Here is a 56,848-nt window from a genome sequence, read left to right as displayed (position 1 = left end):
TGTGCGCAGCGCGCTGGAGGCCGAGGGCTGGCAGGTGCATGAGGCCGGCACCCTGCGCGAAGGCCTGTCTGCGGCAGGCACCCGCCAGCCCGACCTGCTGGTGTTGGACCTGGGGCTGCCCGATGGCGACGGCGTCGATCTGATCCGCGATGTGCGGGGCTGGTCGGCGGTGCCCATCATCGTGCTGTCTGCGCGCACCGATGAGTCCGAGAAAATTGCCGCACTCGACGCGGGTGCGGATGACTACCTCACCAAGCCTTTTGGCACCGGCGAGTTGCTGGCGCGGGTGCGGGCCAACCTGCGGCGGCCCCGCGCCGCCACTGGCAATGGGCTGGCGATGGAGGCGGCGGAGCCCACCTTCCAGTTTGGCGATGTCGAAGTGGACCGCAGCGCGCGCCTGGTGCGCAAGGCCGGTGTGGCTGTGCATCTGACGCCAACGGAGTACCGCATGCTGATGGTGCTGGTGGCCAACGCGGGGCGGGTCATTACGCAAAAGCAGCTGCTGCGCGAGGTGTGGGGGCCCATGCGGTCGGACCAGAGCCACTATCTGCGCATCTACATGGGGCACCTGCGGCAAAAGCTGGAGGCCGACCCCGCCCAGCCCCGCCACCTGCTGACCGAATCCGGCGTGGGATACCGGCTGGCGGTGTAGGGCGGGCCAGGGCCCGTCGCCGGGCCTGGGGTATTCGTGTGGCGTGTGCAGGGGTGAACTGCATGCGCCCTGGTTGTTCTGTCTGGCACCACAACTTACGCTTGGCCGCATGGAATCAACCAACAAGGAAGCCCCCATGGCCGTGAGAGTCTGGATCGATGCTGCAGGTGGCCCCGATGCCCTGCGCCTGGAGGAGATACAGCCCGAAGCGCCCGGCGCCGGCCAGGTCTGGCTTGCGCAAGAGGCCATTGGCGTGAACCCGCTGGACGTGAGCCAGCGCAAGGGTGCGGTGGCCATCCCGTTCCCGTCCGGCCTGGGGCTGGAGGGCGCGGGACGTGTGGTGGCTGTGGGGCCGGGCGTGGCGAATGTCGCGGTGGGCGACCGGGTGGGCTACGCGACCGGGCCACTGGGGGCCTATGCCAGCGCCCGCCTGTTCCCGTCCGAGCGGCTGGTTCAACTGCCCGATGCGTTGGGCATGGACGAGGCGGCTGCCGTGCTCTTCAAAGGCATCACGGCGCAGTACCTGCTCAAGACCACCTACCCGGTGGCGCCGGGCACCCGGGTGCTCATCTATGGGGCTGCCGGGGGCCTGGGGCAACTGATGTGCGCCTGGGCCCGGCACCTGGGCGCCTTTGTGGTGGGCGTGGTCTCCAGGCCCGAGAGCGTGGAGCGCGCCAGGGCGGCAGGGTGCGATGCGGTGTTTGTCTTCGACCCGGCCACCTTGCCCGCCCAGGTGCTGGAGGCCACGCAGGGGCACAAGGCCGACGTGGTGTACGACCCCATCGGCCGGGCCACGCTGGCGGCCTCGCTCGACAGCCTGCGCCCGCGCGGCCTGCTGGTGTCCTTTGGCGCCACCTCGGGCGTGCCCGCGCCCATTGACGTGGGCACGCTCAATGCCAAGGGCTCGCTGTTCCTCACACGGCCCTCGCTGGCCGCGCACACGGCCACGGCCGCCGAGTACCAGGAGCGCGCGCAGGACGTGCTGCAGGCCGTGGCCGCCGGCATCATCGTGCCGCGCATCGGGCGCCGCTACGCGCTGGCCGAGGTGGGCACCGCGCATGCCGACCTGGAGCAGGGGCGCTCGCAAGGTGCGATCATCCTGACTCCTTGACCTCTCGGGTGCCACGCGGTGGCGCTTTGAATTCCTGATGGACCTGCTCGACAGCCAGCACGCCGATGAACTAGCCACCCTGCTGGCCCTGAGCGACGCAGGCTCGTTTGCGGCGGCGGGCCGCGCATTGCAGCGCCACCCCTCGGTGCTGTCCAAGCGCCTGAACGCGCTGGAGCGCCGCCTGGGCATCCGGCTGGTGGAGCGCACCACGCGCCAGTTGCACCTCACGCACGAGGGCCTGCGCTTGGTCGAGAAGGTGCGTGAGGCCATGGGGCTGATTGCACAGGCTCAGAAAGAGGCGGCCGAAGGCGCGCAGCAGGTGCGCGGGCGCCTGCGGGTGTCGGTGCCTGCCGCCATGGGGCGGCGCCTGCTCAGCGCCATGCTGGCGGAGTTTGCACTGGCCCATCCGCAGGTCACGCTGGAGGTTGAATATGCCGACCGGCTGGTGGACATCGTGGGCGAACGTTTTGACGCTGCGATCCGCATTGGCAAGCTGGCCGACAGCCAGCTGGTGGCCACGCGGCTGTGCGGCCACCAGCGCATCATGGCGGCGGCACCTGCATACCTGGCCAAGCACGGCACGCCGCAGGCGCCTGCCGACCTGGCGCAGCACAACTGCCTGGGCTTCACGGGCTTGGTGTCCTACCCGGAATGGCAGCTCACCACCCGTGCGGGTGTCAGCCACACGGTGGTGGTGCGCGGCGCGTTGATCAGCAACGACAACGAGGCCTTGCTCACGGCAGCCACGATGGGCGCGGGCATCTTGGCCGGCGGAGACTGGCTGATTCAGCCCTGCATCGATGCCGGCCAGCTCGTGCGCGTGCTGCCGCAGTGGCAGCTCAACGCCGATGCGGGCATCTACCTGGTGCGGCCCTCGGGGTCGTTCAGCACGGCGGCGATGGCGGCTTTTCGTGTCTGGGTGGTGGACTGGTTTGCGGCCCGGGTGCGCTCGGCCGAAATCCCGTTGGCGGTGAAGGCGCCGCGATGATCGGGCTCGCCTTGCCGCATGGGCTGCTGCCCTTGGTTTATTCATGGGTCTGGCGTGCATTCCGTCGCCGGGCTTTTCATTTCCACATTCCATGACCCAGGCAACACCCCACACTTCTACCGACTTGAATCCGCTGGATTCGCTCGTCCCCTTGCTGTTTGTCGCGCTCTGGAGCACGGGCTTCATCGGTGCCAAGCTGGGCCTGCCGTACATCGAACCGCTGACCTTCCTCGGGTTGCGCTTTGCCATCGTCACCGTGCTCATGCTGGCCGTGGTGGCGTTGGTGCGTGCGCCCTGGCCACCGGCGGGCAGGGCCTGGGGGCACATTGCGGTGTCGGGCCTGCTGGTGCATGGCGTGTACCTGGGTGGGGTGTTCATGGCCATTGGCCACGGGCTGCCGTCGGGTATCACGGCGCTGGTGGTGGGGTTGCAGCCGCTGCTGACGGCCTTGGTGGCGGGGGCCTTGCTGGGCGAGAAGGTGCGGCCTGCGCAGTGGGTGGGCTTGGCGCTGGGCTTCAGCGGCGTGGCGCTGGTGGTGGCAGGCAAGGTGGCCACTGTGCCGACAGGCGCACTGCTGGGCATGTTGCTGCCCGCCCTGGTGGCCTTGCTGGGCATCACGGCGGGAACGCTGTACCAGAAACGTTTCTGCCCCTCGTTCGATCTGCGCACGGGCTCGGTGATCCAGTACCTGCCGTGCGCCATTGCCATGGCGGTGCTGGCCGATGCCACCGAAACCATGGCGATCACATGGAGCGGTGAGTTCGTGTTTGCGCTGGGCTGGCTGGTGTTGGTGTTGTCGCTGGGGGCCGTGAGCCTGCTGAACCTGCTCATCCGCCGGGGCGGCGCGGTGAACGTGGCCAGCCTGTTCTACCTGACACCGCCCACCACGGCGCTGATTGCCTGGGCCATGTTTGGCGAGACGCTCACCGGCTGGGCACTGGCGGGGATGGCGCTGGCGGCTGCGGGGGTGTGGCTGGCGCGACGGTAGGGGGCTCGGATACAGTGGAAGCAGGCTCCGTTAGCTCCTGCGGGAAGGCGTTAAGCCATGTTTGGTCACAGTCTGCGAGAGTGCTTCAGGGCTATGCGTGCCCCCCTGTTGGCTGCTCAATTTTTATATCTAATTGCCTTCTTTTTGCCGTCCGAAATGATGGTCGGGGGTGTATATAAATTGGTGGGAGACGTCCAGACGGTGTACCACGGAGTACAGGCTTTGAAGATGCGCAGCACAGCGTCCAATGGCTACATACAGTTGAAAAAGTGACGGCGTTTCGCCGATCACGGTATGTATGTTTTCTAGTGCTTCTCGCTTCTTTGGCTCTGAGTGAAAGAACTCCGAGTTAAACCAAAGATCGATAATCTCTCTATTGGTGATCGGGTGCCCAAGGTCTTTTGAGACTTGGGTATCTTTCATTGCTTCTTTGTACCAAATATCCAGCTTGTCTAGGTAGCCGTCAGCCCAATCGTCTTGGATTCGACGTCGCACAATTTTCAAAATTTTCTGGAATTGGGTTGGTTCCCCTTGCGCACAAAAGAGCCGGAACCTCATGGCAAGAATGGCCACTTCATCCACTTCCGGAGTGTTGGCCTCAAATGCGATCACTTCTCCTGTCGCGTGGTCATGAGTTGTCCTGGACATGGGTGGGCCCGTACGTCTAGCTAACGACTGCGTAAATTTTTCAACACAACGTCGAAAGAGAAGAACGTCGGAGAACTCGTTTGCCGCCATTCCGACTACGGAGCTTTGGCGTCGGATCATATGAGGAAAGATCGCTATCGTCATTTGTTCTCCGTGTCAGGGCCTACTCTGGGTCTTGCATATCCTCACAGCGTGCGCAGCCGTTCCAGCGCAGCGCGCAGCGTCTCGTCCTTCTTGGCAAAGCAGAACCGCACCACACGCTGATCGAAGCCGTCGCCATAAAACGCCGACAGCGGAATCGCCGCCACGCCCACTTCGCGGGTGAGCCACTGGCAGAAATCGGCCTCGTTCAGGTCGCTGATGGCCGAGATGTCCACGCACTGGAAATAGCTGCCGGTGCTGGGCAACAGCTTCAGGCGCGAGCCTGCGAGGCCCTGGCGGAACAGATCGCGCTTGGCCTGGTAGAACGCGGGCAGCTGCAGGTAGGGCGCGGGGTCTTGCAGGTAGGCGGCCAGGCCGTGTTGCATGGGCGTGTTGACGGTGAACACGTTGAACTGGTGCACCTTGCGGAACTCGGCCGTCAGGGCTGCGGGCGCAGCCACAGTGCCGACCTTCCAGCCGGTGACGTGGAAGGTCTTGCCAAAGCTCGACACGATGAAAGCGCGCGCCGCCAGGCCCGGAAAGCGCGCGGCGCTTTGGTGCTCGGCACCGTCAAACACCATGTGTTCGTACACCTCGTCGCTAATGAGCAGGATGTCGGTGGGTGCGAGCAGGTCTTCAAGCTGGCGCATTTCCTCGGCCGTCCAGATGGTGGCGCTGGGGTTGTGCGGGCTGTTGATGAGGATGGCGCGGGTGCGCGGCGTGATGGCCGCGCTGATCTTGCCGAAGTCGGGCCGGAAGGTGCCGGGCGTGAGCGGCACACGCACGGCCTTGCCGCCCGCCAGCTCGATGTTGGGCACATAGCTGTCGTAGCAGGGGTCGAGCACGATGACCTCGTCGCCCGGGTGCACGATGGCCAGGATGGCGGTGATGATGGCTTGCGTGGCGCCCGCCGTGATGGTGATTTCGGCGTTGGGGTTGTAGGCGCGGCCGTGCAGCGCTTCGATCTTGCGGGCCACGGCTTCGCGCAGCACGGGCACGCCGGGCATGGGCGGGTACTGGTTGTGGCCGGCCTGCATGGCGGCCGTGACGGCGTTCACCAGCGCGGGCGCGCATTCAAAGTCTGGGAAGCCCTGGCCCAGGTTGACGGCCTGGTGCTCGGCGGCCAGCGCCGACATCACGGTGAAGATGGTGGTGCCCACGTTGGGCAGCTTGCTGGGGAAGGCGGGTGTGCGGGCGGTGGCTTGGGTCATGGCGCAGCAGCGTGAAAAGCGTGGAAGGGGTCAGGGTGTTCTGAGGGCTGAGCGGGGGTCACAGCTCGTAGTCGTTGACGTGACCCGTCATCGCGCGGGCAATCAGCTCGCGGCTCAGGCGGTCGCTGAGCAGCTCGGCAAACTTGTAGACAAAGTTGCGCAGGTAGGCGCCGCGCTTGAAGGCCACGCGTGCCACGCTCTGGCCGAACAGGTGGCCCACGGGGCGTACGGCCAGGTCGCCCACCGGGTCGTCGCGCATGGCCATCTCGGCCACGATACCGATACCGAGGCCCAGGCGCACATAGGTCTTGATCACGTCGGAGTCGATGGCTTCGAGCACGATGCGCGGCTGCAGCTTGCGTGCGGCAAAGGCGTGGTCGATCTTGCCGCGTCCTGTGAAGGACGGGTGGTAGGTGATCAAGGCTTCGTGCGCCAGGTCGTCGAGGCCTATGCGCTCTTTTTGCGCCAGCGGGTGGTCGTTGGGCACCACCAGCACATGCTGCCATTCGTAGCAGGGCAGGGTCACCAGATCGGGGTAGTCGGCCAGGGATTCGGTGGCCATGCCGATCTCGGCCACCTCGTCAATGATCATGCGGGCCACTTCGTGCGGCGTGGCCTGGTGCAGGCTGATGTTGACCTTGGGATAGGCCTCGCGCAAGCGGGCCACGGGCACCGGCAGCACGTAGCGGGCCTGGGTGTGGGTGGTGGCGATGCTGAGGGTGCCGCTGTCCTGCGCGCTGAACTGTTCGCCAATGCGCTTCAGGTTGCCGACCTCGCGCATGATGACCTCAATGCTCTTGAGCACATGCTGGCCGGGTTCTGTGATGCGCTTGAGGCGCTTGCCGTGGCGGGCAAAGATGTCCACGCCCAGTTCTTCTTCCAGCTCGATGATGGCTTTGGAGACGCCGGGCTGCGAGGTGTGCAAGGCCTTGGCGGCTTCGGTCAGGTTGAGGTTGCGGCGCGCCGCCTCTTGCACGAAGCGGAATTGGTGCAGGTTCATATCTGATATCGCCTAAAGAATTGCATTATTATGCTGCAATCGTCTAAGCGCTGCCGGGCGCATCCACAGAATTTTCAGTCCAGCGGGGCCTCGCAGGCGATGTCGGCCATCAAGGCGGTCATGCGCGGGTCTTCGCCGATCGCGGCCTGGATGTGGAACCGCACACCGGGGTGGGTGGCATGCAGTTCCTGCATCAGCACGGGCAGGTCTTCGCGCGCGTGTTTGCCGGTCCCCAGGAACATGGGGACCACCGTGACGTGGGTGGCGCCTTGGCTCACGAGTTGCCGGGTGGCATCTGCAAGGGTGGGGGCACACAGCTCCAGGTAGGCGCAGGCCACCAGGCGTGCGGGGTGCTGCGCGGCGATGTGCGCCGCCACGGCTTCGAGGGGGGCGCGCCACAGGGGGTCGCGGGAGCCGTGCGAGAACAGGACGATGGCGTGGTGCATGGTCGTGGGATGGCGTGCTGCGGCGGTCAGCGCCGCAGCACCAGCCAGCCGAAGGCGGCCAGAGAGAGCACGGAGTAAATCAGCCCCGGCGCAGCCGCCGTGAGCATGGGCGACCAGTTTTGCAGGTTGCCCGCGTAGCCAAACACATTGTTCAGCAGGAAGAAGCTGATGCCCGCCATCACGCCGCCAAACACATAGCCCGCGATGCCGCCTGAGCGGAAATGCAGGTAGGCGAAGGGCAGGGCCAGCACCACCATCACCAGGCAGGAGAGGGGGTAGAACACCTTGCGCCAGAACTCGATCTCGTACTTCTGCGCCGACTGGCCGTTGGCGTTCAGGTGCCGGATGAACTGGAACAGGTCCAGCGTGGCCATGCGGTCGGGTTTGAGCAGCGAGGCGGCCACCATGTCGGCGCTGATGCGCGTGGGCCATTGCAGGCTGGGGCTGTCCAGGTGTTCCACGCGCGCTTCACCCTGGTTGCCGGTGTCACCGCGGTGCTCAAACCGGCTGCGCTGGACCTTCTCCAGGGCCCAGGCGCCATCTGTGCCGAACTGCCCCGAGGCGGCCCGGGTTTGCGAGGCCAGGCGCCCCTTCTCGTCAAACTCAAAGATGCGCACGTCGAGCATGCCGCCATTGGAGGCGAGTGCGCGCACGTTGACGGCGAAGGAATGGTCTTCCTGCCGTTCCTTGAGCCAGGCGCCCGTGGCGCCGGTGGTCAGCCGCCCGAGATAGCGCACCTTGATGAGCTGGGCGGTGCGGTCGGTCAGCGGGGCCAGGTAGTCACCCACGGCGAAGGTCAGCACCACAAAGACCCCGCCCAGGGTGACCAGGGTGCGCAGTGCGCGCCAGGGGCCCATGCCGCTGGTGCGCATGATGGTGAACTCGGAGCTTTGGGCCAGGCGTGCCATCACGAAAATGGTGCCGATGAGCACGGTGATGGGCAGCAGTTCGTAGAGGTGGCTCGGGATGCTGAGCACCACGAACAAGAGCGCATGCGAGAGCTGGTAGCCATCGGCCCCGCTGCGGCCCACCCAGCGCAGTTCATCGACCAGGTCGAAGAAGAAGAACAGCGCCAGAAAGCCTGCCGTGACGAAGGCCACGGCGGACAGGGCTTCGCGGTGGATCAGGCGGCGGATGGTTTTCATGCGGGCTGCCCTCCCTGTGGCTGCGTGGGCCGTGGCGACAGCAGGCGCTGCACGGTCCATTGGTTGTGCCGAACGGCCAGCACCAGCAGTGACACGGCCAGCATGCCGCCGTGCAGCAGCACCGTGAAGCTCACCAGGCCCAGCCGCCCCGCACCCACCCAGCTTTGGCCCAGGGTCATGAGGTTGTAGTAGACGATGAATGCGAACAGCGCAAACACCAGGCTGGTGCTGCGCGCGGCACGCGGGTTGGCGCTGGCCACGGCTAGGCCGAGCAGCACAAAATTGAGCGCGGCCAGCGCCAGGCCCAGGCGCCAGCCCAGTTCGGCCTGGTAGGCGGGCAGGGGCTGCCTGAGCAGGTCGTAGGTGGTGCGGGTCTTGACGGCAAGCTCTTCGGCAGAGCCTGGCGAGGCAGCACCGATGCGGGTGCCGTATTCAGTGAAGTCGCTGATCTTGATGCCGGGCTTGTCGCGCGCACTCTCCAGCCGCTGCCCGTTGCTGAGCAGCACCATGCGCTCACCCGCCTGGGTCTCCAGCCGTGCGCTGCGGGCCGACGTGACGGACTCCCGCCGGCCGTCGTTGGCGGCGATGAAGACGTTGTTGGCGGCCTGGGTGTCGGGGCTGTCCTTGTCGATGAAGAACACCCGGCTGCCGTTCGACGACTCCTGGAATTCGCCAGGCGCAATGCGGTCGATGTCGCTGCGCTGCTCGTAGCGGGTCTTGAGCTCCTGGATCTGCGAGTTGGCCCAGGGCCACACCAGCAGCGACAGCACGGCAATCACCACCATCACGGGCCAGGCAAACCGCAGCAGGGGCTTGACCAGGCTCAGCAGGCCCCGGCCGCTGGCGAACCAGATCACCATTTCGCTGTCGCGGTACATGCGTGAGAGCGTGCCGACCACGGCAATGAACAGGCTCAGGCTGAGAATGGTGGGCAACTGTCCCAGGACGGTGAAGCCCATGACCAGCATCACATCGGAGGGGCTCACGCTGCCTTTGGAGGCCTGGCCCAGGGTGCGGATCAGCATCATGGTCATGACCACGGTCACCAGCACCACAAGCGTCGCACCGAAGCTGCGTGCCAGCTCCTTGCGAATGGATGAATCGAATAACATTGGCTCAGCGCGTGCTATGCATTTGTGCGTGCGCATCAAAGTGCAGGGCGCGCTCAAAAGGAAAACACCGATTATGAACTTTGATCTCAAGACCCTGGATTTGACGGCGGCCGCCTCGGAGAAATGCGACCTGCTGGTGGTGCTGATTCCCGAGGGTTTCAAACCGGGGCCGGATGCCCTGTCTGCGCTGGCGGCGCTGGCGCTCAAGAACGGAGATCTGTCACTGAAGGCGGGCAAGCAGCTGCAGCTGTACCAGGTGCCCGCCGTGGCCGCGCGACGTGTGGTTCTGGTGGGCGGGGGCGATGGCTCGGCCCGTGCGTCGCGCCAGGCCGTACTGGCGGTGGGGGGCGCCATCAAGGCGCCGCACACCAAGCGGGTGGCGCTGTGCTGGGCGGGAGCCGCCTCGGCGGATGCCGTGGGCGCCGCCGTGCAGGCGGTGGCCGAGGCCAGCTATGTCTACACCACCACCAAATCCAAGGTGGAGGCGCGCAGCCTGAGCCGCTGCGTGGTCGGTGTCTCCAACGTCGCAGAGGTGCGTGACGGTTTTGACAATGGCGTGGCGCTGGTGGCAGGGGTAGAGTTCGCGCGCGAATGGGGCAACCGCCCTGCCAACCATGCAACGCCGAGCTTGCTGGCCGATGCTGCCAAGACGTTGGCCAGGCTGCCGCGCATCCAGTGCAAGGTCCATGGCCCGGCCGAGGTCAGCCGCCTCGGGATGGGGGCCTTCATGGCCGTGGCGCGCGGCTCCGAGGAGCCTTTGCGCTTCATCGAGCTGCGCTACAACGGCGCCGCCAAGGACAAGGCGCCCGTGGTGCTGGTGGGCAAGGGCATTACCTTTGATACCGGGGGCATCTCGATCAAGCCCGCGCCCGAGATGGACGAGATGAAGTTCGATATGTGCGGCGCGGCCAGCGTGCTGGGCACGTTCCGCGCCCTGGGCGAGTTGCAGCCCGCCATCAATGTGGTGGGGCTGATCCCCGCCTGCGAGAACATGCCCGACGGGCGCGCCGTGAAGCCTGGCGACGTGGTCACCAGCATGAGCGGCCAGACCATCGAGATCCTGAACACAGACGCCGAAGGCCGCCTGGTGCTGTGTGACGCGCTGACCTATGCGGCCCGCTTCAAGCCCGCTGCCGTGGTGGACATCGCCACCCTGACCGGTGCCTGCGTGATCGCGCTGGGGGGCGTGCGCAGCGGCCTGTTTGCCAACCACGATGGTTTGGCCGCCGCGCTGCATGGCGCTGGAGAAGCCGCGCAGGACCCCTGCTGGCGCATGCCTCTGGACGATGACTATGCCGATGGCCTCAAGAGCAACTTTGCCGACATGGGCAACGTGGCCGGGCGCGCCGGTGGCTCCATCACGGCCGCCAAGTTCCTGCAGAAGTTTGTGGGCGACACGCCGTGGGCGCACCTGGACATTGCCGGCACGGCCTGGCGTGGCGGTGCCGCCAAGGGCTCTACAGGGCGCCCCGTGGGCTTGCTCGTGCACTACCTCCTGGGCCAGGCCCAGGCGAATGTGGGCAAGGCAGCATCCGCGCCGCGCGCCGCCGCCAAGCCCGCAGCCAAGCGTGTGCCCCGGGCCAAGGCGGCTTGAGCGGGCATGCCATGACGGAGGTCGCCTTTCATTTCAACGCGCCAGACAAACTGGCCTATGCGTGCCGGTTTGCGCGCAAGGTGCAGCGCAGTGGGGCGCGCCTGGTCATCACCGCCCCCGCCGAAGCGTTGGAGGCCCTGGATCGCATGCTCTGGGCGATGGCGCCACAGGATTTTGTGGCCCATTGCCGCAGCGATGCGGACGAGGAACTGGTGCAGGCGTCCCCGGTCTTGTTGGCGCTGGACGCACGGTCAGCGGCGCACCATGAGGTGCTGCTGAACCTGCACGCGGAAGTCCCGGAAGGCTTCGGGCGTTTTGATCGCCTGGTGGAGGTGGTGAGCGCCCATGACGAGGCCGATCGCATCGGAGCGCGCACGCGCTGGCGCCACTATGCCTCCCGGGGCTATGCCATCACGCGCCACGATCTGGTGCTGAAAGCCGGCTGATGGCCACGCCCCCCAAAGCGCCCCCCCGTTTTGTGCCCACACTCACCGAAGTGGTGCAGGTGCCTGGTGCACCGCAAGCGCCCAGCCCGGCCATTCCCCCGGCGCACACCGCGGTCGTGCCACCGCTGCACGCCGCACCTGCAGGGGCGCGGCAAACCGGTGCCGCTCCATCGCCAGCCGTGCCCCGGCCGGCCAATGCACCTGCACCCGCGTTGGCGTCTTTGCCAGGGGGCGGGGCGAGCGGTGTGCGGATGCCCGCTGGCGGGGCTGGAGGGGGGGCGGCGCCCGCCAGTCCGCAGCGCATGCCGGGCGCTGTTCTGCCTGTTTCGGCCACCCAGCCGGCCGCCGCTGTGGCTGCAGCTGCGCCAGAGACGACCCGCCCCTTGCCCGAGGGCATGGAGGAATACATGGTGCACCGGGTCATGCAGCGCGTGGACGTTGTGTTGGATCAACGTCTGCGTGAAGCGATTGCCATCGTGGTGCAAGAGCAGACAAGATCGGTGCTGCCCAGGTTGCGGGAAGAGATCGAATCCGTGGTCCGCCACGCGGTGTACGAGGCTGTGGCAGAAGAGCTGGCCAGCGGGACGCCCGCAGCCGGCAAGGGATGACAGGGTATTCCCTTGTGGTTTCCCTCGCATTTAATCGTGTTCCCTAATGATCTGGCCCGTAAATTGCGATATGTTCGCCTGCGTTGAGACACAAGAACATTCTCAGCGTTTATCTTTACTGGAGATTGATATGCAATTGAAGTTGAAACTGACCGTGGTTGCTGCTATCGCAGCTGTTGCTGGTGTGGCCTCTGCACAAGAGCAGGTGGTCAAGATCGGCCACGTGGCTCCGGTTTCCGGCGCCCAAGCCCACTACGGCAAGGACAACGAAAATGGCGCTCGCATGGCCATTGAAGAGCTGAACGCTCAAGGCATCACCATCGGTGGCAAGAAGATCAAGTTCGAGTTGCAGGCTGAAGATGACGCTGCCGATCCCAAGCAAGGTACGGCTGCCGCACAGAAGCTGTGCGACTCCAAGGTGGCAGGCGTTGTCGGTCACCTCAACTCCGGCACCACCATCCCAGCATCCAAGGTCTACAACGACTGCGGTATCCCCCACGTCACCGGCGCTGCAACCAACCCCAACCTGACCAAGCCCGGCTACAAGACCACCTTCCGCATCATCGCCAATGACAACGCCCTGGGCGCTGGCCTGGCTTTCTACGCTGCGGACACCCTGAAGCTGAAGACGGTTGCCATCATCGATGACCGTACCGCTTACGGCCAAGGCGTGGCAGATGTGTTCAAGAAGACCGCTGCGGCCAAGGGCATCAAGGTGGTGGACGAGCAGTTCACTACCGACAAGGCCACCGACTTCATGGCCATCCTGACCGCCATCAAGGCCAAGAATCCTGATGCCGTGTTCTACGGTGGCATGGACCCACAAGCCGGCCCCATGCTGCGTCAGCTGGAGCAACTGGGCATGGGCAACGTGAAGTACTTCGGCGGCGACGGCGTCTGCACGGCCGAACTGGCCAAGCTGGCCGCCGGTGCCAAGACCCTGGGCAACGTGATCTGCGCAGAAGGCGGCTCTTCGCTGGCCAAGATGCCTGGCGGCACGGCCTGGAAGGCCAAGTACGATGCCAAGTACCCCAACCAGTTCCAGGTGTACAGCCCTTACACCTATGACGCCACGTTCCTGCTGGTGGACGCCATGAAGCGCGCCAACTCCGTGGACCCCAAGGTGTACACCGCTGAACTGGCCAAGTCCAGCTTCAAGGGCGTGACCTCCACGATCGCCTTCGAACCCAACGGCGAAATGAAGAACCCCTCCATCACGCTGTACGTCTACAAGGACGGCAAGAAGACCCCTCTGTAATAGAGAGATCTTCGTTCTGCAAGGCACCCAGGCGCCTTGCGGGCAACAAAAAAGGCTTCCCTTGGGAAGCCTTTTTTGTTGCGAAGGGGGTAAAAACCGTTCGCTGCCTGAACTTCGGGTCAGGAGAGAGGATGGGGCTGTGCAGAGCGGCGAGGCGCCGGCCGCCTAAGAACCTGTTCAAGATTTTTTCGGGGTCGCACAAGTCCCTTGCCGGGATGGGATGCTAGGCGCGGTGCGCCGCCAATAGCTCGGCTATTGGCAAGCGCCGCAACGCCGCAGACCGCCCGGCAAGGCACTTGCCCGAAGGGTTGGAGTGAAATCGGGNNGGGCATGAGCCCATGCGGCGCATCCGAGGCATCCACTCGTCCCGATTGCACTCCAATGCGATCCCCGAAAAGATCTTGAACAGGTTCTTATCGCCGCACCTGGAGCGAACCGGGGTTCACGATGTTGGTCGGTGTGCCCTTGATGAAGTTCACCACGTTGTCGAAGGCTGCACCAAAGTACAGCTCGTAGCTGTCCTGTTCGACATAGCCAATGTGGGGCGTGCAGATGCAGTTCTCCAGCCGCAGCAGGGCATGGCCTTGCAGAATGGGCTCGCTTTCGAACACATCGACGGCCGCCATGCCGGGGCGCCCCCGGTTGAGGGCCGCAATCAGGGCGTCGGGCTCAATGAGTTCGGCGCGCGAGGTGTTGACCAGCAGAGAGGTGGGTTTCATGCACGACAGGTCTTCGAGCGAGATGATGCCGCGGGTCTCCTCGTTCAGGCGCAGGTGCAGCGAGATGACATCGCACTGGGAGAAGAACTCCTCGCGCGTGGTGGCGGCCTGGTAGCCATCCGTGAGCGCCTGCGCGCGCGAGCCTTCTCGGCCCCATACACGCACATTCATGCCAAATGCCCGGCCATAGCCGGCGACCAGTTGCCCGATGCGTCCGTAGCCCCAGATGCCCAGGGTTTTGCCGCGCAGCACGTTGCCCAACCCAAAATTGGCGGGCATGGAGGCTGTCTTCAGCCCGGACTGCTGCCAAGCGCCGTGCTTGAGGTTGGAGATGTACTGGGGCAGCCTGCGCATGGAGGCCATGACGAGGGCCCATGTCAGCTCGGCGGGAGCCACAGGGGAGCCCACGCCTTCGGCAACGGCGATTCCGCGCTCGGTACAGGCAGCCACATCAATGTGGCCACCGATCTTGCCTGTTTGTGCAATGAGCTTGAGGCGGGGCAGTTTTTCGACGAGTTGGCGCGTGATCTGGGTGCGTTCCCTCACCAGCACGATGATGTCGGCATCTTTGAGTCGCACAGAGAGCTGGCCCAGCCCCTTGACCGTGTTGGTGTAAACCTTGGCGGTGTACGCGTCGAGCCGGGAGGCGCAATGCAGCTTGCGCACTGCATCCTGGTAATCGTCGAGGATCACTATGTTCATTCCGACATTGTGCCTTGGCAGAGATTGCGTACTGCGCCAGGTGGCTGTTTGGCGCATCAAAATCCCCGGCTTTTGGTGACGGAGTGTTGGTGTTGCCTGGCTCGGCATTCCACCGAAGGGGTGGCGTGAAATCGGGCCGATGGGTTTGAGGCTTTGCTATCTGAGGGCTCGAAAGCTTGCGCTTCAACTCCAAGGCATGCACCTCCATCACCGTAGGACTGCAAGGCGGTCTTTGAAAAGATCTTCCGACAGGCCTTAGGCCCGCATGGCTTCGGAGGCCACCATGCGGTCCAGCTCGGCGCACACATCGGCCATACGGCCCGCAATCACCAGGTGGCCCGTGCCAGAGTCGGACACCCGCCGCAGGACCTTGGGCGACCGCAGGCTGCGGGCATGCGAATCCGCGGGCAGCGTTGATAAAAATGCGTGGCGGTGGCTGCCCATGGGGTTGGCCATGGGCAGAAAAGACCTACCTGCTGACGCAGGCTGCCGTGTGGGTGCCTCGGAGGGGCGCAGCGGAGGCTTGACTGTGAAAGGCCAGTTGCCGCGCAGTGGCCGTGGGCCCAACTGCGGGGTAGGCGGGCGCGGGTGGCCCACTACTGCGGCGTTGGCGTCTGCTGCGGTATCTGCGCGCGCGGGGTGTACCAGCAGGCGCTTCAGGCCGCGCAGCGGATTTTGCAAGGCGGTAAGGGTGAGCAAGGCAAGTCCCATGTGAAAACTCCGAAGGTCGGGGGTTGAACACAGGCAGGATTGCGAAGTGATTTCACGCCATGCATGGGCCGGATGATGGCGGGTGTGATGGTGCCCTGCGGCGCCGGTTGGGGTGGCACCGCAAGACGGTCATCATGGCCGCGTTGGCATCGGCTTGTGGCAGGGCGTGGGGCCGGCACCGCAGGGCTGGCATGCCGTTGCCGGCATACCAAACGCCCGCCACCCGCGGTGTGGCCCAAAAGAGGTCTGGACCTACATCAGCATGGTGTTGCGGATGAGCCCGACTGCGAGGCCTTCGATTTCGAAGGGCTCGCCGGGCTGGACCACGATCACCGGGTAGTCGGGGTTCTCGGGCAGCAGTTCGATGGCGGTTGCGGTACGGCGCAGGCGCTTGACGGTGACGTCGTCCCCCAGCCGGGCCACGATGATCTGCCCGTTGCGGGCTTCGCGGGTGGACTGCACTGCGAGCAGGTCGCCGTCCATGATGCCGGCGTCGCGCATGGACATGCCGCGCACCTTGAGCAGGTAATCGGGTTTGTGCTGAAAGAGGCTGTTTTCCACGCTGTAGGTCTGGTCTACATGTTCCTGCGCGAGAATGGGCGAGCCTGCCGCCACGCGCCCCACCAGGGGCAGGATCAGCTGCGAAAGGCCTGGAATAGGCAGGCTGAACTGGTTGCCGCGTGCCGCATTGATGGAGCGGACCGTGTCGCTGCGCAGGCGAATGCCGCGTGACGTGCCGCTGACCAGTTCGATCACGCCCTTGCGGGCCAGGGCCTGCAGATGCTCTTCAGCGGCGTTGGCCGACTTGAACCCCAGTTCGGCCGCGATTTCTGCGCGGGTGGGGGGCGCACCGGTGCGTGCAATGGCGGTCTGGATGAGGTCCAGAATCTGCTGCTGGCGGGCGGTGAGTTTCGGGTTGTCGAGCATGGTGGTTTCCGGTGGCGACGGTTACAGTGGCGAACAACTGTTTTTTAATCCAGTAACTGTATTTTTCACCAGTTTTTCGGAGTATGCAAGTGAGCGGGCAAAAAATTGTGGTTTTGGGCACCGGGGGCACGATTGCGGGCACCTCGGCGCAGGCGGGGGACAACATTGGCTACACCGCTGCCCAGGTGGGTGTGGCGCAGTTGTTGGCCGCTGTGCCCGGCTTGCAAGCGCTGGCCGGCGGCATGCTGGAGGCTGAGCAGGTGGCCCAGGTGGACAGCAAGGACATGGACGACGGCGTCTGGCGGGCGCTGGCCCTGCGCTGCGCGCACCACCTGGCGGACCCGGACGTGCGAGGCCTGGTCATTACCCACGGCACCGACACGCTGGAAGAGACCGCGTGGTTTCTGCATGAGGTGCTGGACGTCAGCAAGCCCGTGGTGCTGACCTGCGCCATGCGCCCCGCGACGGCCTTGACGCCCGATGGCCCGCAGAATCTGCTGGACGCCGTGGCCGTGGTGCTGGCCCCCGGTGCCACCGGGGTGATGGCCGTGGCCGCGGGCGAGGTGCATGCCGCGCGCTATGTCCAGAAAGTCCACCCGTACCGGGTGCATGCCTTCACCTCTGGCGATGCAGGCCCCTTGGGTTGGGTGGAGGAAGGCCATGTGCGTCTTGTGCAAAACTGGCCAGTTGGGCAAACAGGGCAAGCCCTTGGTGCTATCAAAGAAGGAGCTTTTTCTGCCGATTGGCCTTGGGTCGAGGTGGTGCTCAGCCACGCGGGGGGGCAGGGCCGGGGTGTGGATGCCCTGGTGCGCGCAGGCGTGCAGGGCCTGGTGGTGGCGTGCACCGGCAACGGGACCATTCACCAGGCGCTAGAGGCCGCCTTGCTGCGTGCGCAGGAGGCGGGCGTGCGGGTGGTGCGGGCCACCCGGTGCGCCGAGGGGCAGGTGCTGCCCAAGCCCGGGGATGCGTTGCCTGACTCCCAGGGGTTGTCGCCGGTGAAAGCGAGGGTGGCGCTGCTGCTCGACTTGCTGCAAGCGGATTGACGGGGCCGCCTGCCAATGTTCACGGCACTCAAGACCCATGCCTGGGCCTATCCGGCGCTGGAGGTGGCGCACATCGTGGGCATTGCGCTGCTGTTGGGCAACCTGGTGCTGCTGGAGCTGCGGGTATTTGGTCGGGGCGCGGCGCTGCCGGTGAAGGATCTGGCCCGGCTGAGCCTGTCGCTGGCGCTGTGCGGCTTTGTGCTGGCCGCAGCCTCGGGCCTGCTGATGTTTGCCACCCAGCCTGCCGAGCTGCTCAGCAACCGGGCCTTCACCGTGAAAATGTTGCTGCTGATGCTGGCCGGGTGCAATGCCGCGTGGTTTCATGGGCGCGGGTCGCTCGTGCGGCTGGATGGCCTGGCCCGCGCGCAGATGCTGGCGTCCATGTTGGTCTGGCTGGCCGTGGTGGCGTGTGGCCGCTGGATCGCTTACCTGTGAAGCCTGTCTGGCTTCCCCCCTCCTTTTTTCTTCAGGAGTCTGTATGAGCCTGCAACGCCGCCACCTGCTGGTTGCCGCCACCGCCTGGCCCCTGGGGGCGCAAGCGCACCATGGCTGGAGCAGTTTTGATGCGGACCGCCCCCTCTATCTGGAAGGCACCGTGCGCAAGGTGCGCTGGCAGAACCCCCATGCCGAACTTGCGCTGGAGCTTGCGGCCGGCCTGACGCTGCCGGCCGATCTGGCCCAGCGGCCGGTGCCGGCGCAGACGGCGCCTGTGGATGGCCAGGCGCTGCTGGCCAAAGCAGTGCTGCCCACCCGCAAGGACCGGCTCTGGGCGGTCGAGCTGGCGCCCCTTACGCGCATGCAGGCCTGGCAGGTGCAGGAGATCCGGCCGGGTGCCATGGTGTCGGTGGTGGGGTTCGCCTTGCGAGAAGAAAAGGGCGATCCGGTGCTGCGCGCCGAGTACCTGTTCGTGGATGGCAAGGCCTATGGTCTGCGGTCCAGCCCGGCGTGACGGGGGTGAGGCCGAACGCACGGTTGCTGGAGGCTGGAGGCTGGAGGCTGGAAGCGCGGAGGCCGCAATGGGGTCAGCACAGGGCCACGCCGTCGCCACCGTGCTCGCTACACCCTGCGCCACCATGAAAAAAGCGATGCCCCTGTGCAGGGCATCGCCAGATGGAGGTCGCGGGGCTGCTGCGGCCGGGGGTCGTGCCTGCCGCTGCTGCCTGTCGTCAGCTGGCCAGCGCCAGGAACGCGCGCGCGGTGATTTCGTCCACGCTGCCCGTGCCACTGATGGCGCGGTACTTGGGCGCGGCGGCGGGTTCTGCCTTGGCCCAGTTGCCGTAGTAGTCCACCAGGGGGCGCGTCTGGTCGCTGTAGACCTGCAGGCGCTTCTTGACGGTTTCTTCCTTGTCGTCTTCGCGCTGGATCAGCTCTTCGCCGGTCACGTCGTCCTGGCCTTCCACCTTGGGCGGGTTGAACTTGACGTGGTAGGTGCGGCCGCTGGCGGGGTGCGAGCGGCGGCCGCTCATGCGTTCGATGATGGCTTCAAAGGGCACGTCGATTTCGAGTACGTAGTCGAGCTTGACGCCCGCCGCCTTCATCGCGTCGGCCTGGGGAATGGTGCGGGGGAAACCGTCGAACAGGAAGCCGTTGGCGCAGTCGGGCTGCGTGATGCGTTCCTTGACCAGACCGATGATGATGTCGTCGCTGACCAGGGCACCCGAATCCATCACGGCCTTGGCCTGCAGGCCCAGGGGCGTGCCGGCCTTGACGGCGGCGCGCAGCATGTCGCCGGTGGAGATTTGCGGGATGCCGTACTTCTGGCAGATGAACGTGGCTTGCGTGCCCTTTCCGGCGCCAGGCGCGCCCAACAGAATCAGTCTCATGGAAGTCCTCGAAGGTTAGAAATCGGGTGGCGCCGCTGGCGGGGACGTTCGAAGGGCGCCTGTAGCCGTTCTGTGCGCCCGGGATGCGGTGCTCTCGTTGCGGTCGAGGATAGCATGCGACCACCTTGCGCCGACTTACATGGGCGACGTTTCCCCGCCGCCGCACCCCAGCGGGGCGGTGCGGGGTGGGGCAAAGCGCTCAGCGGAACAGCCCGCGCACCCGTTCCAGGTCTTCGGGCGTGTCCACGCCCGGGCCCGGGGGCGTGTCGGCCAGGTGCACGGCGATGCGGTGGCCATGCCAGAGGGCGCGCAGCTGCTCCAGCGCCTCGACTGCTTCCGTCGGTGCCGGGGCCAGTTGCGGGAACTGCAGCAAAAAACCGGCGCGGTAGCTGTAGATGCCGATGTGCCGCAGCGGTGCGAAACCCGCCAACGCTGCCACGGATGGGGCCGCAGCCTGCGCGGCGCCCTGCCACCAGGGGGTGCCCACGTGGTCGCGTGCAAAGGGAATGGGTGCGCGGCTGAAATAGTGCGCCAGGCCCCGTGCGTCCAGCACCACCTTGACCACATTGGGGTTGGTGACGTCGGCCAGCGAGGCAATGGTGTGGGCCGCCGTGCCCATGCTGGCCTCGGGCCTGGCAGGGAGCAAGGCCGCCACGGCGTTGATGAGGCCGGGGTCCATCAAGGGTTCGTCTCCCTGCACGTTGACCACGATGTCATCGCCGTTCAGACCCAACTGGGTGCAGGCTTCGGCCAGCCGGTCGCTGCCGCTGGCGTGGTCGGGCCGGGTCATGATGGCCTGCACGCCGTGGGCCTCGCAGGCCTGCAGGATGCGGGCATCGTCTGCGGCGACCACGACATGGGTGGCGGCGCTCTGAGCGGCGCGCTGGGCCACGCGCACCACCATGGGCAGGCCAGCGATGTCGGCCAGCGGTTTGTCCGGCAGGCGGCTCGATGCCATGCGTGCCGGGATCAGCACTGTGAACGGGCTCGCGGCTGCCGGGGCGGCGGCGGTAGTGCTCACTGCTCCAGTTCCTCGTCGGTAAGTGTGCGGGCTTCGTTTTCCAGCAGCACCGGAATGCCGTCGCGCACGGGGTAGGCCAGCCGTGCGCTGCGCGAGATGAGTTCTTGCGCCTCGCGGTCGTAGGTCAGGGGGCCTTTGGTGACAGGGCAGACCAGCAGTTCAAGCAGTTTGGGGTCCATGGGGGCGGGGGCTTTCCGGGAGGGTTCGGCGGGGTTCGTTCACAGGCCCATTCAGGCCGGGGGGGATGATAGCGGTGGCTTGCGCTCTGCGGCCGTGGGTGCCAGTGCCGGGAGCGCTGAGAGCCGCACATCCAGCGCATCAAAAAAGAGGGGGTCGATCTGCACGGCCAAAGGCACGGCCAGCGCCTGGGGGTGCAAGGCCCACAACTTGACCGCATCCTTTTCGGTACAGATCACGGTCTGCCGCGCATCCAGCGGTCGCTTCCAGCTATTGAAATCATAGTGATCCGGCAGGGCCTCCATGTGCTCCAAGGTCAGGCCCTCGGCCTGCAGCATGGCAAAGAAGTCGCCGGGCCGGGCCACCGCCGCCAGCGCGTGCAGCGGCTGGCCGCGCAACTGGGCCAATGGCACCCGGCTGCCATCGGCGCGCACAGCCCAGGGCGCGAGGCGGCGCTGCAGGCCAAACGCCGGGGCGGATGCCTCCTCGGGCGGGGCATGGCCCGCATGCAGCACAAAGTCCACATGGCGCGGCCAGGGCTCCCGCAGCGGGCCGGCGGGCAACAGAAAACCGTTGCCAATGCCCTGGTCGTTGAAGATGCAGATTTCCAGATCGCGCCGCAGCGCCAGGTGCTGCAGGCCGTCGTCGCAGACGATCACGTCGGTGCCGGGGTGGGCGGCCAGCAGTGCGCGTGCGGCGGTGATGCGGCGCGGTGCCACAAACACCGGCATGGCGGCGCTTTCTGCAAAACTGCGTGCGATCAGGGCGGGCTCGTCGCCCACCTCGCTGGCCGGGCTGCCGGGCAGCACGGCGCGGCAATCCTGGGTGCTGCGGCCATAGCCGCGCGAAATCACGCCCACACGCAGGCCGCGAGCCTGCAGGTGTTTCACGAGCGCGATGACCACGGGGGTTTTGCCCGCCCCCCCGGCAATCACATTGCCGACCACGATCACGGGGCGGCCGGGGTGCTCAGAGCGCAGCAGGCCGGTGCGGTAGAGCGCACGGCGCAGCGCCACCAGGGCGTGGTACAGCAGCGCAACGGGCCACAAGGCCCAAGCGGCCGGACCCCGGGTTTGCCATATCTTTTGCAGGCCTTGCTCGGCCGTGGCGCGCCCGGCGGGCGGGCGGGCGGGGGAGGGCGCTGCCGGGGGCGGCTGGGGCCCGGGGGCGGCGCCCATGCCCGTCAGCGGCTGGCCGCGCTGGTCGCGCGTGCGGACGTGGACGACGACTGCGTGGCGAAGGTGATCTGCGTGAGGCCCACACGGCGTGCGGCCTCCATCACCGTGACCACGGACTGGTGCGGCGCCATGGCGTCGGCGCTGATGATGACCACGCTGCCAGGGCCCGCCGTGGCCGCAGCGCGCAGGGCCTGGGCGACGGACTCCACGCCCTTGCCGTCCACGCCGGTCTTGTTGACCGCGTAGCGGCCGTCGGCCGCCACGGCCACGATGATTTCCTTGGGGTGGTCGCGCTGCTGCTCGGCGTCGGCCACCGGCAGCGTGAGCTGCAGCTCGGTGAACTTGCTGTAGGTGGTGGTCAGCATCAGGAAGATGAGGATTACCAGCAGCACGTCGATGAACGGGATCAGGTTGATCTCCGGCTCTTCCTTGGCGCGGGGGCGGAAATTCATGGGGCTTTTATTTGGCTTTGCGCAGACGCAGGATGTGGCGGACAAACTGCTCGGAGGCCAGCTCCAGCGTGAGCAGATACGCATCCACGCGGGCGCGGAAGTAGCGCCAGAAGATCAGCGAGGGGATGGCCACGATCAGGCCGAACGCCGTGTTGTAGAGCGCGATCGAGATGCCATGCGCGAGCTGGGCCGGGTTGCCGCCACCCATGGCCTGGCCCACACCGCCGCCGCCGGCCTGCGAGCCAAAGATCTCGATCATGCCGATCACCGTGCCCAAGAGGCCCAGCAAGGGCGCGGCCGAGGCGATGGTGGCCAGGGCCGAGAGGTACTTCTCCAGCCGGTGCGCGACGGCACGGCCGGTGCCTTCCATGGCGGCACGCAGGTCGGTTTCGCTGCACTGGGGGTTGCTGTTGAGGGCGCGCAGGCCGCTGGCCAGCACCTCGCCCAGGGCCGAGTTCTGGGCCAGCTGGTTCACCACATCGGGGGTGGGCAGGGCCTTGGACGACACGGTGATGGCCTCATCCAGCAACTTGGGCGGGGCGACGCGGGCCGTTTTCAGGGCCAGAAAACGTTCGAAAATCAGCGCCATTCCCAGGACGGAACACGCAATCAGGGGCCAGATGGGCCAGCCTGCGGCTTGTATGATGGACAGCAAATCTCTCTCCGCGCAGATGAAAGCAATCGGCGATTATGGCCCAGCTTGCGGGGGCTGCCGAGTCACAAACCGTTACCTTGCTGCGCGCACCGCCCGCGTTCCCGCTCACCCACAAAATCTGTGGATAACTTTGTGGGCAACCCCTGTTGGGAACCCCGCAAAGTGGCGCCCCGCCGTGCTTGCAACAGATTGATGAAAAATTGCGCAATGAAAAATCCTTATAAATCAATAACTTGTACGTGCGCTGGTGTTTTCCGGGTGGGTTGGTGGGGGCTCTCCATGTTCTTGGCCGTTGGCCGGTTTCTGTGGAGTACTTGCCCGGTGCGCGCAGCGCAAACGCCCGCCGTTTCTCATGTTTGAGCGCACAAACCCAGGCGTGGCGCCGCGTGTGTGGGAGGTTGGCGCGCTGTGCCGCGCCATTGCTGATGCCCTGGAGGCCCGCTTCAATCCCGTGGCCGTGCGCGGCGAGATAACGGGCTTCTCGCGCGCATCCAGCGGGCATTGCTATTTTTCGATCAAGGACGCCCATGGCCAGCTGCGCTGCGCCATGTTCCGCCGGGCGGCCAGCCTGCTTGACTTTTCGCCGCGCGATGGCGAGTTGGTGGAAGTGCGCGGGCGCCTCGGGGTGTATGAGGCGCGTGGGGACTTGCAGTTCATCGTCGAAAGCATGCAGCGGGCCGGGCAGGGCGCATTGTTCGAGCAGTTCCTGCTTCTCAAGGCCCGGCTCGATGCCGAGGGCCTGTTCGACACCGCCCGCAAGCGCCCGCTGCCGCTGCTGCCGCGCGCCATTGGCCTGGTCACGTCGCCCGGTGCGGCAGCGTTGCACGACGTGGTCACCGCACTGCGCCGCCGTGTGCCGCACATCCCCGTGGTGCTCGTGCCCGCGCAGGTGCAGGGGGCGGCGGCCCCCGCCTCGCTGGTGGCGGCGCTATCAAAAATGTATCTGCTTGCGCAAGCGGGGCGTGCCCCAGGGGCTGATTTGACTAATAGCCCGCCCATCGACGTGATCCTGCTGGTGCGTGGCGGCGGCTCCATCGAAGACCTGTGGGCCTTCAACGATGAGCAACTGGCCCGCACCATCGTGCAAAGCCCGGTGCCGCTCATCAGCGGGGTGGGGCACGAGACCGACTTCACCATTGCCGACTTCTGCGCCGATCTGCGCGCGCCCACGCCCACGGCGGCGGCCGAGCTGGTGGCCCAGCCGCGCGAGCTGTGGTTGGGCGCCCTCGGCCTGCTGGCCGGCCGGATCAGCGATGGGGTGCAGCGCCAGCTGGACACCCGCCACCAGCGGCTGGACCAGGCCGCCGCCCGGCTGGGCCGCCCGTCGGGCCTGGTGGCGCGCCAGCAGCTGCAGCTGGCCCGCCTGGCGCAGCGCATGCGCCACGGTGTGCTATTGAAAATGCAGCGTCTTGCGCAGGCGCAGCAGGCGCTAGAAGCCAACTTGCCTGACAAGTTGCAGCGGCGCCTGGCGCAGCAAGCCGACCGCCTGGACCGCACGGCCCTGCGCCTGGAACTGCTGGACCCGCGCCTGGTGCTGCAGCGCGGCTACGCACTGCTCACCGACACCGGCGGGCAGGCCGTGACCAGCGTGCGCCAGGCCCCGCCCGGTGCCGCGCTGCGTGCCACGCTGGCCGACGGGGTGGTGGACGTGACGGTGGCCGCCCAGCCACGCCTGTTGTGAGTGCGCCAACCTGTTCCTGGCGTGGCCAGGGCAGGTGCATATAGCCGTTTGGGGGAGGCTTTCTTTTGTGCTGGGTCACCCTGAGGCTGCACAGGTCACCCGATCTTCCTACAATGCCCCCTTCGCTTTGTGTCCGGCTGCATGGCTCAGGAAAGAACGCGTTGCAGGCGGCATCCCAGAATTTCAAACCACGAGGAAACACCACCATGGAACATACCCTTCCCCCGCTGCCTTACGCCATCGATGCCCTGGCACCGAACTACAGCCAGGAAACCCTGGAGTACCACCACGGCAAGCACCACAACGCCTACGTGGTGAACCTCAACAACCTGCAAAAGGGCACCGAGTTCGAAGCCATGACGCTCGAAGAGATCGTCAAGAAGTCCAGCGGCGGCATCTACAACAACGCTGCGCAAATCTGGAACCACACCTTCTTCTGGAGCTGCATGGCTCCCCAGGGTGGCGGTGAGCCTTCGGGCGCGCTGGCTGCGGCCATCAACGCCAAGTGGGGCAGCTACGCTGCGTTCAAGGAAGCCTTCGTGAAGAGCGCCGTGGGCAACTTCGGTTCGGGCTGGACCTGGCTGGTGAAGAAGGCCGATGGCAGCGTGGACATCGTCAACACCGGCGCCGCCGGCACGCCCCTGACCACCGCCGACAAGGCCCTGCTGACGGTGGACGTGTGGGAGCACGCCTACTACATCGACTACCGCAACATGCGTCCCAAGTTCGTCGAGACCTTCCTCGACAAACTGGTGAACTGGAAGTTTGCCGAAGCCAACTTCGCTTGATGCAAAGCGCATGGCCGCCGGGGAGTTGCCTGGCGGTCCACCATCAAAAAACGGCCCCAGAGGGCCGTTTTTTGATGGGCTGGTCGGGTCGGGGCGGGGCGCTGACCATCAGGTCTTTGGGCCGCTACCGTCCAAGCAGCAAGCGATAGATGCTATTAAAAATGTAGTTCTTCCGCGCCCGTGTGGTGCGCCATTCAGTGCGCCATTCAGTCCTCACTTGCGGCTGAAAGGTGCGCCCCCCAGCTTGGTGCCGGCCTTGAGCCCTTTCTTGGCAAACCAGCCCTGGTTCATCTCCAGCACGTAGCGCACGGGTTTGGCGGAGCAGTGCGAATCGAGTGTCTGGGGCTTCATGTCCGCGAGGTTCACGATGGTGCCGTCATCCGCCACGAAGGCGGCCGTGAGCGGGAGCAGGGTGTTCTTCATCCAGAAGCACTGCTGGGAAGGCTGCTCGAACACGAACAACATGCCTTCGTGCTGGGGCATGTCCTTGCGGAACATCAGCCCGGTCTGGCGCTCCTGGGGGGAGAGGGCCACCTGGGCGTCGATGCGGTGCATGCCGGCCGTGATCTCGATCCGCTGCAGGTCCAATTGCGGCCCCTCCTGGGCCATGGCCACGGTGGCGGGCAGTACGAAGGTGCACGCCAGCGCGGCAGCCCAGGCCCAGGCGCTGCGGCGCGCAGGGCGGCCGGGGCGCAGAGGGCGCTGGCGGCGAGGGGTTGCAATGGTGGTGGGGCGCAGGGTGGTGCAAACAGCGGTCATGGGCGGGGCTTTCGGATCAACACAGACACAAGCACAAAGACAAAGGGCACAACAGGGGGCGGATGGCCTGCCGGGCAGAAAGTCCGGCGGGTGGCCGGCTGCCGGTGGCGGGCCCAATAAAAACGCCCGCTGGTGCGGGCGATTTTGAATCAGTGCAGACCTGGGGCGCCGGGGGCGTTGCGCCAGGTCGATGCTCCTGGCTCAGGCTGCCTTGTGGGCGGTCTTTTTCTTGGCGGTCTTCTTCTTGGCGACCTTCTTGGCTGGCTTGGTGGCCTTGGACTGGGCTACCGGTGCGTTGGCTTGGGCTGCCATGGAAGTAGCGGTGGGGGCGGGGGCTGTGGCGGGCGTTTGTGCGAAAGCACCAGCTGCGAACAGACCGGCCACGAGGACAGCGAGGAGTTTTTTCATATTTGCCGTTTCCAATGTGAACGAAGGGTTGAGGGCCGTGCGAAAACCCGTACGGCTCCAGTCGCAACGATAGCAGCGCCAGGTGCGTTGACAGGGGATGGGACAAAATTTTTTGTCATTAGAATGGTTTGAGACCACACCGTTTTGCCTTATTTGCCGAATCCGATTCGGTGCACCCCGGAGACCTTCCACCCCATGACCACCTACCAGCACATTCTGGTGCCTGCCGAAGGCCAGAAAATCACCGTCAATACCGACATGTCGCTGAACGTGCCGGACGAGCCCATCATCCCCTTCATCGAAGGCGATGGCACGGGCCTCGATATCACGCCCGTGATGATCAAGGTGGTGGATGCCGCCGTGGCCAAGGCCTATGGCGGCAAGAAGAAGATCCACTGGATGGAGGTGTATGCGGGCGAAAAGTCCACCAAGGTCTATGGCCCCGATGTATGGCTGCCCGAAGAAACCCTGGCGGTGCTGCGCGAGTACGTGGTCTCCATCAAGGGGCCGCTCACCACGCCCGTGGGCGGCGGCATCCGCTCGCTCAATGTGGCCCTGCGCCAGGAGCTGGACCTGTATGTCTGCCTGCGCCCGGTGCAGTATTTCAAGGGCGTGCCTTCGCCGCTGAAAGAGCCCGAGAAGACCAACATGGTGATCTTCCGCGAGAACTCGGAAGACATCTACGCCGGCATCGAGTTCGAAGCCGAGTCCGACAAGGCCAAGAAGCTCATCAAGTTCCTGCAGGAAGAGATGGGCGTCAAGAAGATCCGCTTCCCCAACACCTCGGGCCTGGGCGTCAAGCCGGTGTCCCGCGAGGGCACGGAGCGCCTGGTGCGCAAGGCCATCCAGTACGCCATCGACAACGACAAGCCCAGCGTGACCATCGTGCACAAGGGCAACATCATGAAGTTCACCGAAGGCGGCTTCCGCGACTGGGCTTATGCGCTGGCGCAAAAGGAGTTTGGCGCCGAGCTGATCGACGGAGGCCCCTGGTGCAAGCTCAAGAACCCCAAGACGGGCAAGGACATCACCGTCAAGGACAGCATTGCCGACGCCTTCCTGCAGCAGATTTTGCTGCGCCCCGCCGAGTATTCGGTGGTGGCCACGCTCAACCTCAACGGCGACTACATCTCCGATGCGCTGGCGGCGCAGGTGGGCGGCATTGGCATTGCGCCCGGTGCCAACCTGTCCGACTCGGTGGCCTGCTTTGAGGCCACCCATGGCACAGCGCCCAAGTACGCGGGCAAGGACTATGTGAACCCGGGCTCCGAGATCCTCTCGGCCGAGATGATGCTGCGCCATATGGGCTGGACCGCCGCCGCCAACCTGATCATCAGCGCGCTCGAAAAGTCGATTGCCTCCAAGAAGGTGACCTACGACTTTGCCCGCCTGATGGACGGTGCCACGCAGGTGAGCTGCTCGGGCTTTGGGCAGGTGATGATCGACCACATGTGATGTGCCTTCCTGCCGCCACAGACCCGTGCTCTGCACGGGCCCGCGCGGTCAGGCAGCCCCTGATTCCCTCATGGAGTCAGGGGCTTTTTTGTGGGCGCTGAAATCCAAGGGCCAGGCACCGCAGCATTGGCACTTCTGTGTTGGTGTTTTGGGGCGTTCCCACCTAATATGGTTTGACGCTTTGGCATGGCTTGTACGGGTCCATGGCCTGCGGACAGTGGCAAGCATCGAAGAGCCGGGGGCGTATGGCTCCCCACAAAGCAAGAGGGCTGCATGGCGTCTGACTTTTCTGCCGCGTACTGGGAGCAAAACCCCGATGCACTGTTGGTGCTGTCGCCCGACGGCAACGTGCTCAACTGGAACCCCGCCGCCGAGGTGATCTTCGGCTATCCCCAGGCCGAGGTGCTGGGGCGCCCGGTGCTGGAGCTGATCGTTCCCCCAGACCGGGCGCAGGAGGACGCGGACATGCGCGCCGAGGCCCTGCGCGGCAGTTCGGTGGTGCACGAGTCGGTGCGGCGCCGCAAGGACGGCTCGCTCGTGCATGTCAATGTGTCCACCAAGGCCGTGCGGGGCGCCGATGGGCTGCTGCTGCACTACCTCTCCAGCACCAAGGATGTCACGCAGCTCAAGGTGCAGCGCGATGCCAAGCTGCTGGAAGCGCGCTTTCGCGATCTGCTCGAATCCACCCCCGACGCCATCGTGATGGTCAACGTGACGGGGCGCATCGTGCTGGTCAACTCCCAGGCCGAGCGGGTGTTTGGCTACCCCCGTGCCGAATTGCTCGGCCAGGCCGTGGAGGTGCTGTTGCCCCACCGCTACCGGGGTGCCCACCTGGGCCACCGCAGCGGCTTTTTTGGCCAGCCGCGCACGCGCACCATGGGCGCGGGGCTGGAGCTGCATGGCCTGCACAAGGACCGGGGCGAGTTTCCGGTGGAGATCAGCCTGAGCCCGATCGACACCGAAGAGGGCACGATGGTGATGAGCGCCATCCGCGACATCACCGACCGCAAGCGGGCCGACCAGAAGTTCAAGGACCTGCTGGAGGCCGCGCCCGACGCCATGGTCATCGTCAACCGCGAGGGGCGCATCGTGCTGGTCAACTCGCAGGCTGTGAAGCTGTTTGGCTGGAGCCGTGACGAGCTGCTGGGGCAGCCCATCGAGCTGCTGGTGCCCGAGCGCTTTGGCGTCCGCCACCCCGAACACCGGCACCGTTTTTTTGCCGAGCCGCGTTCGCGTTCCATGGGCGCAGGGCTGGACCTGTATGGCTTGCGCAAGGACCGCTCGGAGTTCCCGGTCGAGATCAGCCTGAGCCCGCTGGAGACGGAGGAGGGTTTGTTTGTCTCCAGCGCCATCCGCGATGTGACCGAGCGCAAGCGCATCGAGCAGGTGCTGCGCGACAAGAACCTGGAGCTGGAGAACGCGGCCCTGGTCAAGGACCGCTTTCTGGCCAGCATGTCGCACGAGCTGCGCACGCCGCTCAACGCCATCATCGGCTTCACGGGCACGCTGCTGATGAAGCTGCCCGGCCCCCTCAATGCCGAGCAGGACAAGCAGCTGCGCATCGTGCAGACAGGGGCCAAGCACCTGCTGTCCCTCATCAACGACCTGCTGGATGTGGCCAAGCTCAGCGCCAACAAGGTGATGCTGAACCTGGAGCCGGTGGACTGCAAGGCCCTGATCCAGGAGGTGTCGGCCACGCTGGAGCTGGAGGCCCGGCGCAAGGGCCTGGCATTTGCGGTCCACATGCCTTCAGAGGACGTGTTGCTCACGACCGACCGGCGGGCACTGAGCCAGATCCTCATCAACCTGGTGGGCAACGCCATCAAGTTCACGCAGCAGGGCCAGGTCGATGTGGTGCTGCATGAGCTGCCCCTGCCGAGGGGCGGGCGCAGCGTGCAGCTGCGGGTGCGGGACACGGGCCCCGGCATTGCGCTGCAGGAGCAGCCCCGCCTGTTCGAGGCCTTTTCGCGCGTCGAAAGCGCTGACCGCCGCCACCACGAAGGCACGGGCCTGGGGTTGCACCTGAGCCGCAAGCTGGCCGAGGCCCTGGGCGGCACCCTGGGCTTTGACAGCGAGGAGGGGCGGGGCAGCACCTTCGTGCTTGAACTGCAGGAGCGCAGCGCATGACAAAAGCCTCCATCCTGGTCATCGAGGACGACGATGCCAGCCGGCAGCTGGTCACCTACCTGCTCGAAGCCGCTGGCCACCGCGTGCTCGCCGCTGAAAACGGGGCCGTGGGGCTGCGCATCGCGCTGGCAGAGGGCCCGGACATCATCCTGTGCGACCTGCAGATGCCCGTGATGAACGGCTACGAGGTGGCGCGCAGCCTGCGCACCAGCATGCTCTGGCGCGTGGTGCCCCTGGTGGCGGTCACGGCATTTTCGATGCCGGGCGACCGCGAGAAGGCGCTGGACGTGGGCTTCAATGAACACCTGCCCAAGCCCATCACGCCCGAGACCTTTGTCCAGCAGGTCGAGGCCTTCCTGGGGCCCCCGTTCAATTCACAGCCCGCCGAGGGTTGACGTTGCAGCAGGCCCCGCATGGCAAAGATCCTCGTCGTTGACGACCTCCCCGACAACCGGGCGCTGGTGGTCACGCTCATCGGGCACAGTGGCCACCAGGCGCTGGAGGCCGCCGATGGTGCCGAGGCGCTGGCCCTGGTGCGCGCCGAGCGGCCCGACCTGGTGATCTCCGACATCCTGATGCCGACCATGGACGGCTACGAGTTCGTGCGCCAGTTGCGGGCTGACCACCACCTGGCGGCCACGCAGGTGATCTTCTACAGCGCGCACTACCGCGAGCAGGAGGCCCGCAGCCTCGCGCTGGCCTGCGCGGTCACGCAGGTCCTGGTCAAGCCCTGCGAGCCGCAGGACATCCTGGCCGCCATCGAACAGGCGCTCACGCAGATTGCGCCCCGGCCGTCGGTGTCGTTGGAGCATGGCTTCCAGACCCGGCATCTGCAGCTCATGACCGACAAGCTCACCGGCAACATGGCCGAGCTGGAGGCCATGAACCGGCGCCTGGCCGCGCTGACCGACCTGAATCTGCAGCTGGCCTCCGAGCGCGACCCGCAGGTGCTGCTGGCCAATGTGTGCCGGGGCGCGCGCGAGCTGGTGGGCGCGCAGTACGCCGTGCTGTGCGTGGTGCGCAAGCACAGCGACAGCGCCATCACCTGCACCAGCGGCATCGAGACCGCGCGCACCGGGCCGCAAGACCAGCCGCTGGACCTGCCCGTGGTCTCGCACGGCTTGCTGGGGCAGTTGCGTGCCGACCGCCGGTCCGAGCGCCTGGCCAACCCCGGCGGCCACCCCAGCGCCATCGGCCTGCCAGCGGGCTACCCGCCGCTGCACACCGGGCTGATTGCACCCATCACCTCGCTGTCTTTCTCGTATGGCTGGATCTGCCTGGCCAACAAGGAGGGCGCCGAGGCCTTCAGCGCCGATGACGAAAAGATCCTGGCCATTCTGGGCGCACAGGTGGGGCGCATCTATGAAAACGGCAGCCTTTACATAGAGATCCAGAAACATGCCGAACAACTGCAGGTAGAGGTGTTCGAGCGCCAGCGCGCCATGGATGAACTGCGCGCCAACAAGGCCAGCCTGCGCCGGGCGCAGGCCCTGGCCAAGATCACGCATGTGATCAGCGGGCCCGACGGCACCTTTGAGCGCTGGCAGGACACCTTGCCGGGCATGCTGGGGCTGGTGGCCGACGCCATGCCCCGGTCCGCACGCGACTGGATGGCCCTGGTGCACCCCGATGACCGCGGCATGTTCCGCCACCATGCGCTGCGGGCCGCGCAGGACAAGGCCCGCGTGGACTTCACCTACCGCGTGTTGGCCCCCGGTGGCGGGTTGCTGCACCTGCGCCAGGTGATGGAGCCCCTGGAGGACGATGCTGCGGGGGCGGACGGGCCGGGGCGCTGGTTCAACACCATCCAGGATGTGACCAAGGAAAAGCGCGCCGAAGAAGAACTGCACGAAAGCGACCGGCGCTTCAACACCATGCTCGACAAGGTCGAGATGATCTCGATGATGCTGGACTGCGAAGGCCACATCACCTATTGCAACGACTACCTGCTGCGCCTGACGGGCTGGCAGCGCGAGGAGGTCTTCGGCCGCAACTGGTTCGAGCTGTTCGTGCCGCCGCAGGCAGCCCCGGTGCGCGCCCTGTTTGCCGACCTGCTGGACGACCGCCCTTGCGCCTGGCATTACGACAGCGAAATCCTCACCCGCTCGGGCGAGCGGCGCCTGGTGCACTGGAACAACACCGTGCTGCGCTCCGTGGGCGGGCAGGTCACGGGTGCGGCCTGCCTGGGCGAAGACATCACCGAGCGCCGCGAGGCCGAGCGCAAGATCAAGCGGCTCAACCGCGTGCATGCCGTGCTCAGCGGCATCAACACCCTGATCGTGCGCGTGCGCCAGCGCGACGAGCTGTTCCGCGAGGCCTGCCGGATTGCCGTGGAGCAGGGCCAGTTCAAGATCGCGTGGATTGGCAAGGTGGACCGCAGCCGCCACCAGGTGCTGCCGGTGGCCCTGTGGGGGGCGGGGGCCGACTTCCTCATGCACATCAAGGACCGCCTGTGGCTTCACGATGCGCCCACGCCGGGCGAGAGCCTGAGCGCCGTGGTGGCTCGCACGCAGCGCCCCGTGGTGTGCGACGACATCCTGGGCGACCCGCGCATCATGCTGCCCCAGCAGCTGTCGGAGCGCGGTGTGGCGTCGATGGCCGTGCTGCCGCTGCTGGTCGCCCACGAGGTGGTCGGCGTGCTGGCCTTGTTTGCAGACGAGGTGGGGTTTTTTGACGATGCCGAGTTGCGGCTGCTGACCGAGCTGGCTGGGGACATCAGCTTTGCCATGGACCACCTCGACAAGGAAGACCGGCTGAGCTACCTGGCCTACTACGACGAAATCACCGGCCTGCCCAACCGCACGCTGTTCCTGGAGCGCAGCGGGCAGCACCTGCGCCCCCGCGAAGGGGCCAAGGCGCTGCAGGGCATCGCGCTCATGGACATCAGCCGGTTTCGCATCGTCAACGACACCCTGGGGCGCCAGGTGGGCGACGAGCTGCTCAAGCAGGTGGGCCAGCGGCTGCAGCAGGCGGCGGGTGATCTGTACGACGTGGCCCGCATCGGCATCAACAGCTTTGGCATTGCCGTGACCGAGGCGCGCGATGCGGGCGCCGTGGCGGTGGCGGTCGACCACCTGGTGCGCGCCTGCTTCGATGCCCCCTTTGCATTGGGCGGCACCGAGCTGCGCATGGCGGCCAAAACCGGCGTGGCCCTGTATCCGCTGGACGGCGGTGATGCCGAGACGCTGCTGCGCAATGCCGAAGCGGCCCTCAACAAGGCCAAGGCGTCGGCCGACAGCCTGCTGCTCTACACCTCAGAGATGAACACCCGCGTGGCCGAGGCGCTGAGCCTGGAGGGGCGCCTGCGCGAAGCCCTGGAGCAAGGCCAGTTCGTGCTGCATTACCAGCCCAAGCTGCACCTGGCCACTGGCGCCCTGGCGGGTGCCGAGGCACTGATCCGCTGGAACGACCCGCGCCGGGGGCTGGTGCCGCCCGCGCAGTTCATCCCCATCCTGGAAGAAACCGGCCTGATCTACGACGTGGGCCGCTGGGCGCTGCGGCAGGCGCTGGCCGACAACCTGCGCTGGCGCCAGGCGGGCCTGGCGCCCCTGCGGGTGGCGGTCAACGTCTCCATCCTGCAGCTGCGGCACCGGGGCTTTATCGGCGAGGTGCGCGATGCCGTGGCCCACGACGCCGCAGCCGCCAGCGGGCTGGAGCTGGAGATCACCGAAAGCATGGTGATGGACGACGTGGAGCGCAGCACCCAGAGCCTGCACGCGCTGCGCGAGATGGGCATCACCATCGCCATCGACGACTTTGGCACCGGCTTCTCGTCGCTGAGCTACCTGGCCCGGCTGCCGGTGGACACGCTCAAGATCGATCGCTCGTTCATCATGAACATGGCGGCGGGGCCGCAGGGCGCGGCGCTGGTGTCCACCATCGTCAGCCTGGGGCACTCGCTGCGCCTCAAGGTGGTGGCCGAGGGGGTGGAGACCGAGGACCAGTCCCGCCGGCTGGCGCTGCTGGGCTGCGACGAGATCCAGGGCTACCTGCTCAGCCAGCCACTGCCCGCCCACCTGTTCGAGGAGCGCTTCCTGCGCGAGGTGGCGCCTGCGCCTGTGTCGTAGGGCGCTATGTTTTGTATAGCTGCTTGCGCTTGATGGGCGGGCGGTAGAGGCGGTTTTTGCCTGACTATGTACCTGTCTCAGAGACCGACCTACCCGTTCGGGCTGAGCCTGTCGAAGCCAGTGCTTGCCGTGTGCGTGCAAGGCTTCGACAGGCTCAGCCCGAACGGATGGGGGAGAAGTGTCTGAGGCATATACATAGATCAGGGGTTTTTGCCTGTGGTCGTTTAGCGGACCCGCTCCGACTCCACCACCAGGTCCAGCACATAGGCGTGGCTGGGCGCGTCGGCCGGCAACTGGCCATTGCGCGCCAGCGAGTAGCGCTGCACCCGCAGCACATTGCGCATGCCCGGCTCGTGGCGGTAGCCGTCGATCTCGCCCTGGAAGATGCGCCATTCGCCCACGCCCTGCCGCACGCCGTTGTCGGCATAGCGCACATCGCGCACGCGCAGGCACTGGGCGTGGGGCATCAGCGGGTGGTTGCAGGCCACGCGCTCGGGAGCCACTTCCAGAAACAGGCGCTCGCCCGCCGAGCCATAGCGCGTGGCGGGCGTGGGGGTGCCGGCCAGTTCCCAGCGGCTGCCGTCGGCAAACCATACCGTCAGCTGCGGCGCATCGGTGGCGCCGCCGCCCCGCACTTCAAAACGCTGGGCCTGGGGCAGCAGGGCGCCCACACGCTGCTCCAGCGCCATCAAGTCGCGCTCGGCGCAGGCGCGTTTGGTGGACACGGGCTGGCCCACCTGCAGGCCCGGGCCTTGCAGCGTGTAACCCGCGCCCATCACGTTGCACAGGTTTTGCACCGACAGCCGCTGGGCCTCAAAGTGCAGGCGCAGCGGGCTGCGGCCGGCCAGCAGCCAGCCCGGTGCCACCTGGCCCCGGGCATCGTGCGCGGACACCAGGTCCCAGTCATAGGCCTGCAGCGTGCGGGCGGAGGTCGGGGCCGCATGGAGCGAAGAAGAGGGGGCGGTGGAAGAGTGAGAAGGGGGCTGCGTCATGGGGGCTCCCTGGGGCTGGCTGCCGCAGGCGGCCAGCAGTGCCGCCAACGTGATCGCGGCCAGGGCCTTACCGAAGGCGGGCCGCCCGGCGCTGGGGATGTGAATCGGTGTCATGTGCATTCCGCCACCTTAGCGGAAAAGCACCCCAGGCTGGGTAGGAGAGGGGCGCGTGGGCGGTGGTGCTCGCGCAACGGCGTACCAAGCCTGTGGGGCTGAAGGTGGGTGCGGACTTGGGCCCCACGCGGTCACTGGTTCGCAACCCCCATTTGCGCAGTCTGAAAAGAGCCTGTTGAGGCCCAGGCGCCGTGCTTTCGCAGGCTATAGTTTGGGAGGTTGGAGTTGCCGGGTTTCTCGGAATTTTTATACCTGGATATTTGAACAGCGCAACGGCTGCAAACCCAGGCTGTAAGCCGCTTTCAGGAGGATTAAGTGTCCAAAATATCCCGCATGGTCCAGTTTATCCCGCAGGTTTTGCGGTCTAAATTACGTTAGGCGTCGAGATAAATCCAACCTGTAGTCTGCGCGAAGAGGACGAAACGATGAGCGAAGTGATCTTTACAGCGTCCGACGGACAAACCTATGAGATCTCTGTCGATGACTTCGGCGAAGAGATACGCGTCGTTCTGGGAGGAAAGACTGTTGGGACAATTTCGCTCCGATACATTGAAGGCGATCCCCCACGTCAACCTGACACCTATCACATAACGCACTTGGCGCTTGAGGAGTGCGCACATCGAGGGATAGGTCGCCGTTGTCTTGAACTGCACCGCGAGGTCTTCTCTTCGCCGATAACTGCTGGCGCCGACAACGGAACTACCAGTGACGATGGAAGCCACTTGACGGGAGATGGTCCTGGCTTTATTGCAAAGATGAGCAAGGCGGGCATCGTCGTTCCAATCACCAGTCACGACGACTACTATGACCGGTACGACGAGTAGTGCTTTCCGCCGAGCCAGCCGACGCCACCTTGTCGGCGCATCGACGCCTAACCTGTCGCTCGAGCCGACTCGCGTCGGCAAGCCGCCGCTCGCGGCTCAGCTTCAACGTTAGGCCTCCCATTAACCCACATCAAAGAATGAAGTAACCATGCAAGAACTCTCAGCATATCTTCTCGAAGCAAATGGGTTGAATCAAGAAAAAGTGACAGATCGGATTTCGGCGATCGCCAAATCCGTATCTGCATGGCTTACCAAGAAGGGTGCGACAGCCCCCACCCATAGTTCAGGAACATTTGAATCCCTCACAGACAACGGAAACGGGCGCTTCACACGTGAGCACATCATTACAGACAATGGAATGCTCGAAGAGATCAGATTAGATGAGTACTCACGGGGAGGGCAAACTTTCACAACGATGCTTTCCGTTGTCGCGCTAAGCAGCAAGGTCGCTGTCTACGGCTCACTTTCGGTTACTAACACTGTTAGCGTGATTGCGCCCGTTTATACAGATCCGCGCTGCCCGACGGTCATTCGAGATTTGCTTTCATCGTTTCCTGATTGGTCCCTCAATGGAAATCCTCTTGGTCAAGGAAGGTCCAGATATATCAAGGGGGAGAGTGCCTGCGAGGCTTTGGTTGAGCAGCTTGCTTCTACCGAACGCTTGCTACCAGTGGTCTTGGTATCGGAGAACGACGATGAAGTCTTGTGGCCAAAGCTTGACAATGAACTTGCCTTTGACCTTGCAGGTCTTGCGCATGTCGTACGTGTAGATGAAGATGCCTCCTGGTTTCTTACGGATGAATTAGGTCGGGAGAATTCCTGTTACCTCGGCGCTGTGCGTCTGTATTGGCCAACGCGCCTCGATCAATCCGGCGAGCCAAAATTTCCTGGCACGGTCTGGACGGCTTCAGCACTTCTATCAAATGACCACGACGGCAAGGGATTCAACAGATTGAGGTCAACGCTCCGGCGTAGAGTGATGAATGTCGCAGCACTTACTGTTGTACCGCCACCTGAGATGCGAGATATCAAGAAGGCTGCTTCGCGTAAGCGCCTTCAGGAGTTGGAGCAACGGGCAAGCGCGAATTCTGATGAACTTGCACTTGCGCGGCTTTACATTGATGAGAACGAGGAACTCAAGAGCGCTCTGGAAAAGAGCAAGTCAGAGATAGCTGCATTGAATGCTCGCGCAGAAATGGCGGAGTACGCTCTTGCGCAACTAAAGAGTTCAGATGCAACTACTGAACCTGATTTATCTGAACCTCAAGAGAGCGGTGAGCCAAAGCCCGGCGAGGAGCGCTACTACAAAAAGCAGCACAGCAAACCAGCGTATGACGTGCTCATTAGAGTCGATGGTTGTGGGCATACAAGTTGGCAAAGTGCCGCCAAGGCGGATAAAGCAAAAAAGGGTGTCGAAAGGCTTGAGGGCAGAAATGATTGGAAGAATATTCAGCACTGCGGGTCGTGCACGGGCGGTGGCATGTGGAAGGTTCGGTGGTAGTCGAGGATTTTTAAGTCCGAGCATCTGCATCTGCAACTGCCTCAACGTCAATAGAAAATGCGCGGTCATCATTCAATCAACGGCTTCCGCACCTGTCACCAGCCTAACTGGTCGTTCAACGCGGACGCGCCTACAAACCTTGTTTGTAGTCGTACCCTTCGCGCTTCGCGCTACGGCGCCGGTTAACTTGGCGTTGAAGCCGCAGCATGTCAGCACCCATGACCCCCGTCGTTCGCGCGTTCTGGAGCGCGTTCAAGGCCACGCAATCCGAGGATGTCGACGCCAGGTTCTTCGAAGTCTGCGTCTTCGACGACAACGAGCCGAGCGCCAATCACCTGGCAGAGCTGGTGGTGCGCGGAGTCAAGCGGGCCACTGCCGGTCTGGTTTGGTCGTTCGAGGCAGCGAACATGCCGACTCCAAAGCCGGGGGATCTCAGCGTAGTCACAAACTGGGACGGGCAGCCGGTGTGCGTGATTGAAACGACGCAAGTCGATATCACGCCATTTTCGGAGGTCACAGCAGAGTTCGCGGCCACAGAGGGCGAAGGAGACGGGTCGCTTGAGTACTGGCGCGAAGTGCACACGGCCTACTCTGCAAGAGAGTGCGCCCGCATTGGTCGCATCCCAAGCCCATCCATGCCGGTCGCTTGCGAACGGTTCAGGGTCGTCTATTGCACGTTCGGCGAAAAAGCGGCCTAACCCCTTCGCCCACAAAAAAACGCCAGCATCTGCTGGCGTTTTTCTTGGTCATGAAGGAGCGCTCGATCAACCCTTCTGCACCATCTTGATGATGCTGGAAAAATCCAGCGCCCCATGCCCCGCCAGGCTGTGCGCCGCATACAGGTTGCGCGCCATGCCCCCCAGCGGCGTGGCGGCCTTCACCGCCATGGCGTTCTCTTGTGCCAGGCCCAGGTCCTTGAGCATCAGGTCCGTGCCAAAGCCGCCTGCGTAGCCTTTGCTGGCGGGCGCGGTTTCCATCACGCCGGGGAAGGGGTTGTACTTCTCCAGCGCCCAGTTGCCGCCCGAGCTGCGGCGCATGATTTCGCTGAGCACCTTGGGGTCCAGGCCGTTGGCCACGCCCAGGGCGATGGCTTCGCTGGTGCCGGCCATCAGGATGCCCAGCAGCATGTTGTTGCAGATCTTGGCCGTCTGGCCTGCGCCCACGTTGCCTGCGTGGAAGATGTTGGCACCCATTTTTTCGAGCACGGGGCGGGCGCGTTCCAGGTCGGTTGTGTCGCCGCCCACCATGAAGGTCAGCGTGCCGGCAATGGCGCCGCCGGTGCCGCCCGAGACGGGGGCGTCGATGAAGGCCACGCCCTTGGCCTTGGCGGCCTCGGCCACCTTGCGGGAGGTGGCGGCAGCGATGGTGGAGCAGTCGATGACCAGCGTGCCCGCAGGCAGCTGGGCCAGCAGTTCACCCGCGCCCAAAAAGAGGCCTTCCACATGTTGGCTGGCGGGCAGCATGCTGATGACGACTTCGGCACCTGCCACGGCTGCCTTGGCATCGGTGGCAATGGGCACGCCGTCTGCCGCCAGCTTGTCGCGCGCGGGTTGTGAGAGGTCGAACGCGCGCACTTCGTGGCCTGCCTTGTGCAGGTTGTGTGCCATGGGGCCGCCCATGTTGCCGAGGCCGATGAATGCGATTTTCATGCTGTGTTGCTCCTGGATGTCGTTGTGATGGTGAAGGGGAGGGTGTCGGTTTTTAGTATGAAATTGATAGCTGCTAGCGCTTATCTATCGGGCGGTAGAGGCCAAATTGCTTGAACTCTAGGGGCTGATGTCGGCCCCACGGCTGGCCAGCTCGGCGCGCAGCACCGAGCGGTGGCAGCGGGCTTCGTCCTCGCAGTAGCAGCCCAGGGATAGGGCGCTGTGGTGCGACAGCGCGGCCAGCAAATCCAGCGTGCGGCTGGCCTCGGGCAGGGCCAGCTCCTTGCGGAACTGTTTGACGAAGGCCTCCCAATCCTTTTCGGTCTGGGCTTGCTGGCCTTGGGCCATGAGTTCGGGTGTGGGCGAGAGCAGCGGGTACCACGCGTCGTAGTAGTCGCGGCTCGCAAACTCGGCCTTGGGCACGCCACGCGGTGGGCGGCGCACGGTGCCGATGCGGGTGCCTTCCCCGGCTGCGCGCGGGGTGCCAAGGCGGACGATGCGAAGGGGCATGGTGGGGGCTCCGGGTGGGTGATGGGTAAGGGCGGGCCGGTCAGTCGTCGGCTTCGAAGATGCTGTGTTTCTTCTTGGCGGTGGCGGGTGTTGTTGTTCTTGTTGTCGTCGTCGCTGTTTTCTTCGGCTTGGCGCTGCTGCGGGCGGGTGCCTTCTTGCCCGCAGCCGGGGTGCTGGTGGCGCTTGTCTTGTTGTTCTTCTTGCGTGGTGACGCCTTGGCGAGCGGGTTGTAGGCCAGGGCCTCCTGAACCCAATAGTTCCACTGCGTGCGCGTGGCGTAGCCGTTGGGCTCCACCCAGAAGTAGCCCTGCATGCCGCCACCGGGCGAGAGCTCGCGGGTGTTCTGCATCTCCTGCAGTTCGCCGTGGCGCTCGGGCGGCAGGCGCACCAGCAGTTCTTCGCCCTTGACCGCGATGCACATCTTGCCGTCCACAAAGAAGGCATAGGTGCCGAACAGTGGGCGCTCTTCCACGTCGCTGCGCTGCGCGAGCGCCGTGCGGATGGCGTCGATCAGGTGCAGGGTTTCGTCGGAGAGGGGGCGGGCGGGCATGGAAAGTTCAGGTTTTCTTGGCGTTGCGTTCGATGAAGTAGTTCAGTTCGCGCACGTCTTCCTTGCGAAAGAACAGGCCACAGTCCCCACACATCTGAAACTTTGGCGAGTGCAACGGCATGCCATGGGTGGCGCGAAAGAGCTTCAGTTTGATCCCGAAAAGGATGAACTCTCCCCCTCCCTCGCCCAGATTCAGGTGGCCTTGCTGCAGGTTTGTCGATTGGCATGCCGGGCAGTGTTCGGCAAGCGTCTCTTCAAAACGAGGGAAGGGCTTGTGGTGTTGTGCCGGTTGGTAGGTCATCAGCGCATGTTCCTTGTGACTGCTCCTATCGAATCGCCTCCGTCGCATCCCCATCCAGCATGCGCCGCGCAATGATCACCCGCATGATTTCGTTGGTGCCCTCCAGGATCTGGTGCACGCGCGCGTCGCGCAGCAGGCGCTCCAGCGGGTATTCGCGGATGTAGCCGTAGCCGCCGTGCAGCTGCAGCGCGTCGTTGATGACGGTGAAGCCTGCGTCGGTGGCAAAGCGCTTGGCCATGGCGCAGTAGGTGGAGGCATCGCGCGCACCGGCGTCCAGCTTGCTGGCGGCCAGGCGCACCATCTGGCGGGCGGCGACCAACTCGGTCGCCATGTCGGCCAGCTTGAACTGCAGGGCCTGGAAGCTGGCGATGGGTTTGCCAAACTGTTTGCGGTCTTGCATGTACTGCTGGGCGGCATTGAGCGCGCCTTGCGCCGCGCCCACCGAGCAGGTGGCGATGTTGATGCGGCCGCCGTCCAGGCCCTTCATCGCGATCTTGAAGCCTTCGCCCTCGCGGCCCAGCAGGTGGTCGGCGGGGAGGCGCACGTTGTCGAAGCTGATGGTGCGCGTGGGCTGGCTGTTCCAGCCCATCTTCTGTTCCTTCTTGCCGTAGCTGATGCCGGGCGCATCGGCGGGCACGGCAAAGGCGCTGATGCCGCTGGCGCCGGATTGCGCATCGCCGGTGCGGGCCATGAGCACCAGCACATCGGTGCTGCCCGCGCCGCTGATAAAGGCCTTGGCGCCGTTGATGACGTATTCGTTGCCGACCAGCTCGGCGCGGGTCTTGAGCGAGGCCGCGTCGGAGCCTGCGCCGGGCTCGGTCAGGCAGTAGGACGCGAGCTTCTCGCCGGTGGTGAGCAGCGGGCCCCAGTGGTCGCGCACGGCGGGCGTGGCCCAGGTGCCCAGCATCCAGGTGGCCATGTTGTGGATGGTGATGAAGGCGGTGGTGCTGGGGTCCACAGCCGCCATTTCTTCAAAGACCAGCGTGGCGTCCAGCCGGGGCAGGGCGAGGCCACCAGCGGCTTCGGGGGCATACAGGCCGCAAAAGCCCAGTTCGCCCGCCTTTGCAATCGCCTCGCGCGGGAAGATGCCTTCTTCGTCCCAGTGCGCGGCGTGGGGTGCGAACTCAGCTTGTGCAAAGTCGCGGGCCGTCTGGGCAAAGGCGCGTTGTTCTTCGGTGAGTTCAAAGTCCATGGTGTTCTGTCTCGTCAGTTCTTGTTGTTCTGGTGGCCTGGCTCAGGGCTTGGCGGACGGGTGGTCCAGCGTCAGCCAGCGCATCAGGCCCTTGCGGCGCGCCTGGGTTTCGGCCGTGAGGCATTCGTGGTACAGGCGAGGCCACTGGGGTTGCGATTCGTTGCTGCGCTGCGCCTGCTTGCAGCGGGTGGTGCGCTCGCGCTGCCAGGCCGTGTGCTCCTGCCGCAGCTGGGGCCGTTCGTGGGCCGACAGGGCGCGCATCACGTCGCCGTAGAGGATGGCGATCTCGGTGTCTGCCGCCTGGAAGGCTTGCACGGCGCAGGCATTGGTTTCTTCCACCGTGCCGCCGGGTTTGCAGGCGGCACCGGCCTGTGCGTGGGCACGAGCGCCCATCAACACTGCGCAAGCCGTACCGAAGACCATGGCCCATCCCCGCATCGTCGTCTTGGAAATTTGCATGCCCCGCTTTTACCACCGCACGCTACCGCCGAAACCGGCGCGGCCCAAGCCAGTGCCACCGCGCAAGGGCCGCCCCGCCGCGCCGGTGGCGTCCCCCTTCCGCATCGCGCAGCGATGCAGAGAAAGGGGGAAGCGGCGCAGCCGCTCAGGGGGTTACTTCAAACTAATCGTGGTGTTCACACCATGCGAGATGGTGCTGTCATCAAACCAGCGCGCCGTCACGGTCTTGGTCTGCGTGTAGAACAGCACGACCTGCTTGCCGTAGGGGCCCAGGTCGCCCAGCTTGGAAGCACGCGAGCCCGAGAACGAGAACAGGGGCACGGGCACGGGGATTGGCACGTTGATGCCGACCTGGCCCACGTCGATCTCTTCCTGGAACTTGCGCGCTGCAGCGCCCGACTGGGTGAAGATGGCGGTGCCGTTGCCGTTAGGGTTGTCGTTGATGAAGGAAATGGCTTCGTTAATGTCGGCAGCGGCCGACAGGCACAGCACGGGGCCAAAGATTTCCTGGTCGTAGATGCTCATGCCGGGCTTGACGCCGCTGAACACCGTGGGGCCCACGAAGTTGCCCTTTTCGTAGCCAGCCACCTGCGGGTTGCGGCCGTCCAGCTCCAGCGTGGCGCCGTCGGCAATGCCGCGCTCGATCAGGCTCTGCACGCGATCCTTGGCGGCGCAGGACACCACGGGGCCCACGTCCGTGCCTTTTTCTACACCGGCGCTGATCTTCAGGGTCTTGGCCTTGGCGACCAGCTCGGGGATCCACTTTTGCGCCTCGCCCACCAGCACCACCACCGACAGCGCCATGCAGCGCTGGCCAGCGGCGCCAAAAGCGGCGCCGGCCAGGGCGTTCAGGGTTTGTTCCTTGTTCGCGTCGGGCATCACGATGGCATGGTTCTTGGCGCCCATCATGCATTGCACGCGCTTGCCGTTGAGGCTGGCGCGGTTGTAGACATGGGTGCCCACCTTGGTGGAGCCCACGAAGCTGATCGCCTTGATGTCCTTGTGGTCGCAGATCGCGTTCACAGCGGCTTCGCCACCGTGGATCACGTTGAGCACGCCAGGGGGGATGCCCGCTTCGAGCGCCAGCTCCACCAGGCGCATGGTCACCATGGGGTCTTGTTCGGAGGGCTTGAGCACGAAGGTGTTGCCCGTGGCAATCGCCATGGGGAACATCCACAGCGGGATCATGGCGGGGAAGTTGAAGGGGGTGATGCCTGCGCACACACCCAGGGGCTGCATCAGCGTGTAGGTGTCCACGCCACCGGCCACGTTGTTGGCCAGCTCGCCCAGCTGCAGGTTGCCGATGCTGGCCGCGTGTTCGACCACTTCGAGGCCACGGAACACGTCGCCTTCGGCATCCGGCAGGGTCTTGCCTTGTTCGGCGGTGAGGATGGCGGCCAGCTCGGCCATGTTCTCGCGGATGAGCTGCTGGTACTTGAGGAAGATGCGGGCGCGGGCGCCGATGGCGGTCTTCTTCCAGGTCTTGAAGGCTTCCTGGGCCGAGGCCACGGCGGCGTCGATTTCTTCAGGGGTGGCAAAGGGCACGCGGGCCAGCACTTCTTGCGTGGCAGGGTTCACCACATCGCGCCACTGCGTGGTCTTGGATTCGACGAACTTGCCGCCGATCAGCAGTTTGACGGTGGGGGCCAGCACGGCCGAGGAAGTCGGTGCATTCATGGATGTGTCTCCTGGGTTGGCACGCGGCGGTTTGCCGACGAATGGCGCATCGTATCTGTGCAAAATTGCTGAGGCAATAGACAATGATGCACTTTGATTTTGCAAATTTGCACAGCGCTGATCGTCGCGCCTTGCCTGGCATGCCGATCACGGCACTGGGCACTGACGAGCGCGTTCAACAACCGTTTCTAGGATCATGGACTGGGACAACCTGCGTTACTTTCTGGAGCTGGCCCGCTCTGGCACCCTGGCCGCCGCCGCCCGCCGCGCGGGGGTGGAGCACACCACCGTGGCCCGCCGCATCCAGGCGCTGGAAAAGCAGATGGGCGCCGCCCTGTTTGCGCGCGAGGCGGGCGGCCACCGGTTGACCGAGGCCGGGCGCCAACTGCTGCCCGCCGTGGAGGCCATGGAAACCGCCGTGCTGGGCGTGGAGCGCGCCGCCCCGGCGCAGGCGGGGGCGGGGCCTTCGGGCCTGGTGCGCGTGGGGGCCACCGAGGGGTTTGGCACGCTGATCCTGGCGCCGCACCTGGCGCGGCTCACGCAAAAACACCCGCATTTGTCCATCGACCTGCTGGCGCTGCCGCGCATGCTGCACCTGTCGCGGCGCGAGGCGGACATCGTCATCTCGCTGGAGCGGCCCACGCGCGGCTCGGTCATTGTCACCAAGCTGGCGGATTACTCGCTGCACCTGTACGGCCAGCGCGAATACCTGGCGCGCCGCCCCCTGGTGGCCACGCGCGAAGACCTGCGCCACCACGCGTTTGTGAGCTACGTGGACGACCTGCTGTTCACCAAGGAGCTGCAGTTCCTCGACCAGCTCTACCCGCCCGAGCGTTTTGCCATGCGCAGCACCAGCGTCACGGCCCAGTACGAGGCCGTGCGCGCCGGGGCCGGGCTGGCGGTGCTGCCCGCCTTTCTGGCTGACACCGACCCGGTGCTGGCCCGCGTGCTGCCGCAGGAGGCGCGCTTTACCCGCACCTTCTGGATGAGCATGCCCGCCGAGGCCAAGCACCTGGCGCGCATGCAGGCGGTGTGGAGCTTTTTGAAGGAAGTGGGGCAGGGAGAGAGCGGGCGGCTCAGGCCGGACCGGCGTTAGCAGGCCGCCTCGGGCTGCATTCCATCAGAATCAGACCTGCAAAACGACATCTCCGGGGCCCGCCCCCGTGCATTCCGTGAACCCTCTCGAACTCCAGGCCTACCTGCACCAGCACATCCCCTTATCCCACGCCATGGAGGTGAGCGTGGTCGAGGCATCGCCCCACCAAGTGGTGTTGAGCGCGCCGCTCGCGCCCAACATCAACCACCGCGATACGGTGTTTGGCGGCAGCGCGTCGGCCGTGGCCATCCTGGCGGCGTGGTCCATGCTGCACCTGCGCCTGTCGGCCGAGGGGCTGGGCAGCCGCCTGGTCATCCAGCGCAACACCATGGGCTATCTGGCACCCATGGCCGGTACCTTCACTGCCGTGGCGCAGGCGCCCTCCGCGCAGGTGTGGCAGCCCTTTGCACGCATGCTGCAGCGCAAGGGCATTGGGCGCATCGTGCAGGCGTCGGTGTTGCACTACGAAGGGCAGCCTGCGGGGCAATTGGAGGGTGAATTTGTTGCCTTTGGGCCCGGGTAGCAGCAGGGCAGATGAGCGGGTGCGCGACAGAGGCTATCGGGCTTCTCTGAAAGGGAACTGTGTGGAGTGATTGCTCCATTTTCTCCCTTGGGGCGGGACCTTCTCAGCCGTTTGCGATGGCGCGGTGAACGCATGGCGTGTGGAAAAGCAAAACGTGACAAGCGAGAAAACTTTGGGTACAACCGCCGCTCCAAATTGTTAACTTTCTCTGCCGCGATTCACAGGCGATGTCTTAGGTAGCTGATGTGATCCGGCGTTGACCCTCTCGTTGATCTTCTGAATGACGCCACAGAAATCTGCCGCCGCCTGGCGGCTCGCGGGCCTGACGGGCCCCGGAGAAACGACTCCTGACAAGGCCTGGGCGCACCGCCCGCGGTCGCGCGGCTTGCTGGCACCCATGCTGCTTGCCAGGCGGCTGATGCGTCCGCGCTTCGCGTTGGTACCTGCGTAGTCGGCGTCCCCCTGGCAGTTGACGGGAGTCCGGTGGACTTCTTTCGTAGCAGGTGTCTTTGACGCCGGCCGTGTGCCGCGCGCAAGGCGCCGAGGTTCGTTGAATCGCAGCAGACCTTTGTGCAAAAAACAAATCAAAAAGGGAAAACCATGGGCAATACCCCCACCAACACATCCCGCGAAATTCTCTTCGTGGACAGCCGCGTGCAAGACGCCGTGACCCTGCTTCAGGGCGTAAAGCCTGGCACGGAAGTGATTTATCTGAGCGTCGGTGAAGATGGGTTGGCACAGATGCGTGCAGCCTTGGGTGAGCGGGGCGATGTAGGGGCTGTGCATGTTCTGGCCCATGGCAGCGCGGGCCAGTTGTGGCTGGGAAGCACCTTACTGAATCAGGCGATGCTGGAGCGTCCAGACACCCAGGCCGCGCTGGCGGCCTTGGGCAAAGGGCTCACGGCCGATGGCGACATGCTGGTCTATGCGTGCAATCTGGCAAGTGGCGGGCAGGGGCTGCAGTTTCTCGACACACTGGCGGCCTTGACGGGAGCTGATGTGGCGGCATCCACCGATCTGACGGGGGCTGCGCGCCTCGGTGGTAACTGGACTCTGGAGGCCCGGGCAGGCGTCGTCGAGGCACCCCTGGCTTTTGATGCCTCCGCCCTCGCGCGGTACAACGGCCTGCTGGGCATCGCCAGCGAAAATTTCGATGGTGCTGGGCTGTTGATTGAGTATTCGGTGTCCAGTATGAATGTGAACGGCTGGACCTTCACTTCGGCCTCCAGTAACGACATGGCCACGCCAAACGCGGGTGATCAAGCTTTCAACTCGAACCTGGACGGCAGCGGCAGCGACCGGAATTTCGTCTGGAATCTGAATGGTAATGTGATCTCCAGCTTCTCCATGAAGTCCACCGACGGCACGGACTTCAAGCTCAATTCCTTTGTGCTGGGGTCTTCGGCGGGCGCGACCGCGGTGACGGTCAGCGCCTATCGGGGTAATGCACTGGTGGTGGCAGGTGAGTTGGTCAATATGACCAGCAGCGACTCGGCTGACCATATCACCTTCGCCAACCTCGGCAACACGGCGGGCGGCAGCTACGGTCTGTTGACCTTTGACAGCAGCTGCGACAACGTTGACGAGATCCGCTTCAGTTGGAGCGGGGCGGTCACGCCTGAGATCGATGACATCAGCATCTCGGCGGCGGTTGTGGGCCCGACCATTACCAGCGCTACTTACGACGCCAGTGCCGGCATCTTGGCTGTCACTGGCACGAACATGGTGGCTGGCGATGTTGTCGATCCTGGCAAACTCACCTTGACGGGGCAGGGTGGTCAGACTTACACGCTCACCTCGCCCAACACGACGGCCAGTAGCAGTACGGCCTTCAGCGTCACACTGAATGCGGAAGACAAAGCCGCGGTCAACGGTCTGCTCAACCGCAACGGTACGTCGGCCGTCGATTTCACCGCCTTCAATTTGGCTGCTGCGGCAAATTGGGACTCCAACGCCAGCGCGCCCGCAGACCTGACCGGCAATACCGTGACGGTGAGCAATGTCAGCGCACCGACCATCACCTCAGCCACTTACGACGCCAGCAACCATGTGCTGACGGTCACCGGCGTCAACCTCGTCAGAACGGTCGGCACCAACAACGACATCTCGGTCTCCAAGCTCATGCTGACCGGCGACGGTGGCGTTACGCGCACCCTGACCTCGTCCGATGTCGAGATCACCAGCGCCACCTCGTTTTCCATCACGCTCAATGTGAGCGACCGGGCCGTGATCGAGCCTGCGTTCAACCGCAATGGAACGACCTCTACCGGTGGCAGCACCTATAACCTGACCGCCATGGACGACTGGAACAGCGTCGTGACTGGCTCCAACACCTCGGATACGACCAACCCCGTCACGGTGAGCAATGTCTCTCCGCCTGCGATCACCAGCGCGAGCTACAACGCCGCCACCGGTGCGCTGGTGGTTAGCGGCACCGGCTTCAAATCCCTGGTCTGGGCCAACAACGACATCGTGGCCAACAAGTTCACACTGACAGGTGAAGGCGGGGCCAGTTACATGCTGACGGACACTGGCAATGTGGACATTGGTTCGGGCACCAGCTTTACGCTGAACCTGAGCGCCACGGACAAGACAGCGGTCAACGCCTTGCTGAATCAGAACGGCAACAATTCCGAGGGGGGCACGGTCTACAACCTGGCCGCCGCAGAAGACTGGAATGCTGGTGCCGATGCCGCGGCCGTGATCGCCGACTTGGCGGGTAACGGCATCACGGTCAGTGGCAACAATGGCAAGCCGCAAACGAGCGGTCTGAATGGTGACACGGTCAGTTGGGCTGGCGTCGGCAACACCGTGGTTTTGGACGCTGGTGGCAACGCCACGGTGCTGGATGCCGAGTTTGGCGCGCTCAGCGGCGGCCAGGGCGATTGGGCGGGCGGCAGCCTGACCGTGCAGCGCCAGGGTACGGCCTGGGCAGCAGACACCCTGGGCTTCAACGCGGCCGGCTTTTCGGTCAATGGCGGAAACCTGCAATCCGGTGGGCAGACTTTTGCCACCTTTACCGACACAGGCGGGGTGCTCACCGTCAATTTCACCAGCTCCGGCACGATAGCCACCAATGCCCTGGTCCAGGCCGTGGTGCGTGGCATCACCTACCGCAATGACACGCCTGCCGGGAACGAGACGGTGCGCTTCACACTCTCCGACGGAGGCGGGAGCACGACCTCGGACGTCACGGTCGCGAGCAGCAGCATTTATGTGACCAACACCGCCGATACCAGTTCGGTCAATGTGAACGATGGCGTGAGCTTCAGCGAAGCCATGGCCATCGCCAACGGCCAGGCGGGGACGGATACGTTGCTGCTGTCCAGCGGCTTCACGGGCGCGATGACACTGGCCGGCGACTTGTCGGTCACGGACAGCGTCGCGGTGGATGCCACTGCGGGCAATGGTTTCAACCTGATGGGGAGCACCTTGAGCCTCAACGCCAGCAAGACCCTGACCTTCAACAACAGTGCTGGGGGGGCGACCACGATTTCCAGCCTGCTGGTGGGTGCTGGCACGTTGGGCAAGACGGGGGCGGGAGCCTTGGTGTTGGCCAATGTCGGTAACAACACCAGCATGAGTGGCGACATCACCGTGAATGGTGGCACGCTGCGTATTTCGGACCCCGGGCATCTCTCTTCTGGCTCGCTAACCTTGAATGGCGCCACGCTGGCCGATACGAACAGTGCAGCCCAGACCTTGTCCAACGCGCTGGTGATCGGAAGTGGCGGAGCCACCTTCAGCAAGACCAGCAGCGGCGCTTTGACCCTGGCGGGATCTCTTGATGGCTCGGGCTCGATCAACAATACCGGCGCGGTGATCAACCACACGGGAGGGGGTACGCTGACCCTGGATGGCGCCACGGTGGCGGCTGCCCCCGGCGGAAGCCAGATCACGTTGAGCAGCCAATTGGTGATCGGCAGTGGCGGTGCCACCTTCAACACCCAGAGCGGGGACATCAATCTCAAGGGTGACATCAGCGGGTCGGGCGCCATCACCAAGAATGGCAGCACCTATTTCCTGTCCCTGTACGGCAACAACACCCACAGTGGCATGCAGACAGTCAATGCTGGCTACTTGGTGGACAACGCCTCGGCGACCGCACTGGGGACTGGTCAAATTGCGCTCGCCAGCGGGGCCTCCCTGGGCTTCCTCAACGTAGGGGCCATGACCGCCAGCAACGACATCGTGCTGGCTGGCAATGCCACCGTCATCAACGGTGCGGCGGGCAATTGCATCGTCACTTTCAGCGGCAACATCACCGAAAGTGGGGGAAGTCGCAACCTGGCCATCACGCCCAATTCGGGGCCCAACAGTCGGATGATTTTGACGGGTGCCAACACCTATACGGGGACGACCACCATCTCCGGAGGGGTGGTGGAGATCAATGACGGCAGCAACTTGGGTACCGGCGTGCTGACCCTGTCTAGTACGACGCTGCAGATCAATGGCAGTGGTGTGACCATGAGCAAGGCAACCACAATTTCCGGCACTTCGACCGTGAATGTGGTCAACGACGTGACATGGTCTGGTGTTTTCTCCGGCGCGGGGGCGTTGACCAAGGCGGGGGGCGGGACTTTGACGCTTTCGGGGGGCAATACCAACAGTGGTGTTGTAACGGTTTCCGGTGGAAAACTCTCGGTCACTGGCAGCACGGCCAGCGCGACCACGTTGCAAAGTGGCGGTACCTTGGCGGGCACCGGGACGTTGAGTGGCCAGGTTACCGTTCAGAATGGAGGCACGCTGGCGGCAGGGATCGATGGCGTCAATGGAGGCGCCGGGGCGTTGAGCACCGGCAACTTGACCATGAACTCTGGCAGCGTGCTGGTGGCTCAGATCAACGGTTCTGGTGCGGCATCAATTGACGAAGTGAAGGTCACTGGCACAGTCAACCTGACAGGTGCCACGCTGGCGGCCAGCCTTGGTAGTTACTCCCCTGTTCATGGGAGCTCCCACACCCTCATCTCCAACGACGGAGTCGATGCGATCGTGGGGACTTTCAGTGGCTTGGCAGAGGGCGGGATGGTCATGGTGGGTGGCATTCGGATGAAAGCCAGCTATGTTGGTGGTGATGGCAATGACTTCGTGCTGACTGCGCAGCTGAATGCCACCCCGACAGTGGCGAACCTGATCCCGAACCAAAACGCCGTGCAAGACTCGGTGTTCAACTTCCAGTTCGCATCCAACACGTTTGCAGACACGGATGCCGGTGACGTACTCACCTACAGCGCCCAGCTCGCAGGCGGGGGGGCTCTGCCAGCCTGGCTGAGCTTCAATGCCGCCACCCGCACCTTCAGCGGCACACCAGCCAATGCCAACGTTGGCACCGTGAGCATCGACGTCATTGCCAATGACGGCAATGGCGGCACGGTGACGGACACCTTTGACATTGTGGTGGCCAACATTAACGATGCTCCCACAGTCGCTAACGCCATCCCCAATCAGAACGCCACGGAAGACTCGGCGTTCAATTTCCAGTTTGCATCCAGCACCTTTGCCGACATGGACCTGGGTGACACACTCACCTACAGCGCCCAGCTTGCGGGCGGAGGAGCCTTGCCAGCTTGGCTGAGCTTCAATGCCGCCACCCGTACCTTCAGCGGTACGCCCGCCAACGCCCACGTTGGAACCGTGAGCATCGATGTCATTGCAAACGACAGCCATGGTGGCACGGTGACGGACACCTTCGACATTTCAGTGGCCAACACCAACGATGTCCCCACGGTCGCCAACGCCATCCCCAACCGCAGCGCCACGGAAGGCTTTGCATTCAGCTTCCAGTTCGCATCCAACACCTTTGCCGACATGGACCTGGGTGACACACTCACCTACAGCGCCCAGCTTGCGGGCGGAGGAGCCTTGCCAGCCTGGCTGAGCTTCAATGCCGCCACCCGTACCTTCAGCGGCACCCCTGCCACCGCCAACATCGGCACCCTCGGCATCGACGTGATCGCCAACGATGGTCACGGCGGCACGGTGACCGACACCTTTGACGTGGTGATCGCCCCCGCTCCCGCAGACCCTGACCCGGTCATCCCCACGCCCACGCCAACCCCCACACCCGGAGTGCCGGACAACGACGGAGTGCCCAACACGGTGGAAGACCAGGCCCCAGGCATCCCAGGCCCCAATGGAGCCATCGTGGTGGGAGACGGCAACGGAGACGGCATCAAGGACAGCGAACAGGCAGGAGTTGCCTCGATAGGCTTCGTGCTCAGCCCCACGGGGCAGAGCAACCCGGGCAGTGCACCGCCCACCTTCACCACGCTGGTGGCCAGCAGCCAGAACGGCAAGGTGGGCAGCGCCAACGACAACGCGCGCATCACCAGCCTGGTGCAAAAGGACGCACCGGCCAACCTGCCAGCGGGCATGCAAATGCCGATAGGGCTGGTGAGCTTCACGGTGGCGCTGGGAGCGGGCAAGACGGGAGAGAACTTCAGCCTGTACGTGGACCCGGCACTGGGAGTGAACGGCTACTGGAAACAGGACAGCCACGGGCAATGGGTGAACCTGGCGAGCGAGCCGTACGGAGGCAAGACGGTGATGGAGGGAGGGAAGATGAGGCTGGACTTCCACATCGAGGACGGAGGGCAGTTCGATGCGGACGGGAAGGTGGACGGGATCATCACGGACCCGGGTGCGCCGGGCAAGCTGGCGCTGTCGATCGTGGGGCTGGCGCCGGACATGGGGCACAACCCCTTCTGGTTCTGAGTGGCACCCGCATACCGGCCCGCCAGCCAAGCCTGTGAACAGACTGTCGGGGGACAGATTCCAACAAAGAGAAACAATGAGTGACAAGCTGGGAGACATTGGTTAAAAACCCATAGTCTCCAAATTGTTAATCCTTTGAGGCCTGGGCCTTGCGTGCCCCCAAGCGGTGCCTGCGGAACCTGCAGGAGTGCTGGATGCCTCCCTTCTTTTCTTATGAAACCAGAAACGGCCGCCACCTGGTGGCTCACAGGCCTGCCAGGCTCCGGCAAAACCACCTTGGCGCAGGCCTTGGCAGCAGCCTTGCGTGAGCGCGGAGAACCCGCCTGCGTGATTGACGGGGACGAACTGCGCACGGGCCTGTGCAAAGACCTGGGGTTTGACGAAGCCAGCCGGGCAGAAAACGTGCGCAGGGCAGCGCACATGGCCCAACTGCTCAATGCCAACGCCATCCACGCCGTGGTGGCCATGGTCTCCCCCGCATCTGCTGCACGCGCCGCCGCCTACGCCACGATAGGCGTGGAGCGCTGCCAGGAAATCCATGTGAGCACCCCGCTGGAAATCTGCGAGCAGCGGGACCCCAAGGGCCTGTATGCGAAAGCGCGGGCCAACCAGCTGACACAAATGACCGGTATACAGGCGGCCTACGAGGCGCCCGTGGCACCTGCATTGCGCATCGACACCAGCGTGATCGACGTGGGCCAGGCCGTGGAGCGCATGCTCAATGGCGTGGGCTCTACACCCGAATAGTCCTCCTTATGAACAAACCACAACCCGTTCGTTACCACTTCATCACAGGCCTGCCGCGTTCGGGCTCCACACTGCTGTCGGCGCTGCTGCTACAGAACCCCCGCTTTCATGCGGGCATGACCAGCCCGGTGGGGGGGCTGTTTCGCAACATGCTCAACCAGTTGGGGGCGGGCAGCGAATTTGGCCCTGTGGTCACCAAAGAGCAACGCAGGCGGCTGTCGCGGGGGCTGTTTGACAGCTACTACGCAGATCAAGCGGGCGACAAGGAAGTCATCTTTGACACCAACCGCATGTGGAGTGCCCAGATGCCGGCACTGATGGACCTCTTTCCGGGGGCCAAACTGATTGCCTGCGTACGCAACGTGGCGTGGGTGATGGACAGCATAGAGCGCAGGTACCGCGCCAACCCCTACGAAATCACAAGGCTGTTCAGTGACGACACCGAGCGCAACACCGTCTACAGCCGCGTAGAGACCCTGGCCCAACGCAACCGCATGGTGGGCTACCCCTGGACCGCGCTGAAAGAAGCGTTTTACGGCGAACATGCCAGTTCACTGCTGCTGGTGGACTACGACCTGCTGGCGCAGGCGCCGCAGAAGGTGCTGCCGCTGATTTACCAGTTTCTGGGCGAGCCCGAGTTTGCGCACGACTTTGAGCAGGTGAAATACGACGCCCCCGAGTTTGACGAAGCGCTGGGACTGCACGGGCTGCACCAGGTGCGCCCGCAGGTGGGGCTGCAGCGGCGCGAGAGCATCTTGCCCCCCGACTTGTTTGAGCAATACAGCAAGCTGTCGTTCTGGCAGGACCAGGCCAACAGCCGGGCCAATGTGATCACCGCCCGGATGCAAACGGCCGTGCCGCAAGGCCCTGCAACCAGTTCCATGTGAGCAAAAACGCGCCCGGAGGGGGCGCAGCGACAAAGCTGAACCACAACCAAGCCCAACAAACCAACCAGCACCCATCATCACCATGACCACTGACCATACACCTGACGCATCCTTTGCCAGCGCCCGTGAAGTGCTCTTCATCGACAGCCGGGTTCCCGACCTGCAGGCCATCATCGCCGCAGCCCGCCCCGGTGTGAAAGTGGTCATCCTCGATCCGAATGAAAGCGGCGTGGCTCAGATGGCGAAAGCCTTGGAAGCAGAGCATGGCCTGGCGTCCATCAGCGTGGTCTCGCACGGCGATGAGGGGGTGCTGTTGCTGGGAAACGGCCCGCTGTTCAGCGGAAACCTGGAGCAATACCAGGCGCAGCTCAAAGCCATTGGTGCAGCATTGGGCCCGGATGGCGACCTGCTGCTGTATGGATGCGATGTCGGAGCGGGCGAAGCAGGTGCCCAGTTCCTGCAGGCCTTGGCGCAGGTGACGGGAGCGGATGTGGCTGCCTCCAACGACAGCACGGCGGGGGCAGCGCGTGGAGGCGATTGGGATCTGGAAGTCGCGAGCGGGCAGATCGAGGCGCCCGCCGCACTGGATGTGCAGGCACTGACGGGCTATGACTTCAGCCTGCACACGGCCAGCGTCAACACCGTGGCGCAGCTCAAGGCGGCCATTGCGACGGGGAACACGGATGGCTCGGATGACGTGATCACCCTCACGGGAAACATCACGTTCGCCAGTGCTGCAGACGCGATTGCCATCAATGTGACCGATGGACAGAAGATGTCCATTGTGGGTGGTGGTTTTACTCTCAGCGGTGGAAATCTCGCGCGGGTGCTGAATGTTGTCACCAGTGGGGCCGGCAGTGCGGTCTCAATTGACAACCTGACTATCACCAATGGTTTGGCTGTGGGCAACGGTGGTAGCAGTGACCGCGCCCCAGGGGTGCCCGGTTCCAGTGGCTTGGGCGGCGGGATCAATAACGCCGGAGTCTTGGCGATTTCGAACAGCACAATCACCACGAATAAGGCTTCGGGTGGCGGCGGAGCGGGTGGGAGCATAAGCCTGATAAATGGCGGTGGGGGCGGAGGTGGTGGCTTTGGGTCGGGATTGGGGGGGACTGGAGGCTCCAGCGCTTATGGCACGGGGCCTTCTACGAGCCCGGCCGCAGGCGTTGGCGGAAGCGGAGGGCATGGTGGCGCTCGGCCTAGCGGGGGGGGGGTGGGCGGTTCGAGCAGCGCAGGCATGGGAGGCAGTTACGGCAGTCTGGCCGGCTATTCCGTTGGCGGCAGCGGTGGAATGGCAGACAATGGGTCGATCTCTATTGGTGGTGGCGGTGGTGGCGCTGGGGGGAATGGCGTTGGGGGCGCAGGAGGTGGAGCCGCTGGGGCGATTTACAACACCGGGACGCTCACTATCACGGGCAGTTCGATTGCAAACAATATCGGCGCAGGCGGCGGCGGCGGCGGCGGCGGGGCATCGAATTACGCATCAACAGGCAATGGTGGTGTTGGCGGCGATGGGGTAGGTGGTATTTGGTCCACGGGTACGCTCATCATGGATACCGCTTCTTCCAACTCGGTGTCTACAGGCAATATCGGTGCAGGAGGCAGTGGTGGTGGAGCAAGCGGTATTGGCAACACCGCAGGTGCTGCAGGCGTTAGCACAAATGGCATCCGCGGGACTGTGACGCCTTACGTTGCACCAGCGTCTATCACCAGCGCCACCTACGACGCCAGTACAGGGGTTCTGTCCGTCACTGCCACCAGCATGACCACGGGCGACACCATCGACGTGAGCAAGTTGAGTCTGGCAGGCCAAGGGGGCAGCTACATACTCACCAGCGCCAACGTCACCGCTGCGAGTGCCACCAGCTTCACGGTCACGCTCAACGCGGCCGACCAACTGGCCGTCAACGGCATCTTGAACAAGAACGGCACCAGCGCGGTAGACACCACCACCTTCAACCTGGCGGCCGCGGCCAACTGGGATGTGACCGCTTCAGCTGCCGCCGACCTCACCGGCAACGGTGTGACCGTCAGCAACGTCACGGCCCCCACCATCACCAGCGCCACCTTTGACGGCAGCACCAATGTGCTCGTGGTCACCGGCACGGGCCTGGTCAAAACAATCGGGGCAACCAACGACATCACCGTCAGCAAATTCACCATTACGGGAGAAGGCGGTGCCACCTATACGCTGTCCACCCCCAGCAATGTGGAAGTGACAAGCGCCACCAGCTTTAGCATCACCCTGAGCGGGGCCGACATTGCCGGTGTGAACAGCCTGCTCAACAAAAACGGCACGTCGGCCATCAGCACAACGACCTACAACATCGCCGCCGCTGACGACTGGAACAGCGTGATCACAGGTGGCAACATTGCCGACCTCACCGGCAACGGCATCACCGTCTCCAATGCATTGCCCACGGTCGTCAGCGCGACCTATGATGCCAGCACCGGCACGCTGGTGGTGACGGGCGCCAACATGGTCGCGGGCGACACCATCGACGTGAGCAAGCTTTCGCTCACCGGCCAGGCGGGCTCTTACACGCTGACATCTGCCAACGTCACCGCCGCTAGCGCTACGTCCTTCACTGTGGTCCTGAATGCCGCAGACCAGCTCAACATCAACGGCATCCTGAACAACAACGGTACCTCTGCCGTTGATACGACAACCTTCAACCTGGCAGCGGCTGCCAGCTGGGATGCGTCTCGCACCAGCACTTCCGATCTGACTGGCAATGCCGTCACAGTCTCCAACGTCACGGCCCCCACCATCACCAGTGCCACCTACGACGGAGGCACCCACGTCTTCACCATCACCGGCACCAACCTGGTCAAGACCATTGGTGCAACGAACGACATCACGGTCTCCAAGCTGACCATCACGGGAGAAGGCGGCGCCACCTACACGCTGTCCACTTCGGCCAACGTGGAGGTCACCTCGGCCACCAGCTTCACCTTCACCCTGGCGGGGGTCGACATTGCCGCAGTCGATGCACTGCTCAACAAGAACGGCACCAGTTCGGCCAGTGCCACGACCTACAACATCGCTGCAGCAGACGACTGGGACAGCGTGG

At 64.7% G+C, this 56,848-nt stretch carries 51 protein-coding genes (1 of these 51 cut by a window edge); 26 read left to right on the top strand and 25 right to left on the bottom strand.

Annotation, left to right across the window (positions count from 1 at the left end):
• From kdpE to DBV10_RS12295, 4 genes are all read left to right on the top strand, one after another.
• Positions 1 to 652, top strand: partial view of a two-component system response regulator KdpE gene (kdpE, locus tag DBV10_RS12310; protein ID WP_124513936.1) — the 3' portion only. 53 nt of this gene lie to the left of the window's left edge; only the last 652 of its 705 coding nucleotides appear in the window; its start codon lies off the left edge, out of view; it ends in the stop codon at positions 650 to 652.
• A 136-nt stretch (positions 653 to 788) separates the two neighbouring features.
• On the top strand, positions 789 to 1,763 hold the full coding sequence (locus DBV10_RS12305) for a quinone oxidoreductase (RefSeq protein WP_124513935.1): 975 nt from the start codon (positions 789 to 791) through the stop codon (positions 1,761 to 1,763).
• A gap of 37 nt (positions 1,764 to 1,800) precedes the next feature.
• Positions 1,801 to 2,751 carry a LysR family transcriptional regulator gene (locus DBV10_RS12300; protein WP_124513934.1) on the top strand — a complete coding sequence of 317 codons (951 nt, stop codon included), beginning with the start codon at positions 1,801 to 1,803 and terminating at the stop codon, positions 2,749 to 2,751.
• Positions 2,752 to 2,842: 91 nt separating this feature from the next.
• On the top strand, positions 2,843 to 3,739 hold the full coding sequence (locus DBV10_RS12295; protein WP_124513933.1) for a DMT family transporter: 897 nt from the start codon (positions 2,843 to 2,845) through the stop codon (positions 3,737 to 3,739).
• Positions 3,740 to 3,868: 129 nt separating this feature from the next.
• Here the strand turns inward: DBV10_RS12295 and DBV10_RS12290 are convergent, their stop codons facing one another.
• The 6 genes from DBV10_RS12290 to lptF form a co-directional block, all read right to left on the bottom strand.
• The gene (locus DBV10_RS12290) at positions 3,869 to 4,531 is read right to left on the bottom strand and encodes a hypothetical protein (protein ID WP_124513932.1); all 663 of its coding nucleotides are present in this window, start codon (positions 4,529 to 4,531) and stop codon (positions 3,869 to 3,871) included.
• 41 nt (positions 4,532 to 4,572) lie between these two features.
• Entirely contained in the window at positions 4,573 to 5,739 is a 1,167-nt protein-coding gene (locus tag DBV10_RS12285; protein WP_124513931.1) for a pyridoxal phosphate-dependent aminotransferase, read from the bottom strand.
• Positions 5,740 to 5,797: 58 nt separating this feature from the next.
• Positions 5,798 to 6,739 (bottom strand): CysB family HTH-type transcriptional regulator, encoded by a 942-nt coding sequence (locus DBV10_RS12280; protein WP_124513930.1) that lies wholly within the window; start codon positions 6,737 to 6,739, stop codon positions 5,798 to 5,800.
• A 74-nt stretch (positions 6,740 to 6,813) separates the two neighbouring features.
• The gene (locus DBV10_RS12275) at positions 6,814 to 7,185 is read right to left on the bottom strand and encodes a sirohydrochlorin chelatase (protein ID WP_124513929.1); all 372 of its coding nucleotides are present in this window, start codon (positions 7,183 to 7,185) and stop codon (positions 6,814 to 6,816) included.
• 26 nt (positions 7,186 to 7,211) lie between these two features.
• Positions 7,212 to 8,330, bottom strand: coding sequence for an LPS export ABC transporter permease LptG (gene lptG / locus DBV10_RS12270; protein WP_124513928.1), 1,119 nt, complete (start codon positions 8,328 to 8,330; stop codon positions 7,212 to 7,214).
• Entirely contained in the window at positions 8,327 to 9,442 is a 1,116-nt protein-coding gene (gene lptF / locus DBV10_RS12265) for an LPS export ABC transporter permease LptF (RefSeq protein ID WP_124513927.1), read from the bottom strand. The genes lptG and lptF overlap by 4 nt, the downstream gene beginning before the upstream one ends.
• Before the next feature lie 73 nt (positions 9,443 to 9,515).
• On the opposite strand from lptF, the gene DBV10_RS12260 reads away from it, so the two are divergent.
• The 4 genes from DBV10_RS12260 to DBV10_RS12245 all read left to right on the top strand — a co-directional run bounded on the left by DBV10_RS12260 (position 9,516) and on the right by DBV10_RS12245 (position 13,348).
• Complete coding sequence (locus tag DBV10_RS12260) at positions 9,516 to 11,036, top strand: leucyl aminopeptidase (RefSeq protein ID WP_124513926.1); 1,521 nt, start codon at positions 9,516 to 9,518, stop codon at positions 11,034 to 11,036.
• 11 nt (positions 11,037 to 11,047) lie between these two features.
• Positions 11,048 to 11,482 carry a DNA polymerase III subunit chi gene (locus DBV10_RS12255; protein WP_124513925.1) on the top strand — a complete coding sequence of 145 codons (435 nt, stop codon included), beginning with the start codon at positions 11,048 to 11,050 and terminating at the stop codon, positions 11,480 to 11,482.
• A 302-nt stretch (positions 11,483 to 11,784) separates the two neighbouring features.
• Positions 11,785 to 12,090: a hypothetical protein gene (locus tag DBV10_RS23110; RefSeq protein ID WP_233589903.1), complete on the top strand. Its 306-nt coding sequence runs from the start codon at positions 11,785 to 11,787 to the stop codon at positions 12,088 to 12,090.
• 130 nt (positions 12,091 to 12,220) lie between these two features.
• On the top strand, positions 12,221 to 13,348 hold the full coding sequence (locus DBV10_RS12245; protein WP_124513923.1) for a branched-chain amino acid ABC transporter substrate-binding protein: 1,128 nt from the start codon (positions 12,221 to 12,223) through the stop codon (positions 13,346 to 13,348).
• Positions 13,349 to 13,761: 413 nt separating this feature from the next.
• On the opposite strand, the gene DBV10_RS12235 is transcribed toward DBV10_RS12245, so the two are convergent.
• The 3 genes from DBV10_RS12235 to lexA form a co-directional block, all read right to left on the bottom strand.
• Positions 13,762 to 14,769 carry a D-2-hydroxyacid dehydrogenase family protein gene (locus DBV10_RS12235; RefSeq protein ID WP_124513922.1) on the bottom strand — a complete coding sequence of 336 codons (1,008 nt, stop codon included), beginning with the start codon at positions 14,767 to 14,769 and terminating at the stop codon, positions 13,762 to 13,764.
• A 255-nt stretch (positions 14,770 to 15,024) separates the two neighbouring features.
• Positions 15,025 to 15,225: a hypothetical protein gene (locus DBV10_RS12230; RefSeq protein WP_124513921.1), complete on the bottom strand. Its 201-nt coding sequence runs from the start codon at positions 15,223 to 15,225 to the stop codon at positions 15,025 to 15,027.
• A gap of 507 nt (positions 15,226 to 15,732) precedes the next feature.
• Complete coding sequence (lexA, locus tag DBV10_RS12225) at positions 15,733 to 16,407, bottom strand: transcriptional repressor LexA (RefSeq protein ID WP_124513920.1); 675 nt, start codon at positions 16,405 to 16,407, stop codon at positions 15,733 to 15,735.
• Between the two features lie 83 nt (positions 16,408 to 16,490).
• Between lexA and DBV10_RS12220 the strand changes: the two genes are divergently transcribed.
• From DBV10_RS12220 to DBV10_RS12210, 3 genes are read left to right on the top strand one after another with little or no spacing between them, the layout of a single operon-like run.
• Entirely contained in the window at positions 16,491 to 17,450 is a 960-nt protein-coding gene (locus DBV10_RS12220) for an asparaginase (protein ID WP_124513919.1), read from the top strand.
• 15 nt (positions 17,451 to 17,465) lie between these two features.
• On the top strand, positions 17,466 to 17,885 hold the full coding sequence (locus DBV10_RS12215) for a hypothetical protein (protein WP_124513918.1): 420 nt from the start codon (positions 17,466 to 17,468) through the stop codon (positions 17,883 to 17,885).
• 43 nt (positions 17,886 to 17,928) lie between these two features.
• Entirely contained in the window at positions 17,929 to 18,399 is a 471-nt protein-coding gene (locus DBV10_RS12210; RefSeq protein WP_124513917.1) for a DUF6152 family protein, read from the top strand.
• Positions 18,400 to 18,616: 217 nt separating this feature from the next.
• Here DBV10_RS12210 and adk read toward each other — a convergent pair whose 3' ends face one another.
• The 6 genes from adk to DBV10_RS12180 all read right to left on the bottom strand — a co-directional run bounded on the left by adk (position 18,617) and on the right by DBV10_RS12180 (position 22,756).
• Positions 18,617 to 19,273, bottom strand: a complete 657-nt coding sequence (gene adk, locus DBV10_RS12205; RefSeq protein WP_124513916.1) for an adenylate kinase — start codon at positions 19,271 to 19,273, stop codon at positions 18,617 to 18,619.
• 199 nt (positions 19,274 to 19,472) lie between these two features.
• Positions 19,473 to 20,294, bottom strand: a complete 822-nt coding sequence (kdsB, locus tag DBV10_RS12200; protein ID WP_124513915.1) for a 3-deoxy-manno-octulosonate cytidylyltransferase — start codon at positions 20,292 to 20,294, stop codon at positions 19,473 to 19,475.
• Positions 20,291 to 20,473, bottom strand: a complete 183-nt coding sequence (locus tag DBV10_RS12195) for a Trm112 family protein (protein ID WP_124513914.1) — start codon at positions 20,471 to 20,473, stop codon at positions 20,291 to 20,293. Before DBV10_RS12195 ends, kdsB begins: the two co-directional genes overlap by 4 nt.
• A gap of 51 nt (positions 20,474 to 20,524) precedes the next feature.
• On the bottom strand, positions 20,525 to 21,649 hold the full coding sequence (lpxK, locus tag DBV10_RS12190) for a tetraacyldisaccharide 4'-kinase (protein WP_124513913.1): 1,125 nt from the start codon (positions 21,647 to 21,649) through the stop codon (positions 20,525 to 20,527).
• Between the two features lie 5 nt (positions 21,650 to 21,654).
• Positions 21,655 to 22,101, bottom strand: coding sequence for a biopolymer transporter ExbD (locus DBV10_RS12185; RefSeq protein ID WP_124513912.1), 447 nt, complete (start codon positions 22,099 to 22,101; stop codon positions 21,655 to 21,657).
• A gap of 7 nt (positions 22,102 to 22,108) precedes the next feature.
• Positions 22,109 to 22,756: a MotA/TolQ/ExbB proton channel family protein gene (locus DBV10_RS12180; RefSeq protein WP_124513911.1), complete on the bottom strand. Its 648-nt coding sequence runs from the start codon at positions 22,754 to 22,756 to the stop codon at positions 22,109 to 22,111.
• Between the two features lie 352 nt (positions 22,757 to 23,108).
• On the opposite strand from DBV10_RS12180, the gene xseA reads away from it, so the two are divergent.
• Together xseA and DBV10_RS12170 are read left to right on the top strand one after the other, a co-directional pair.
• The gene (xseA, locus tag DBV10_RS12175) at positions 23,109 to 24,437 is read left to right on the top strand and encodes an exodeoxyribonuclease VII large subunit (protein ID WP_124513910.1); all 1,329 of its coding nucleotides are present in this window, start codon (positions 23,109 to 23,111) and stop codon (positions 24,435 to 24,437) included.
• A 206-nt stretch (positions 24,438 to 24,643) separates the two neighbouring features.
• A complete protein-coding gene (locus DBV10_RS12170) occupies positions 24,644 to 25,225 on the top strand; it encodes a superoxide dismutase (RefSeq protein WP_124513909.1) in 582 nt (193 codons plus the stop codon).
• 213 nt (positions 25,226 to 25,438) lie between these two features.
• Here DBV10_RS12170 and DBV10_RS12165 read toward each other — a convergent pair whose 3' ends face one another.
• Together DBV10_RS12165 and DBV10_RS12160 are read right to left on the bottom strand one after the other, a co-directional pair.
• Positions 25,439 to 25,984, bottom strand: coding sequence for a DUF192 domain-containing protein (locus DBV10_RS12165; protein ID WP_233589902.1), 546 nt, complete (start codon positions 25,982 to 25,984; stop codon positions 25,439 to 25,441).
• A gap of 201 nt (positions 25,985 to 26,185) precedes the next feature.
• Positions 26,186 to 26,392, bottom strand: a complete 207-nt coding sequence (locus DBV10_RS12160; RefSeq protein ID WP_124513908.1) for a hypothetical protein — start codon at positions 26,390 to 26,392, stop codon at positions 26,186 to 26,188.
• Positions 26,393 to 26,587: 195 nt separating this feature from the next.
• Between DBV10_RS12160 and icd the strand changes: the two genes are divergently transcribed.
• The 4 genes from icd (at position 26,588) to DBV10_RS12140 (ending at position 34,041) form a co-directional block, all read left to right on the top strand.
• A complete protein-coding gene (gene icd / locus DBV10_RS12155) occupies positions 26,588 to 27,847 on the top strand; it encodes an NADP-dependent isocitrate dehydrogenase (protein ID WP_124513907.1) in 1,260 nt (419 codons plus the stop codon).
• A 273-nt stretch (positions 27,848 to 28,120) separates the two neighbouring features.
• Positions 28,121 to 29,974 (top strand): PAS domain-containing sensor histidine kinase, encoded by a 1,854-nt coding sequence (locus DBV10_RS12150; protein WP_124513906.1) that lies wholly within the window; start codon positions 28,121 to 28,123, stop codon positions 29,972 to 29,974.
• Positions 29,971 to 30,369 carry a response regulator gene (locus DBV10_RS12145; protein WP_124513905.1) on the top strand — a complete coding sequence of 133 codons (399 nt, stop codon included), beginning with the start codon at positions 29,971 to 29,973 and terminating at the stop codon, positions 30,367 to 30,369. Before DBV10_RS12150 ends, DBV10_RS12145 begins: the two co-directional genes overlap by 4 nt.
• An 18-nt stretch (positions 30,370 to 30,387) precedes the next feature.
• Positions 30,388 to 34,041, top strand: a complete 3,654-nt coding sequence (locus tag DBV10_RS12140) for an EAL domain-containing protein (protein WP_124513904.1) — start codon at positions 30,388 to 30,390, stop codon at positions 34,039 to 34,041.
• A 224-nt stretch (positions 34,042 to 34,265) separates the two neighbouring features.
• Here the strand turns inward: DBV10_RS12140 and DBV10_RS12135 are convergent, their stop codons facing one another.
• Positions 34,266 to 35,147 carry an META and DUF4377 domain-containing protein gene (locus DBV10_RS12135; protein ID WP_124513903.1) on the bottom strand — a complete coding sequence of 294 codons (882 nt, stop codon included), beginning with the start codon at positions 35,145 to 35,147 and terminating at the stop codon, positions 34,266 to 34,268.
• Between the two features lie 425 nt (positions 35,148 to 35,572).
• On the opposite strand from DBV10_RS12135, the gene DBV10_RS12130 reads away from it, so the two are divergent.
• From DBV10_RS12130 to DBV10_RS12120, 3 genes are all read left to right on the top strand, one after another.
• Positions 35,573 to 35,971 carry a hypothetical protein gene (locus tag DBV10_RS12130; RefSeq protein WP_124513902.1) on the top strand — a complete coding sequence of 133 codons (399 nt, stop codon included), beginning with the start codon at positions 35,573 to 35,575 and terminating at the stop codon, positions 35,969 to 35,971.
• Positions 35,972 to 36,119: 148 nt separating this feature from the next.
• Complete coding sequence (locus DBV10_RS12125; protein ID WP_124513901.1) at positions 36,120 to 37,472, top strand: hypothetical protein; 1,353 nt, start codon at positions 36,120 to 36,122, stop codon at positions 37,470 to 37,472.
• 218 nt (positions 37,473 to 37,690) lie between these two features.
• Positions 37,691 to 38,170 (top strand): ASCH domain-containing protein, encoded by a 480-nt coding sequence (locus DBV10_RS12120; protein ID WP_124513900.1) that lies wholly within the window; start codon positions 37,691 to 37,693, stop codon positions 38,168 to 38,170.
• A 66-nt stretch (positions 38,171 to 38,236) separates the two neighbouring features.
• Here DBV10_RS12120 and mmsB read toward each other — a convergent pair whose 3' ends face one another.
• The 7 genes from mmsB to DBV10_RS12085 form a co-directional block, all read right to left on the bottom strand.
• Entirely contained in the window at positions 38,237 to 39,205 is a 969-nt protein-coding gene (mmsB, locus tag DBV10_RS12115) for a 3-hydroxyisobutyrate dehydrogenase (RefSeq protein ID WP_255424839.1), read from the bottom strand.
• Positions 39,206 to 39,238: 33 nt separating this feature from the next.
• Complete coding sequence (locus DBV10_RS12110; RefSeq protein WP_124513898.1) at positions 39,239 to 39,628, bottom strand: DUF488 domain-containing protein; 390 nt, start codon at positions 39,626 to 39,628, stop codon at positions 39,239 to 39,241.
• 40 nt (positions 39,629 to 39,668) lie between these two features.
• Positions 39,669 to 40,178 (bottom strand): TfoX/Sxy family protein, encoded by a 510-nt coding sequence (locus tag DBV10_RS12105; RefSeq protein WP_124513897.1) that lies wholly within the window; start codon positions 40,176 to 40,178, stop codon positions 39,669 to 39,671.
• 7 nt (positions 40,179 to 40,185) lie between these two features.
• The gene (locus DBV10_RS12100; protein ID WP_124513896.1) at positions 40,186 to 40,479 is read right to left on the bottom strand and encodes a hypothetical protein; all 294 of its coding nucleotides are present in this window, start codon (positions 40,477 to 40,479) and stop codon (positions 40,186 to 40,188) included.
• A gap of 25 nt (positions 40,480 to 40,504) precedes the next feature.
• Positions 40,505 to 41,671, bottom strand: a complete 1,167-nt coding sequence (locus tag DBV10_RS12095) for an acyl-CoA dehydrogenase family protein (protein ID WP_124513895.1) — start codon at positions 41,669 to 41,671, stop codon at positions 40,505 to 40,507.
• A 42-nt stretch (positions 41,672 to 41,713) separates the two neighbouring features.
• Positions 41,714 to 42,130, bottom strand: a complete 417-nt coding sequence (locus tag DBV10_RS12090) for a lysozyme inhibitor LprI family protein (protein ID WP_116749772.1) — start codon at positions 42,128 to 42,130, stop codon at positions 41,714 to 41,716.
• A gap of 153 nt (positions 42,131 to 42,283) precedes the next feature.
• Positions 42,284 to 43,807, bottom strand: coding sequence for a CoA-acylating methylmalonate-semialdehyde dehydrogenase (locus DBV10_RS12085; protein ID WP_124513894.1), 1,524 nt, complete (start codon positions 43,805 to 43,807; stop codon positions 42,284 to 42,286).
• A gap of 196 nt (positions 43,808 to 44,003) precedes the next feature.
• Here DBV10_RS12085 and DBV10_RS12080 point away from each other — a divergent pair, with 196 nt between their 5' ends.
• From DBV10_RS12080 to DBV10_RS12055, 6 genes are all read left to right on the top strand, one after another.
• Positions 44,004 to 44,903: a LysR family transcriptional regulator gene (locus DBV10_RS12080; RefSeq protein ID WP_063460360.1), complete on the top strand. Its 900-nt coding sequence runs from the start codon at positions 44,004 to 44,006 to the stop codon at positions 44,901 to 44,903.
• Positions 44,904 to 44,979: 76 nt separating this feature from the next.
• Complete coding sequence (locus DBV10_RS12075; RefSeq protein ID WP_124513893.1) at positions 44,980 to 45,426, top strand: YiiD C-terminal domain-containing protein; 447 nt, start codon at positions 44,980 to 44,982, stop codon at positions 45,424 to 45,426.
• Between the two features lie 600 nt (positions 45,427 to 46,026).
• Positions 46,027 to 52,140: a putative Ig domain-containing protein gene (locus tag DBV10_RS12070; RefSeq protein ID WP_124513892.1), complete on the top strand. Its 6,114-nt coding sequence runs from the start codon at positions 46,027 to 46,029 to the stop codon at positions 52,138 to 52,140.
• 213 nt (positions 52,141 to 52,353) lie between these two features.
• Positions 52,354 to 52,887 (top strand): adenylyl-sulfate kinase, encoded by a 534-nt coding sequence (gene cysC / locus DBV10_RS12065; RefSeq protein ID WP_124513891.1) that lies wholly within the window; start codon positions 52,354 to 52,356, stop codon positions 52,885 to 52,887.
• A gap of 8 nt (positions 52,888 to 52,895) precedes the next feature.
• Positions 52,896 to 53,774, top strand: a complete 879-nt coding sequence (locus DBV10_RS12060; protein WP_124513890.1) for a sulfotransferase — start codon at positions 52,896 to 52,898, stop codon at positions 53,772 to 53,774.
• An 82-nt stretch (positions 53,775 to 53,856) separates the two neighbouring features.
• A partial coding sequence (locus tag DBV10_RS12055) for a DUF4347 domain-containing protein (protein WP_124513889.1) occupies positions 53,857 to 56,848 on the top strand: 2,992 nt, incomplete at its 3' end.

This window comes from Acidovorax sp. FJL06 (assembly GCF_003852545.1).
GTDB lineage: Bacteria > Pseudomonadota > Gammaproteobacteria > Burkholderiales > Burkholderiaceae_C > Acidovorax.
Note: the sequence above shows the minus strand (reverse complement) of the source record. Positions and strands in the feature narration are given on the sequence as shown.

Coding starts and splice junctions, on each gene's coding strand:
- lpxK (WP_124513913.1), bottom strand. CDS start 21,649: ATGGGCGCCGCCCCCGGGCCCCAGCCGCCCCCGGCAGCGCCCTCCCCC.
- DBV10_RS12280 (WP_124513930.1), bottom strand. CDS start 6,739: ATGAACCTGCACCAATTCCGCTTCGTGCAAGAGGCGGCGCGCCGCAAC.
- DBV10_RS12120 (WP_124513900.1), top strand. CDS start 37,691: ATGACCCCCGTCGTTCGCGCGTTCTGGAGCGCGTTCAAGGCCACGCAA.
- DBV10_RS12130 (WP_124513902.1), top strand. CDS start 35,573: ATGAGCGAAGTGATCTTTACAGCGTCCGACGGACAAACCTATGAGATC.
- DBV10_RS12300 (WP_124513934.1), top strand. CDS start 1,801: ATGGACCTGCTCGACAGCCAGCACGCCGATGAACTAGCCACCCTGCTG.
- DBV10_RS12070 (WP_124513892.1), top strand. CDS start 46,027: ATGGGCAATACCCCCACCAACACATCCCGCGAAATTCTCTTCGTGGAC.
- DBV10_RS12090 (WP_116749772.1), bottom strand. CDS start 42,130: ATGCAAATTTCCAAGACGACGATGCGGGGATGGGCCATGGTCTTCGGT.
- DBV10_RS12275 (WP_124513929.1), bottom strand. CDS start 7,185: ATGCACCACGCCATCGTCCTGTTCTCGCACGGCTCCCGCGACCCCCTG.
- DBV10_RS12170 (WP_124513909.1), top strand. CDS start 24,644: ATGGAACATACCCTTCCCCCGCTGCCTTACGCCATCGATGCCCTGGCA.
- DBV10_RS12150 (WP_124513906.1), top strand. CDS start 28,121: ATGGCGTCTGACTTTTCTGCCGCGTACTGGGAGCAAAACCCCGATGCA.
- DBV10_RS12085 (WP_124513894.1), bottom strand. CDS start 43,807: ATGAATGCACCGACTTCCTCGGCCGTGCTGGCCCCCACCGTCAAACTG.
- DBV10_RS12140 (WP_124513904.1), top strand. CDS start 30,388: ATGGCAAAGATCCTCGTCGTTGACGACCTCCCCGACAACCGGGCGCTG.
- cysC (WP_124513891.1), top strand. CDS start 52,354: ATGAAACCAGAAACGGCCGCCACCTGGTGGCTCACAGGCCTGCCAGGC.
- DBV10_RS12255 (WP_124513925.1), top strand. CDS start 11,048: ATGACGGAGGTCGCCTTTCATTTCAACGCGCCAGACAAACTGGCCTAT.
- DBV10_RS12165 (WP_233589902.1), bottom strand. CDS start 25,984: ATGACCGCTGTTTGCACCACCCTGCGCCCCACCACCATTGCAACCCCT.
- DBV10_RS12215 (WP_124513918.1), top strand. CDS start 17,466: ATGTTCACGGCACTCAAGACCCATGCCTGGGCCTATCCGGCGCTGGAG.
- DBV10_RS12285 (WP_124513931.1), bottom strand. CDS start 5,739: ATGACCCAAGCCACCGCCCGCACACCCGCCTTCCCCAGCAAGCTGCCC.
- DBV10_RS12100 (WP_124513896.1), bottom strand. CDS start 40,479: ATGACCTACCAACCGGCACAACACCACAAGCCCTTCCCTCGTTTTGAA.
- DBV10_RS12305 (WP_124513935.1), top strand. CDS start 789: ATGGCCGTGAGAGTCTGGATCGATGCTGCAGGTGGCCCCGATGCCCTG.
- DBV10_RS12080 (WP_063460360.1), top strand. CDS start 44,004: ATGGACTGGGACAACCTGCGTTACTTTCTGGAGCTGGCCCGCTCTGGC.
- DBV10_RS12260 (WP_124513926.1), top strand. CDS start 9,516: ATGAACTTTGATCTCAAGACCCTGGATTTGACGGCGGCCGCCTCGGAG.
- DBV10_RS12235 (WP_124513922.1), bottom strand. CDS start 14,769: ATGAACATAGTGATCCTCGACGATTACCAGGATGCAGTGCGCAAGCTG.
- DBV10_RS12145 (WP_124513905.1), top strand. CDS start 29,971: ATGACAAAAGCCTCCATCCTGGTCATCGAGGACGACGATGCCAGCCGG.
- icd (WP_124513907.1), top strand. CDS start 26,588: ATGACCACCTACCAGCACATTCTGGTGCCTGCCGAAGGCCAGAAAATC.
- DBV10_RS12125 (WP_124513901.1), top strand. CDS start 36,120: ATGCAAGAACTCTCAGCATATCTTCTCGAAGCAAATGGGTTGAATCAA.
- DBV10_RS12290 (WP_124513932.1), bottom strand. CDS start 4,531: ATGACGATAGCGATCTTTCCTCATATGATCCGACGCCAAAGCTCCGTA.
- DBV10_RS12210 (WP_124513917.1), top strand. CDS start 17,929: ATGAGCCTGCAACGCCGCCACCTGCTGGTTGCCGCCACCGCCTGGCCC.
- DBV10_RS12185 (WP_124513912.1), bottom strand. CDS start 22,101: ATGAATTTCCGCCCCCGCGCCAAGGAAGAGCCGGAGATCAACCTGATC.
- DBV10_RS23110 (WP_233589903.1), top strand. CDS start 11,785: ATGCCGGGCGCTGTTCTGCCTGTTTCGGCCACCCAGCCGGCCGCCGCT.
- DBV10_RS12105 (WP_124513897.1), bottom strand. CDS start 40,178: ATGCCCGCCCGCCCCCTCTCCGACGAAACCCTGCACCTGATCGACGCC.
- DBV10_RS12060 (WP_124513890.1), top strand. CDS start 52,896: ATGAACAAACCACAACCCGTTCGTTACCACTTCATCACAGGCCTGCCG.
- DBV10_RS12195 (WP_124513914.1), bottom strand. CDS start 20,473: ATGGACCCCAAACTGCTTGAACTGCTGGTCTGCCCTGTCACCAAAGGC.
- lexA (WP_124513920.1), bottom strand. CDS start 16,407: ATGCTCGACAACCCGAAACTCACCGCCCGCCAGCAGCAGATTCTGGAC.
- DBV10_RS12095 (WP_124513895.1), bottom strand. CDS start 41,671: ATGGACTTTGAACTCACCGAAGAACAACGCGCCTTTGCCCAGACGGCC.
- DBV10_RS12160 (WP_124513908.1), bottom strand. CDS start 26,392: ATGAAAAAACTCCTCGCTGTCCTCGTGGCCGGTCTGTTCGCAGCTGGT.
- lptF (WP_124513927.1), bottom strand. CDS start 9,442: ATGTTATTCGATTCATCCATTCGCAAGGAGCTGGCACGCAGCTTCGGT.
- xseA (WP_124513910.1), top strand. CDS start 23,109: ATGTTTGAGCGCACAAACCCAGGCGTGGCGCCGCGTGTGTGGGAGGTT.
- DBV10_RS12135 (WP_124513903.1), bottom strand. CDS start 35,147: ATGACACCGATTCACATCCCCAGCGCCGGGCGGCCCGCCTTCGGTAAG.
- DBV10_RS12230 (WP_124513921.1), bottom strand. CDS start 15,225: ATGGCCAACCCCATGGGCAGCCACCGCCACGCATTTTTATCAACGCTG.
- adk (WP_124513916.1), bottom strand. CDS start 19,273: ATGAGACTGATTCTGTTGGGCGCGCCTGGCGCCGGAAAGGGCACGCAA.
- DBV10_RS12245 (WP_124513923.1), top strand. CDS start 12,221: ATGCAATTGAAGTTGAAACTGACCGTGGTTGCTGCTATCGCAGCTGTT.
- DBV10_RS12295 (WP_124513933.1), top strand. CDS start 2,843: ATGACCCAGGCAACACCCCACACTTCTACCGACTTGAATCCGCTGGAT.
- lptG (WP_124513928.1), bottom strand. CDS start 8,330: ATGAAAACCATCCGCCGCCTGATCCACCGCGAAGCCCTGTCCGCCGTG.
- DBV10_RS12220 (WP_124513919.1), top strand. CDS start 16,491: ATGCAAGTGAGCGGGCAAAAAATTGTGGTTTTGGGCACCGGGGGCACG.
- DBV10_RS12110 (WP_124513898.1), bottom strand. CDS start 39,628: ATGCCCCTTCGCATCGTCCGCCTTGGCACCCCGCGCGCAGCCGGGGAA.